This is a genomic window from Ancylobacter koreensis, assembly GCF_023016525.1.
GTDB classification, from domain to species: Bacteria; Pseudomonadota; Alphaproteobacteria; order Rhizobiales; family Xanthobacteraceae; genus Ancylobacter; species Ancylobacter koreensis.
Window position 1 is genome coordinate 113912 of the sequence record NZ_JALKCG010000001.1, and the last position, 56448, is coordinate 170359.

The following is a 56448-nucleotide window of genomic DNA, read 5'->3' on the forward strand; positions in this document are numbered from 1 at the left end:
GAGCGGAACGGCGGCACGCCGGTCACGGTGGCCTCCACCTCGCCATCGATGGCGCTCGCGGGAACCGCCGGGGCCGGCGTAGCCGCCGCCGGCGAGGTGGCCGCCGGTGTAATGGCGGCGCCGGAGAGCAGCATGCCGCTCGCGCCCTTGAAACCGAAGGCAATGTCGAGCGTGCCCGCCGCCTCACCGGGGTGATGGCGCACATGCAGCTCGGTGTGACGGGCCGCGAACACCGTGGTGCCGCCCTCGGCGAGGGAATAGTCGTTGGTGGAGATCGAGACCCGCTCGGCACGCCCCCCGCTGCCGACGCCGCTGACCTGCAGCAGCGACCAGCGCGCCGTCACCTCGCGGCCGGTGGCCGCTTCCTTCAGCACCGCCGGTCCCTCGAACTCGGCGATGATGTGGTTGGGGTTCCACACCTGCGCCACCGCATGGGCACGGGTCATCTTCGCCTCCCACCCGCCCGGACCGGCGAAGGTCACGGAGGGCTGCGCGCAGATCAGCTCGAAGCGGAACGGGAAGCCGCCGAGCTCGCGGCTGGCGCAGCTCCAGTTGCGGCCCTCGGCTGCCTCGCGCGCCATCCACGCGTCGATTTCGGTGGAGGCGCGGCCGGAGGCGTAGAACCACGCCGCCGACCAGCCCAGCCCCGCCAGCACGACCAACAGCGTCGGCAGCGCGATCAGCCAGGGCCGGCGCCGGGCAGGGATGGCGGGCGGCGCGGACGGGCGATCGAGGGAACTCATGCGGCGACTCCGGTCATCAAGGGCGCGCACGCTCGAACGGCGATGCGGCGGGCATAAGGCAGGCACCCTAGCGCCCGCGCCCGGACGCGCCAAATCGCCGACCGCGCCCCTGCATCCCCGCCTTCCCCTTGCGCCGCGCGCCTGCGGCGGGCAATGGCTTGGATGGACATCCCGTGTCCGCTGATTCTGGCAGCCCGACCATGAGCGCTTCTTCGACCGCCCACACGCCGGCCGATCTCTGGGTCTTCGCCTATGGCTCGCTGATGTGGAATCCGGGCTTCATTTATGAGGAGCGCGTGGCCGGCCGGCTGATCGGCGCCCACCGCTCGCTCTGCGTGCGCTCCGTGCACTGGCGCGGCACGCCGGAACGGCCCGGCCTCGTGCTGGGGCTCGACCGTGGCGGCTCCTGCGTCGGGGTCGCCTTCCGCGTGGCGGCGGAACAGGCCGAGACGACCCTCGCCTATCTGCGCGAGCGCGAGCAGGTGACGAACATCTATCGCGAGGCGACGCAGCGCGTCTGGCTGAAGGACGGCAGCGAACGGGCGGTGGCCGCCGTCGTGTTTCTTGTCGACCGGGGTCACGCGCAATATTCCGGGCCGCTCACCCGCGAGGAGCGCCTGCACATCATCCGTCAGGGGCACGGGGTCGGCGGGCTGAATGCCGACTATGTGCTCGCCACCGCGCGGCATCTCCAGGAGATGGGCCTGCGCGACGAGGAGCTCGACTGGCTCGCCGCGCGACTCTAGGCGCGGCGGGCGAGCGCCAGGACGTCAGAGCGGGGCGAGCGCGCCGCTGTCGGTCTCGGGCAGGATGCGCAGATGGATCTCATGCGCCCCGTTGGCGAGCGCGGCGCTGCGCGCCTTGGCGCCGGCCGGGCCGCTCCACACGGGCACGCGTCGCGTGCCTTCCATGCGCACGGCGATGGCCACCGCGTCGGGATAGTCCGGCGCGTCCTCGGCGGCGTAGACGGAGAACACCTGCCGCCGTCCATCGGTGCCGCGCCACAGCCGGAAGCGGCGGGCGAGCAGACCGCTGGCGCTGAGCGGGCCGGCGTCCTCAAGCGAATCGGTCCGTATGGTGTCGCGTGTCATCATGAGAACAAATCTAGAACATGGTTTGGCGGCGTCAACTCGTTCATGAGTGGAATCCGCGAAGATGCTGAATGTTCCGTTGATCGCGCACGTCAGGGCCCGGCAGGGCCGGCATTCTCTCCGAGTTGTGATGCGGTGGCCGGCCACAACCGCACGCCGGCATAGGCGGCAAGGAACTTCACATATTCCACCGCGAGCAGCCGCGCCTTGGCGAACTCGTCCGTCCAGCTCGCCTCGGCGGGGCGGTTCGGCACCACCGGATAGGGCACCAGCTCGACATCCGGCAGGGTGCGGTTGAGCTCGACCAGCGCGCGCGGCATGTGCCAGGCCGAGGTGACCACCAGAAGCGAGCGGAAATGGTTCGCCCGCGCCCAGTCCGCCGCCTCCAGCGCGTTGCCGCGCGTGTTCAGCGCCGAGCGGCCCAGCTCGACGCAGCACGCCAGCGCCTCCTGCGTCGCCGGCACGGTGCGGCTGATGCCGGCGAGCGTGGTGTCGGGATGCACGCCGGTGATCAGCAGGCGCTTGCCACGCCCCTCGATCAGCAGGTTGGTCGCCTCGACGATGCGGTCCGGCGTGCCGGTCAGCACGACGATGCCGTCGGCGCGGCGCGGCGTCTGCGCCTCGCGCCCGTCTATGCCGGCGACGAAGGCCGCGAATCCCGCCAGCAGCGCGCCCGCCACGAGCGCGACCGCCAGAAGCGCAAGCCGGAGCCGGCGCCGCCGGGGCGCCGGCCGGGCGCCGGTCTCGGTGGAAGGAACCTCGGTCACGGCGCCAACCTAGCCGATGCCGCGCAGCGTGCGGTAGACCGTGGTGCGCGAGGTGAGCGTCGTCACCAGCGCCACCAGCACCGACACGCCGAATATGCCGCCATAGCCGCGCAGGTCGATGGTCAGCGCGCCGACCAGCGTGTCGATGCTTCGGTCGACCGCGAACCAGGAGGGGATGGTCGAGCCGAGCAGGAACAGCGCAACTGCCGCGCCCCCGCCTATGGCCGCGCCCTTCAGCCCGACGGTGAGGAAATGGTGCTGGAACTCGGAGACGATGAAGGTGTCGCGCGCGCCGACAAGGTGCAGCACCTCAACCACCGAGCGCGCCGCGTCCACCGCCGCGCGCGTCGCCACCGCCACGCACAGCACGGTCGCCGTGGCGACGAGGCCGAGCACGGCGAGCCCGATCGCCATCGCCGTGCGCGCCGTGGAAGACAGCCGCTCGGCCCATTGCCGGTGGTCGTCAAGCATGGCGGAAGGCACCTGCTCGGCCAGCGCCGAGCGCAGCGCCGCGAGCACGGGCGCCCCGGCGCCGGGCGCGAGGTTCACCACCACGAGGCGCGGCACGGGCAGGTTGGCGAGGTCGAGCCCCGCGCCGAGCCACGGCTCCAGCAGCGCGGCCGTCTCGCTCTCGTCGAGCGCGCGCGCATTCGCCACCCCCTGCGTCGCACGCGCGACACTCACCGCCTTGGCGAGCGCCGCCTCGACGTCGAGCCCGTCCCCGGGGCGGATCTGGATCGTCGTCTCGCGGGCGATGTCGGAGGTCCATTCGGCCGCGACATTGCTCACCGACGAGACCGCGCCGATGGTGATGCCGGCGAGGAAGGTCATGATGGCGATCACCGCCACCAGCGCCCGCGCGGTGACGGTCGTGCCGGGCACGATGGGGCGCTGCGGCGCTGAGCGCAGCGGCGCGGCGACGGGCCTGACGGCCGCCGCGCCAGCGGGAGCGGAACCGGCGACGGCGGGGCCAGCAACGGTGGAGCCCGCAGCCTTGGAGCCGGCGCGCGCGCCGGCCCCGGACGTGGCTGGCGCGCCCTTCTCGCCGGATGCCCGGACGGGCGCCGCCGGGGGCGTCCCGGCGCTCTCGCCGCCGCGCGCACGCGTTGGCAGCCGGCGCGTCACCGACACGAGCATGCTGGAGATGCGGCTGCGCTTCTCAGTCATAGACGGTCAGGCGCCCCTGATTGATGACGAGGCGGCGGGCGTCGAACTGGTCCATCAGCCCGATGTCGTGGGTGGCGATGAGCACCGAGGTGCCGCTCTTGTGCAGTTCGAGGAACAGCCGCAGCAGCCGGCGCGCCAGGCTGGGATCGACATTGCCGGTCGGCTCGTCGGCGAGCAGGATCTCCGGCCGGCCGATCAGCGCGCGGGCGATGGCGGCGCGCTGCTTCTCGCCGCCCGACAGCACCGGGGGCAGCACATGCATGCGCTCGCCAAGCCCGACCCAGTGCAGCAGTTCCTGCACCTCGGCGCGGTAGCTCGCCTCCTCGCGCCCCTGCACGCGCAGCGGCAGGGCGACATTCTCATAGGTGCTGAGATGGTCGAGCAGGCGGAAATCCTGGAACACGATGCCGATGCGCTGGCGCAGCGCCGCTGTCGCGTCGGCATCGAGCTTGGCGGCGTCGCGCCCGAAAATCGTGATCAGCCCGCGCGTGGGGCGCAACGAGAGGAACAGCAGGCGCAGCAGCGTCGTCTTGCCCGCGCCCGACGGGCCGGTGAGGAACTGGAAGGAATGCGGGGGAATGCCGAAGGTGACATCCCGCAGCACCTCCGGCCCCATGCCGTAGCGCAGACCGACATTCTCGAAGCGAACCAAGACTCTTTCCTTCAGGCTGGCCCGACGCACGCCCGCTGATTCTGATGGCGCAGCCACCCCTAACATAGCGTTTGCGCCGCGGGGCAAAAGACGCGCCGCGCCGAAGCGCTGCGCACGGTATTCCAGCACGCCGGCTGGACGCGGGTTGTGCCCCGGTCCATCCTGCCGCGAGGACCGCTAGGCCCGATGGGGGCGCCAGCGGGCGCGCCGCCTTGAGAGGATGACGATGACGCAGCCGACGACCGACGACGCTCCGGCCGGGGAAGCCCATGCCTACCGCGACGCCCGCATCGAGGTGCTTTTCGATGCAGAGACCATCGCCCGCCGCAACCGCGAACTGGTCGCCGAGATCGTCGCCTCAAGGCCCGAGAAGCTGGTCGTCATCGCCGTGCTGAAGGGCAGCTTCGTCTTCGCCGCCGACCTCATCCGCGCCATGCACGAGGCGGGGCTGGCGCCGGAGGTCGAGTTCATCACGCTGTCGAGCTACCGCGACGCACGGGTTTCTTCCGGGCAGGTCGCGGTGCTGCGCGACATCGACACCGATGTGCGCGGACGCGACGTGCTGCTGATCGACGACATCCTCGAATCCGGCCGGACGCTGGCTTTCGCCAAGGACCTTTTGTCCGCGCGCGGGGCGCGGCGGGTCTCGGTCTGCGTGTTGTTGGAGAAGCCGCACAAGCGCGCCGTGCAGATCACCGCCGATTTCGTCGGTTTCCAGTGCCCGGACTATTTCGTGGTCGGCTACGGCATGGACGTCTCGCACGCCTTCCGACAGCTTCCCTTCATCGGCTACATCCCTGACGCCGAGAAATAGCGGCGCCACGACAACGCGGCTGGCGCGCATTTCCCGACGTCATCCCGGCCGCAGCGAAGCGGAGAGCCGGGATCGCCTGCAAGCATAGGCATGCGATCCCGGACACGGCCTGCGGCCGTTCCGGGATGACGGACGGGATCAGAAGTCGCGCAGCAGCCGGTCGAGATAGTCGAGCTCGAAGCGCGGGCGGTCCGGCTCGCCGAAGCGGCGGCGCAGCTCTTCCAGCACGCGGCGGGCGCGCTGCATGTCGATCTCGTCCGGCACCTTCACCGTAACGTCGTCGCCATAGTCGCGCGAGCGCATCGGCCGGCCGAGCGGGTCGTTGCGCTCGGCGGTCTCGCCGGAGGGGCCGCCCGGCTCCTGTCCGGGGCCGCCCTGTTGCTGCTGCATGGCCTCGGCCATCTGCTGGGCGCCCTTGCGCAGCGCCTGCAACGCCTCGCTCTGGGCATCGACCGCGCCGGTGCCGTCGCCCTGGCCGAGCGCCTGCTCCGCCTCGCGCATCGCCTGCTCGGCCTCGCCGAGCCCGCCATCGCCGGGCATGCCCTGGCCGTTCTGGCCCTGGCCGTTCTGGCCCTGGCCGTTCTGGCCCTGACCTTGCTGGCCCTGCCCGTTCTGGCCCTGCTGCTCGCCTTCACCCTGTTGGCCTTGCTGACCCTGGCCCTGCTGGCCCTGCTGGCCACGCATGGCTTGCTGCATCTTCTCGCGCAGCTGGCGGAGCTGCTCGCGAAGCTGCTCCTGATTCTGCTTCAGGTCGTTGAAGGCCTGGTCCTGCTGCTCGCCGTCGCGACCTTCCTTGAAGGTGCGGTCGCGCAGCTGCTGCTGGCGGCGGATCATGTCGCCGAGTTGGTCCATGTTCTGCGACATCTGGCTCTGGCCCTGCCGGCGCTGCTGCTGGCGGCCGGCCTGCAGGCCGTTGAGCATGTTCTGCAGTTCGCTCAGCATCTGCCGGGCGGCGTCGCGCGCGCCGTTGCGGGCCATGTCCTCGATGCGGTCGAGCATCTTCTGCAGGTCCTGAGGCCGCACGGTGCGGGTGTTCGGGTCCATGGGCTGGTTGCGGTCGGCGCGGTCGCCGTTGCGCTGCGCCTCCTGCGCCAGCGCCTGCATGAACTCCTGCATGGCCTCGCGCAGTTCCTGCGTCAGCCGCTTGATCTCCTCGTCGCTGGCACCATTCTCGAGCGCGTTCTGCAGCGCCTGCTGGGCGTCGCGCAGGCGCTTCTCGACATCGGAGAGGTTGCCGTCCTCGATGCGCACGGCGATTTCCCAGAGATAGTCGACCACCCCGCGCAGATCCTCGTCGCTGCGCGCGTTTGCCAGCCGCCAATAGGCGCTGCGCAGGCCCATGTAATGGGCCGGATCGGGCGTGAAACGTTCGGGCGCGATGGCCAGCGCATCGAGCCCCGCCGCCACCCGCTCGCGCTGGTTGGCGTCGAAGGCGAGCGTGCGCCGCTGCTCGATCAGGGCGCGTGCCAGAGGATTGGAGAAGCTGCGCTCGGGCAGGGTGAAGCTGCGCGGTCGCGACTGGCCGAGATGGCCGGCCTCGTCGCGGGCGACGAGCGTCATCGTCACCCGCGCGCCCGCCCACGGGCTCTCGGTGAGGTCCTTGGTCGTCTGCCCGGTCGCCACACGGGCACGTCCGCCGGTGAGCGGCAGCGGGAAGTTCGGCGCCTCGACCAGCGGACGGGCCGGCGGCGGGGTGGGCGCGTTCTTCAGCGCATGGAGCGGAGGCGACGGCGGCACGGCGGCAAAGCGCGCCTCGGCGCCGGCGACGCCGTAATCGTCCTCGGCCTTATAGGCGAGCGCGAGGCCGGTATTGCCGGAGGCCTGCGGCTCCTTGGTCAGCTCGATGGTCGGCGGTTCGTCCGGCTGGGCCCGGAAATGCCAGGAGACGAAGCGCCCGTCCGGCCCCTCGACACGGGCGGAACCGTCGCCGGTGACGATGAAGCGGCGCTCCTCGCCATTGGGCGCGCGCGCCGGGGCTGCGCCAGCGGTCGCCGCAGGCGCCGGCACCGGCTGCGCCGGCTTGGGAGCGGCGGCGTCCGTCTCGTCCTTTGTCTCCGGCGGCGGGGCCAGAGCGCCCTCGGTGGTGAGGCGGGCCTCGTCGAGCCCGGTGATGCGCACCACCAGCTCGCTGCCGGCGGGCACGGTAAGCGCGGTGGCGTCGAAGGCGGGCTCGCTCGCGGCTTCCGCGCCGTTGCGGGCGGTCTCCTGCGAGCGCAGGCCCGGCAGCATCACCGGCGGACGACCGGTATAGCCGGGCGGCGTCACCCAGGCATCGACGCGGTACGGCTTGGGCGCGACCAGCGTCTGCCAGTCGAAAGCCGCCGCGATGCGGCGCAGATGGTCGCCGGGGACCATGAAGAAGGTGGCGACGACGCCGAGCAGCACCAGCGCGCGCACCGCCCGCGTGTCGATGGCGGCAAGGCGCGGCGAGGGCAGGCCGGCGCGCAGGCCGCCGAGCTGGGCCGACATGCGCGCGACATGGGCGCGCCAGAGCGCGGCGCCGACCGGGTCGTCCGGACGGGAGGCGAGATGGTCGGCGAGCGCGGTGGCGGGCCGGTGCGGCAGCCGGCTCTCACGGTCGAGCCGCGAGAGCGCCTCGCCGGCACTCGGCGGGCGGATGCGCAGGGCGGGATAGAGCGCGGCAGCGAAGAGCAGGGCGAACAGCACGAGGCCAGCGACACGCCCGTAAGGCGGCAGAGCGAGCCAGAGGCCGAGCCAGGAGGCAATCAGGAAGACGCCGAAGGCGGCGCCGACCGCGGCGACCGCCGGCCAGACGCGCTCCCACAGCAGCGCCGCCCGCGCCCGCTGCAGCGCGCTGCGCAGGCGATGCTCGGCACGGCGCACCTCGGTGCGCGCCCTGTCGCCACGCGGAGCCGTACCCGTCTCGGGAACCGCTTCGCCGCCGTCCGTTCCATCCGGTGTTGCCGTCACGCGTACGAGCCTCCGACGCACGTAGGTCCCACACCAGCCCCAGCGTCACCTTAGCATGGCGATGCCCACGCGCCAGCCCTGCCCGGAAAACAGGCGCGCCCAATCCATCATCAGATTGTGAAGGTCGCCGCGACGAAATGCGGCCGGATCGTCGTACGCCGCCGTGCGCGGGAACTCAGCCGAGCCACCCGGGCAGACGATCGAGCGCGATCAGCGCGTCGGTCTCCACGCGCGGGCGTACCACGGCGAATTCCCCGCCCCGCGCCAGCACTTCCGGCACAAGGGCCCGCGTGTTGTAGGTGGAAGCCTGAACCGCGCCATAGGCGCCGCCGGTCATCACCGCGACCAGATCGCCGGGTCTGAGCGCCGGCAGCCGCCTTCCCAGCGCCAGATAATCGCCGGTTTCGCAGACCGGGCCGACCACGTCCGCGACGATCTGCCCCTCCCCGCCGGGTACCGCCTCGCGCACGGGCAAAATTTCGTGATGCGCCTCGTAGAGCGTCGGGCGGATGAGATCGTTCATGGCCGCGTCGACGATGACGAAGTGCTTGCCCTCGCCTTCCTTCACATACAGCACGCGGGCGAGCAGGATGCCGGCATTGGCCACCAGCATCCGCCCCACCTCGAAGACGAGGCCGAGGCCGAGATTGTGCGTGTGCCGCTTCACCAGCGCGGCATAGGCGGACGGCAGCGGCGGCTCGGGCTCGCCGGCCACGTAAGGCACGCCGAGCCCGCCGCCGAGATCGAGATGGGTCAGCCGGTGGCCGTCCGCCATCAAGTCGCGGGCGAGTTCGACCAGCAGCGCGGTGGCGTTGTCGAACGGACCGAGATCGGTGATCTGGCTGCCGATATGCATGTCGACGCCGGTGATGCGCAGCCCCGGCAGCGCGCTGGCATGGCGATACACCTCGCGCGCCCGCGACACCGGGATGCCGAACTTGTTCTCCGACTTGCCGGTGGAGATCTTGTGGTGCGTCTTGGCGTCGACGTCCGGGTTGACGCGGATCGAGACCGGGGCGGCGACGCCGTGGCTCACTGCCACCTCGGAGAGCGTCAGCAGCTCCGGCTCGCTTTCCACGTTGAAGCACATGATGCCGGCGTCGAGCGCGGCCGCCATCTCCTCGCGCGTCTTGCCGACGCCGGAGAACACGATCTTGTGCGGGGCGATGCCGGCCGCCAGCGCCCGCTTGAGTTCGCCGCCGGACACGATGTCGGCGCCGGCGCCGAGCTTGGCGAAGGTCGCGATCACCGCCTGGTTGGAATTCGCCTTGATGGCGTAGCACAGCGTGGTGCGCATGTCGGCGAAGGCGTCGGTGAAGACGTGGAAATGCCGCTCCAGCGTCGCCGTCGAATAGACGTAGACCGGCGTGCCGACCGCCTGGGCGATATCGTTGAGGCTCACATCCTCCGCGTGGAGGATGCCGTCGCGATAGGCGAAATGATGCATGGGGCCGGCGTCCGGGGTCAGAGCAGTCCGTCGAGGATGAAGGGCTGGTTCGGCTTCACCGGGCCCGTGTCCTTCGGCACCTTGCCGTCCGGGCCGGGCTGCGCCTGCGGCGAGTTCGGCGGCGGCTCCAGCGCGCCTTTCACGCCGCAGCCGCCCAGCGCCAGCGCGCCGGCGAGAGCAAGCGTCGCGGCAAGGATGCGGGTGGGGCGAAGCGGGGAACGGCGGGACAAGGAGGCTTCCTCGGCTTGGGACTCAACCTGAACGGACCGCGCCGCCGGAAGGCCCGCGCGGACGCTCGGCGCAAACTATAACGCCGGCGCGGGAAAGGCGAGCCCGCAAAGCGGCTTCGCGTACCGCCGGGGCCCGGCGGCGCGGCGCGTCACGCGTCGAACGTCACCACGACGGGCACGTGGTCGGAAGGGCGCTCCCAGCCGCGCGCCTCGCGCAGCACCGTCATGGCGCGCGCGGAAGGCGCCAGCGCCGGCGTCGCCCACACATGGTCGAGCCTCCGACCACGGTCGGAGGCGGCCCAGTCGGCCGCGCGGTAGCTCCACCAGGTGTAGAGCCTCTCCTGCGGCGGGATGAAGTTGCGCATCACGTCGACCCAGCGCCCCGCCGCCTGCAACCTCGCCAGCTTCTCCACCTCGATCGGCGTATGGCTCACCACGTCGAGAAGCTGCTTGTGGCTCCACACGTCGGTTTCCAGCGGGGCGATGTTGAGATCGCCCACCAGCACCGAGCGCGCCGCCGGGTCCTGCGGGTGCAGCGTCTCCCAGGCGGTCGCCTCGTCGAGGAAGGCCAGCTTGTGGCGGAACTTCTCGTTCACCGCCGGGTCGGGAATGTCGCCGCCCGCCGGGATGTAGAAATTATGAATGGTCAGCGGCGCCGCGAGCCCCGCCTCGCGGCCGAGCACCACCGAGATGTGGCGCGCATCGCCCATGTCGCAGAAGCCCTGCCGGCTCACCTCCTCGAACGGCCGCTTCGAGAGGATGGCGACGCCGTGATAGCCCTTCTGGCCGTGGATCGCGGCGTGGGGATAGCCGAACCTGGCGGCGTCCTTCAGCGGGAAGGCGTCGTCCGGCGTCTTCGTCTCCTGCAGGCAGATGACGTCCGGCTGCTGCTCGGCGGCGAGCTTGGCGACGAGACCGATGCGCAGGCGCACCGAATTGATGTTCCAGGTGGCGATGGAAAGCGGCAAGGCGGGCAAACCTGTCGAGGGCGGGATTCGGCCGCGACACTAGAGCATGTTCCGCCGAAGGTGAACGCGCCAGTCTGGTGTCCCGGTCGCCTACGGGCATCGGCCGGAGGCGCTTTCTCGCAGTGGCCTCGCCCTCAGTTCCGGTTGATCACGAACAGCGCCGGGTCCGGCCGGTCGGCGGTGTTGAGGTTGGAGACCGCGACCGTGGTGTCGTAGCCCTGCGGGTCCGTCACCGTCCACTGTTTGAGCTGCATGGTGTTGGCGTCGAACATGATCATCAGCCGGTAGGTGCCGACCATCGGCTGCTTCTCTTCCAGCACCACGGTGGCGAAGATGTCGTCCTGGTAGACGCCGGTGACGTTGGTGTTGCGGGCGAGGTCGAAATCCTCCGACAGCAGGAAGCGCAGCGGCGTCGCCGAGAGCGGGGAGATGTCCTGCGTCTTCAGCCGCTTGTCGCGCACCGCGACGGAACGCCCGTCGGCCACCAGCTCGATCGGGCTGGGAGGGGCATATTCGAACAGCACGCGGCCGGGCTTGAGGATGTAGAACTCGCCCTGCCGGCGCGTGCCGTCGGGATCGACCTGCACGAAGTCGCCGGTCATGGTCTTGAAGCTGTTGAAATAATCGCTGATGCGCTGGACCGTGTCGGCCGCCGCACGGCGGTTGGAGGCCGCCGCCATCTGGATGGTCGGATCGGCCTGCGCGCCGGCCGCCGCCGGCTTGGCCGCCACGGGCTTGGCCGCTGCCGGGCGGGCGGCGGGGGGCGCCACGGCGGCGGGGCTGGCCTGCGCCGTGCGGGTCATCGTGGCCTGTGCGGGCTTTTTCGGCGGCAGCGGCGCGGCGAAGGGAGGCGGAGGTACCTGCGCGAGCGCGGCGCCGGGCGGCAGCATCAGCAGGGCGGAAGCGGCGCAGGCGCGGATCAGATGGCGCATGGGCGCATCTCCATGGGGCACGTCGATGAGGCGCGACGCCGATTAGGCCGGCGCGGCGCGGAAATCCGTTCGGGCGACGCGGTTAGCGCGCCGCTGTGGCGATCCTGTGGCCCGGACGCTGGGGAAGGCGAAGCGCCCGCCCGGCGCCGGCGCATGTCGCCCCTCATCGGCTCAATACCCTTCCGCACCGGCGGATTCGGCGAGAATCTCGCGCTTGCCGGCATGGTTGGCCGGACCCACCAGTCCCTCGCGTTCCATGCGCTCGACCAGCGAGGCGGCGCGGTTGTAGCCGATCTGCAGCCGGCGCTGGATGTAGGAGGTGGAGCACTTCTTGTCCCGCAGCACCACGGCCACCGCCTGGCTGTAGAGGTCGCCGCCCTCCTCGCCGCCCATGGCCGACTTGTCGAAGACGGCGCCGTCCTCGCCCTCCTCGTCGATATCGGTCGTCACGGCGTCGAGATAGTCGGGCGCGCCCTGCGCCTTCAGGTGCTCGACGACGCGCTCGACCTCCTGATCGGAGACGAAGGGGCCGTGCACGCGCGAGATGCGCCCGCCGCCCGCCATGTAGAGCATGTCGCCCTGGCCGAGGAGCTGTTCGGCGCCCATCTCGCCGAGGATGGTCCGCGAGTCGATTTTGCTCGTCACCTGGAAGGAGATGCGGGTCGGGAAGTTGGCCTTGATGGTGCCGGTGATGACGTCGACCGACGGGCGCTGCGTCGCCATGATGAGGTGGATGCCGGCGGCGCGCGCCATCTGGGCGAGGCGCTGGATGGCCCCCTCGATGTCCTTGCCGGCGACCATCATCAGGTCGGCCATCTCGTCCACCACGATGACGATGTAGGGGATCGGCGAGAGGTCCATCTCCTCGCGCTCGTAGATCGCCTCGCCGGTCTCCTTGTCGAAGCCGGTCTGCACGGTGCGCACGATCTGCTCGCCTTTGGCCTGCGCCTCGGCGATGCGGGCGTTGAAGCCGTCAATGTTGCGCACGCCGACCTTCGACATCTTGCGGTAGCGCTCCTCCATCTCGCGCACCGCCCATTTCAGGGCCACCACGGCCTTCTTGGGGTCGGTGACGACCGGGGAGAGCAGATGGGGGATCCCGTCATAGACCGAGAGCTCCAGCATCTTGGGGTCGATCATGATGAGCCGGCAGTTCTCCGGCCGGTGCCGGTAAAGCAGGCTCAGGATCATCGTGTTGATGGCGACCGACTTGCCCGAGCCTGTGGTGCCGGCGACGAGCAGGTGCGGCATGCGGGCCAGGTCGACAATCACCGGCTCGCCGCCGATGGTCTTGCCCAGCGCGATGGCGAGCTTGTGCGCCGCCTCGCCGAAATCGCGGGCGGCCAGTATCTCGCGCAGCAGCACCTTGTCGCGCTTGGGGTTGGGCAGCTCGATGCCGATGGCGTTCTTGCCCGGGATCACCGCGACGCGGGCCGAGATCGCGCTCATCGAGCGGGCGATGTCGTCGGCGAGGCCGATGACGCGGCTCGACTTGATGCCCGGCGCCGGCTCCAGCTCATAGAGCGTCACGACAGGACCGGGGCGCGCATTGACGATGGCGCCGCGCACGCCGAAATCGTCCAGCACGCCTTCCAGCAGCCGGGCGTTCTCGTCCAGCGCCTCGCGCGGCAGGGCGGGACCGCTGCGCGGGGGCGGCGGCGTCAGCAGGTCGAGGCCGGGCATCATGTAGCGGCGGCGCTGCTCCTCCAGCGCGGCGCGCCCGCCACGGATCGAGCGCAGCGGCGGCGGGCGGCGATTGGGGGAAGCCGGAGGCGCGGGCGGGGCTTCCGGAGCGATGCGGTCGAGGTCGCCCGCCACGGCGTCATCGTCCTCCGCCTCGAAGCCGGCCGATTCGAAGCCGGCCACATCATCCTCGGGGTCGAAATCGTCACGCCCGTGAAAACTCGGCTCGTGGCGCGAGCCGCGCGCCGGCGGCAGGTCGTCTTCCTCGTCCATGCCGAAGGCACCGCGCAGCCGCTCGCCCAGAGGGCGCCGTTCGCGCACCGGACGGCGCGGCGTGTCCGAGCCGAAACGCGCCTTCGCCGACAGGACGGCGTGCGTCGCCATGCCGAGCACGAAGGCGAGCCGGCCCGGCTCGTCATCCTCGTAGCCCGCCTCCTCGTCCTCGTCCTCCGCCGGCGCCTCGCCGCCGCGCAGCCCGCCGCCGACGGCGATGGGCAGGGCAATGCCGGCGCCGAGCAGGCAGACCGCGCCGATCACCGCATAGTCGAGCGTACCGAGCCAGGCGGCGCGGAAGGCGGCCGGCACCGCCAGCACGCCCTCGCCCAGCACGCCGCCGAGCCCGCTCGGCAGCGGCCAGGTGCCGAAGCGCGGCAGGCAGGCGGCGAAGCCCGCGGCGAACACGACCCCAAGAACCAGCGCAATGGCACGCGCGCGCGGCCGGCGCGGGCGCCGATGCGTGAGGACCAGCCAGCCCCAGACGCCGAGCGGCAGCACCACCGCGAGCGCGGCGACGCCGAAAAGCTGCATGAGAAGGTCGGCGAACATCGCGCCGGGAAGGCCGAGGAAGTTCGACGGCGCCGCCGCGCTGGAGCGGCTGAGGCTGGGGTCGTCTGCCGACCAGCTCGCCAGCGCGAGGAGCATGAGGGCGCTCAGCGCCAGCAAAGCGAGGCCGACCAGTTCCGCCGCGCGACGACCGAGCAGGCCCTTAATCTCCTCGGGAAGGAAGCCGCCCTGCGTGCTCTTGCGGCGCCCGCCCTTGGCGCGCACCACCGGCCGGCCGGCCGTCTTGGCGGCCAGCTTGGCGCCCGCCTTGCCGGTTGGCGCCGTGTTGGGCGGACGTCCCGCGCGGCCGCCGCTGCGCGCCGGCAGGGCCTCCGACAGGTCCCGCGCCGCGCGCGGCGCCGACGGCGAAAGGCGTCCCATCTGCCCCATGTCGCGTCCCGTTTCCCGGCCCATGCCCGCCCGCCCCCTGCGCTTCAGGACAGGCCGGCCAGCAGGCGCGGCAGCGCCGCCTGCGTGGTGGCGAGGTCCTGCACCAGCGCGATGCGCAGATAGTCGGCGCCCGGATTGCGCCCATCGGCCCCCGTGCGGCAGAGATAGCCGCCGGGCACGGTGCGCAGCCCCTCCCGCTGCCACAGCCGGCGGGCCGCCGCCTCGCCGCCGCCCACGGAAGCGACGTTCAGCCAGAGGAAGAAGCCGCCATCCGGCCGCTCATAGTCGAAATGGCCGGCCAGCACGCGGTCGGCGAGGTCGAACTTGGCGCGGTAGAGATCGCGGCTCGCCGCCACATGCGCCTCGTCGGCCAGCGCCGCGACGCCCACCCATTGCAGCGGCTCGGGCACCTGCGGCGCGGCAACGTTGCGGAAATCGGCGAAGGCCTCGATGAAGCGCGCGTCGCCGGCGCAGAAACCGCAGCGCAGGCCCGGCAGGCTGGAGCGCTTGGACAGCGAGTTGAAGGCCACGACGCCGGCGAAATCGGCACCCGCGACCTCAAGAATGCCGGTCGGCGGCGCGTCCCCCAGCCAGATCTCGGAATAGCACTCGTCCGCAAAGACCATCACCTCATGGGCGCGGCAGAGCGCGACGAGCCGCTCCAGATAGGCGCGCGGAGCGATGGTGCCCTGCGGGTTGGCGGGAGAGGCGAAATAGAGCGCGACGGCGCGGTCGAGCAGGTCCGGGGTCAGCGCATCGAGGTCCGGCAGCCAGCCCCCGCCCGGCGGCAGCGGCAGGTCGACGCTCGCGCAGCCGGCGGCCTCCGCCCCCGCGCCATAGGCGGCGTAGAACGGGTTGGGCAGCAGCACCACCGGCGCACTGTTGCCGAGCAGCACGTGCTTGCGTGGCGAGAGCAGGCGGCGGGCCATCAGCGCGGCGAAGAACAGCCCCTCGCGCGAACCGTTGAGCACCAGCACCTCGCGCTCGGCGTCCGGCGCGCGGGCGAGCGCATAGCGGCGGGCGAACCAGTCGGAGGCGGCGCGGCGGAACTCGGGCAGACCCTTGCCGGCGGGGTAGCGGCCGAAGCCGTCGAGATGGGTCGCCAGCACCTCGCCGACGAAATCCGGCATGGCGTGGCGCGGCTCGCCGACGGCGAGGCTCAGCGCCGGCTTGCCGGGCGCGATGTCGGCCAGGAGTTCGGTGAGGCGCACGAAGGGCGAGCGGGCCGCCGGCCCGGGATCGGGAACCGGGAGCGCCGCCGAATCGCTCGCCACGCCTTGGAAAACGGGATCGGACACCGGGAAAACGTCTCGCCTCGCGCCACGGGAATGCGGCGTCTCGCACCAGAATAGGCCGGCGCGGTAAAGGCGTTCTTAACCATGGAAGGCGGCGGCAGGCTCGCGGTGAAAAGCCCTCCAATGAAAAAGACCCCGGCACGAGGGCCGGGGTCCCAGAGGCAGCGGGAGGCTGCGGGTAGGGAAGCGCCGGCGCGGGGAAGGGCCCGCCGCGCCGGGAAGCCGATCAGCTGTGGTAGGCGCGCTCGCCGTGCTCGACGATGTCGAGACCCTCGCGCTCCTTCTCCACCGACGGACGCAGGCCGACGATGATGTTGACGATGTAGTAGAGGATCGCCGAGACGACGCCGCACCACACGATGGTCATGCCGACCGCCTGGATCTGCACCCACACCTGGTGGCCCATCTCGTAGTCGGCGATGCCCGGGCCGCCGAGCGCCGGAGCGACGACGATGCCGGTGCCGATGGCGCCGACGATGCCGCCCACGCCATGGACGCCGAACACGTCGAGGCTGTCGTCATAGCCGAGCGCGTTCTTGATGGTGGTGCAGAAGAAGAAGCAGACGATCGAGGCGACGAAGCCGAGGACGATCGCGCCCAGCGGGCCCGACAGGCCGGCCGCCGGGGTGATGGCGACGAGGCCCGCCACCATGCCGGAGATCGCGCCGAGCATGGAGGGCTTGCCCTTGGCCAGCCACTCGATGAGGGTCCAGCCCACGATCGCGCCGGCGGTGGCGACGAAGGTGTTGATCACGGCGAGCGTGGTGCCGGCATTGGCCTCCAGGTTGGAGCCGGCGTTGAAGCCGAACCAGCCGACCCACAGGACGCTGGCGCCGACCATCGCGAAGGGCAGCGAGTGGGGAGGCATCAGTTCCTTGCCGAAGCCGGTGCGCTTGCCGATGATGATGCAGCCCACGAGGCCCGCGATACCGGCATTGATGTGCACCACGGTGCCGCCGGCGAAGTCCAGGGCGCCCATGGCGAACAGGTAGCCTTCCGAGAACCACACCATGTGGGCGATCGGGAAGTATACGAACGTCACCCAGAGGATGCAGAACAGCACGATCGCCGAGAACTTCATGCGCTCGGCGAAGGCGCCGATGATCAGCGCGGGGGTGATGGCCGAGAAGGTCATCTGGAAGACGATGAAGATGTATTCGGGGATCTTCACATTGGCCGAGAAGGTGTCGGCCAGGCTCTCCGTCGTGACGCCCGCGAGGAAGGCCTTCTCGAAGCCGCCGATGAAGGCGTTGCCCGAGGTGAAGGCGAGCGAGTAGCCATAGGCGACCCAGATGAGCATCATCACCGCGGCGATGACGGTGACCTGCATCAGCACGGACAGCATGTTCTTGGCGCGCACGAGGCCGCCATAGAACAGGGCGAGGCCCGGCACGGTCATGAACAGCACGAGGATGGACGAGATCATCATCCAGGTGATGTCGCCCTTGTCCACGGTGGCGACCGCGGCAGCGGCCTCGGCGGTGGCTTCCGCGCCGGTGGCCGGGTTGTCCTGGGCGAACGCGGCGGCGGCGAACAGCGCCGTGGCCGCCAGCGCGGGAATTCCCGCCCGTATCCAGTTCTTCGTCGTCATGGGTTCAATGCTCCGTCGCAATCGGAAAATGTCGGGATGAGTGACGCGGGCTCAGAGCGCGTCGGCGTCGGTCTCGCCGGTGCGGATGCGCACGGCCTGGTCGATCGCATAGACGAAGATCTTGCCGTCGCCGATCTGGCCGGTCTTGGCCGAAGTGGTGATGGCGTCGATGACCTTGGAAACCTGATCGGAAGGCACGGCCACCTCGATCTTGAGCTTCGGCAGGAAGCTCACCGCGTATTCCGCGCCGCGATAGATCTCGGTGTGGCCCTTCTGACGGCCGTATCCCTTGACCTCCGTGACGGTCAGTCCGTGCACACCGATCCCAGTGAGCGCATCCCGGACCTCCTCAAGCTTGAAAGGCTTGATGATAGCCATGACGATCTTCATGGTTCCTGTCCCCGCTTGGCCCCGAACCGCTTTTGCAGGTTTCCGGGCGTTTCATGTCGGACTCGGCCAGGCGGATTACACTCAAATCCTCGGTCAAGCCGACGACAGGGAATCAATTCGCGTGCCAACCGTGTGCGGCAAACGGTTTGTGTTCATTCGAACGGTGGTACGCGACATTGATGGCCGTCGCGGAATCGTGAGTCGGCGGCATTTTGGGGCGGGGCCGGCGGGGCCGGCACAATGGCCGCTGCTCATTTCTTGATCGACGCGGCGTGCCACGATCGGAACCCGCCCCACAATTGCCACAAGCTGATTAATATTCAGGCAGATGCATCGCTCTTAGGCGTCACCGGGCGAATCAGCCCCTCTTGCGCCACCGAGGCGACCAGCCGGCCGGCACGGTTATAGACCAGTCCCCGCGCAAGGCCGCGCGCGCCGGAGGCGCTCGGGCTGTCCTGCATGTAGAGCAGCCAGTCGTCGGCGCGGAACGGGCGATGCAGCCACAGCGCATGGTCGAGGCTGGCCGCCTGGATGTTCTGACCGAGCACGCTGGCGCCGTGCACCAGCGTCGTCGATTCGAGCAGCGTCATGTCGCTGGCATAGGCGAGCACGGCACGGTGCAGGCCGGCATCGTCCGGCAGGGCGCCGGCGGCGCGGAACCACACGGCCCGGCACGGCGCCGTGCGCGGCTCGCCGAGCCCCACCGGCTTCAGCTCGATCGGGCGGGGGCGCATCCAGTAGTCCAGAACCGGCTGCGGCAGCCGCGCGCGCGCATCGTCAGGCAGATCGCCGATGCCCGGCACTTCCTCCGGCGAGGGCACCGCCATGTCGAGGTCGAGCTGGTGCTCCAGCCCCGGCTCCTCGCGGTGGAACGACACCGACATGATGAAGATCGGCCGGCCGTGCTGAATGGCGACGGTGCGCCGCGTGGCGAAGCTGCGCCCGTCCCGCACCCGCTCCACCTCGTAGACGATGGGCACGGCAGGATCGCCGCCGAGCAGGAAATAGGCGTGCATGGAATGGGCGGCGAGCCCGACCGTACGCTGCGCCGCCACCAGCGCCTGCGCCAGCACCTGCCCGCCGAACACGCGGGTACGGAACGGCCAGCTCTCCGGCGGGTTGGAGCCGCGGAACAGGTTCTCCTCCAGCGGTTCCAGATCGAGCAGGCCGACGAGCTCGGCAACGTTGTTCGACATTGGAGGCGGCTCTCCTGCGTGCGGCGCGCGGCTTTGACCGGGCGCATTGTTCGAGGCGGGTAGCTAAGGCATATGATGCCCGGCGCACAATCCGGGCGTTGGGCGAAGAAGACGGGAGCGAGGGCGATGGAACGGCGGCAGACCTATGACGCGGTGATCGCCGGCGGTGGCCTGGCCGGTCTCTCCCTTGCGCTGGCGCTGCGGCAGGGGCTGGGCGCCGGCGCCCGGCTCGCCGTCGCCGACCCCGCCTTTGCCGCCGCGCGCCCGGCGAGCACGGACCTACGCGCCTCCGCCATCGCCGCCGGCGCCCGCCGGCTGTTCGAGGCGCTCGGCGTGTGGGAGGCGGTCGCGGCCGAGGCGGAACCCATCCTCGCCATGGAGATCACCGATTCGAAGCTGGGCGACGCCGCGCGGCCCATCTTCCTGTCCTTCGACGGCGAGGTCGAGCCGGGCGAGCCCTTCGCTCATATGGTGCCGAATGCCCGGCTGCAGGACGCGATGACCGAGCTTGCGCGCGCGCGCGGCATCGATCTGTTGCCGACCACCGTCTCGGGCTTCGCCGCCGGCCCGACACACACCGCCCTCACCTTCGCGGACGGCAGCGCGGCGAATGCCGCCCTGCTCGCCGCCTGCGACGGCGCCCGCTCGAAGCTGCGCGCGCTGGCCGGCATCGGCGTCACCGGCTGGCCCTATGGCCAGTCCGCCCTCGTCATGACGGTCGGCCACGAGCGCCCGCATGGCGGCAAGGCGATCGAGCATTTCCTGCCCGCCGGCCCCTTCGCCATGCTGCCGCTGACCGGCAATCGCTGCTCCATCGTCTGGACCGAGGCGACCGACACCGCCGCCCGCCTGCTCGCCCTGCCGCGTGTGCTTCTGAAGGACGAGCTGGAGCGCCGCTTCGGGCTGGAGCTGGGCGAGATCGAGATTCTCGACGAGCCGAAGGCGTTCCCGCTCGGCTTCCAGATGGCGCGTGCCTTTATCGGCGAGCGGCTGGCGCTGGTGGGCGATGCCGCGCACACCATCCATCCCATCGCCGGACAGGGCATCAATATGGGCCTGCGCGACGTCGCGGCGCTGGCGGAAGCCGTCACCGACGCCGCCCGGCTCGGCCTCGATATCGGCGGGCCGGACGTGCTGGAACGCTACCAGCGCTGGCGCCGCTTCGACACGCTGGCCATGGGCATGGCGACGGACGGGCTGAACCGGCTGTTCGGCATCCGCTCGGACGCGGTGCGCCTGGTACGCGACGTCGGCCTTGGCCTTGTCGAGCGTCTGCCGGCGCTGAAGTCCTTCTTCATCCGCGATGCCGCCGGCATCGGCGGCAAGGCGCCCAGGCTCCTGCGCGGCGAGGCGCTCTGAAGCGTCCTAGCGTGCCACCTCTTCCTCGGTGAGCGTGCGCGCCTCGTCGGCCAGCATGATCGGGATGCCGTCGCGGATCGGATAGGCGAGCCGGGCGGCGCGTGAGACCAGCTCGCGGGCCTCGCGGTCATAGTCGAGCGGGCCCTTCGTCACCGGGCACACCAGCAGTTCGAGCAGCTTCGGGTCGATCTCGTAGCCGGAACGGGCGGCGGGCTTGTCGGCATTCACGGTCATGGGCGCGGCCTTCTCGATGTCGGCGACGGCAGGTCGGCGACGGCGACGGATTCCCGCTATATAGCGCAGCAAGCTGACATTCTCACGTCGGCACCGCACGACATGGACCGATGGACGCACAGGCCCTCGACCTCTCCCTCGAACCGCGCCTCGACGGCGAGACCCTGCAGCAATGGGTTTTCCGCCGGCTGCGGCGCTCGGTCATGGCCGGCCGCTTCCCGCCGGGCAAGGCGGTGACGATACGCGGGCTCGCCGACGCGCTCGGCGTCTCCTCCATGCCGGTGCGCGAGGCGCTTGCGCGACTGGTGGCCGAGCGCGCGCTGGTCCTGCTCGACAATCGCCGCGTGCGGGTGCCGGAGATGACTGCCCGCCGCTTCGAGGAGCTGATGGCGGCGCGCACCCTGCTGGAATGCGAGGCGGCGGCGCGCGCGCTGGCGGTGGCGGACGCGCCCTTCATCGCCCGTCTCGACGCGCTCAATCGCGAATCCGACGCGGCGGTGGCGGCCGACGACATCGAGGCGATGATCGAGACCAACCTCGCCTTCCACGCCGCGCTCTATGGCGGGCGGCCGGACAACGTGCTGCTGCCGCTGATCGAATCGGTGTGGCTGCAGATCGGCCCGTTCATGCGCCTCGCGCTGGCCGATCTGGAGCGCCACTACACGGTCGACCGCCACGCGGAGGCCCTCGCCGCGTTGCGGGCCGGCGACGCGGCAGCGCTGCGCCGCGCTATCGAGGCCGACATACGCGACGGCATCGGCCATCTGCTGGCGCAGCTCGGGTAGGGACGGGAGCGCCCGCCCAACACCCTGTATGCCCGCAGCCCCCACGACGTCATGCCCGGGCTTGACCCGGGCATCCATGGCCTGAAGGATGAGCCAATGGAAAGACGCGCATCCCCGGGTCAAGCCCGGGGATGGCGTTGGACAGGTGGGAGGACGCGGTGCGGGGGCGCGCGCCCCTGCGCAAATCTCAGCCCACGGCCTTCAGCTTCGGCTTGCGTGAGCGGGCCTCGGCGTGGAGCCGGGCCGCCGCGCCGAAGGCGGTGAACACGCCGGTGGACAGCCGGTCCTGCCAGAAGCGCCATTCCGGGTGCCATTGGATGGCGATGTTGAAGCCCGGCGCGTCCGGCACGCGGAAGGCCTCGACCGTGCCGTCCTCGGCGCGAGCCTCGACGACAAGGCCCGGCGCCAGATTTGCCACGCCCTGACCGTGCAGCGAGTTGACCCGCCAGCGGTCCGCGCCGGCAAGGCCCGCCAACAGGCCGCCCGGCTCCAGTTCCACATCGTGCGCGGGCCCATACTGGGTGTCGATGTCGCGGGAGGAATCCTCGCGGTGGTCGAAGCGGCCGGGCTGCTCGTAGAGCTTCTGGAACAGCGTGCCGCCGACCGCGACGTTCATCTCCTGGAAGCCGCGGCAGACGCCGAACAGCGGCACGCCGCGCTCCAGCGCCGCGCGGATCAGCGGCAGCGAGATGTCGTCCCGATAGGGATCGGCCGGCAGCGGCGGATCGTGCGGGACGTCGCCATAATGCTGCGGGCCGACATTGGAGGGGCTGCCCGGCAGGAAGATGCCGTCGACGAGGTCGAAGATCTCGTCCATCACCACCTGCTCGGGCGCCATGTCGGCATCCACCGCCGAGATGGTGCCGGGGATGAGCACGGGCATCGCCTGCGCCCCGCGCGCGACAGCATAGATGTACTTCTCCGTGACGCCATGGACCACATGGCCGCCGCTCGCCTTCACGTCGCTGATCACGCCGATGACTGGACGCATGATGTCTCCCGCCTTCCGTGCGCCAGATGTGGGCCCGGCCCCCGGCGCCTGTCAACGCCAGCCGGGGCACGGCCGCCATGCGCGGCCACAATGCGGAACGCGGGATGCGAAGGGGCGCCGCCGGGCCGGCGTATCGCTGCGCCTTCTTTGCCGAGGGTTTCCGGTCGCCGCCCTTCGTGTAAGAAGAAGGCCGCACGCTATCGACACACGACACCCGCCGCCGGGGCCCCATGGTTTTCTCGTCCGTCTCGTTTCTCTTCTATTTCCTGCCGGCGTTCCTCATCTGCTATTTCGCGATGCCCGGCGTGCGGGCGCGCAACCTCACGCTGCTTGCCTTCTCGCTGGTGTTCTACGCCTGGGGCGGCGTCGCCAATGTCGCCGTGCTCGCCGTGTCCATCGTGGCGAACTACCTGTTCGCGCTGCTGATCGACCCGCGCTCGGAGCCGTGGCGCCTGCGCGTGCTGGCGCTCGCCGTGGCGACCAATCTCGCCGGGCTGATCGCCTTCAAATATGCCGGCTTCCTCGCCGAGAACGTGAACCTGCTGCTGCCCGCGACGCTGCAGCTTCCCGTGGTGCACCCGGACCTGCCGCTCGGCATCTCCTTCTTCACCTTCCACGCCATCTCCTATCTCGTCGACGTCTACCGCCGGAAGGCGCGGGCGAATGGGCGCTTCGAGGAGATCGCGGTCTACATCACCATGTTCCCGCAGCTCGTCGCGGGCCCGATCGTGCGCTACTCGACCATCGCGCACCGCATCCGAACGCGGCGCACCACGCTGGGGCGCGTGTCGGCCGGGCTTCGCATCTTTGTGATCGGCCTGTCGTGGAAGGTGCTGATCGCCGATCAGGTAGCGCCCATCGTCGGGCTGGTATTCGACAAGATCGCCACGCCCAACCTCGCCGAGGCGTGGCTCGGCGTCTGCGCCTATTCGCTGCAGATCTATTTCGACTTCGGCGGCTATTCCAACATGGCCATCGGCCTCGCCCTCGCCATGGGCCTGAAGTTCCCGCGCAACTTCGACCTGCCCTACGGCGCGCAGTCGATCACCGATTTCTGGCGCCGCTGGCACATGAGCCTGTCGAGCTGGTTCCGCGACTATGTGTACATCCCGCTCGGCGGCAACCGGCGCGGTCATGTGCACACGGCGGTGAACCTGTGGACCGTGTTCCTGCTGTGCGGCATCTGGCACGGAGCGAGCTGGACCTTCGTGATCTGGGGCATCCACCACGGCACCTTCCTGGTGCTGGAGCGCACACGCTTCGGCGCGGCGCTGCATGCCGGCCCGCGCGTGCTGCGCCACGTCTATCTGCTGGCGGTGGTGCTCACCGGCTGGGTGTGGTTCAGGGCCAACTCCCTGCAGGACGCGATAACCCTGTTCCACGGCCTCGCGGGGCTGAACGGCATAGGCACGCTCGACGTGAACCTCATCACCGAGCTGAAGCCGATGACCATCGCGGTCATGATCCTCGCCTGGCCGCTCGCCATGTTCGGCCTGCCCGCGCCGGGCGCGAAGAAGCTGTCGCAGAAGGTGCGCTTCGCGCTCTATGGCCTCACCGACTCGGTTGTGGTCGCGCTGCTGTTCGCCCTGTGCATCCTGTCGATCGGCGCGGCGAGCTACTCGCCCTTCCTCTATTTCCGGTTCTGAGGGGAGACGCGGCATGCCCTTGATCATGGCCTTCCGCCGCTGGTGGGCGATCGTCTTCGTCGCGGTGCTCACCCTGCCGACCATCGGCTTGTTCACGCCCGACATGCCCGCCCCGATGCGCACCCAGCTCGAACCGGAGGCCCGCTGGTGGGAACACGCCTCCCAGCGGCTCGACCCCTACATCAATAATTTCTTCGGCTTCCGCGGCGCGGTGCTGGCGGCGCACCGGCAGTATCTGCGCTTCATCCGCGAGCCCACCGGCGGGCGCGTGCTGGAAGGCACCGACGGCAGCCTGTTCCTGCGCAATGACGGCGCTCTCGAACAGTCCATCGGCCGGCTCGTGCGCCCGCAGGCCATCGAGCGCCTCGTCATCCTCGGCCACGAGCTGCAGGACCTCGTGGCACCGTGGGGCGGCAAGCTGATCATGACGCTGCCCCCGAACGCCCACACCGCCCGCTTCGACGTGCTGCCCGAATACGCCCGCCGCCAGCGGCTGGAGCCGAACGAGTACGACATCATCGACGGGCGCATGAAGGAGGACGGCATCACCTTCGTCGACCTGCGCCCCGTCGTCGCCGAGGTGGCCAAGACCGGCCCGGCCTATTACCGCTACGACACCCACTGGAACCAGCGCTCGGGGCTCGCCGCCTTCAACGCGGTGATGGATGCCGCCGGACGGCCGGACCTCGACATCGCGGAGAAGGACGCGCTCGGCCCGCCCGAACGGGTCACGACGCGCGACCTGCTGCGCCTCGCCAACATCGAATCGCGCGACCCGCCGGACGTACAGTTCGGCTGGAAGCCGCCGGTCGGCGGGCCGCACAAGCTGGAGCCGCTGAAGGGCGTCATCGACGAGGAGAAGGCCCGCAATTTCGGCTTCGACGCCTATGCGACCGGGCATGAAGGACCGCGCATCATGGTGATCGGCGATTCCTTCACCCAGAGCTTCTGGCGCAACCCGATGGCCTATCGCAGCTCCGCCTTCGTCTGGCTGCACCATCAGGGCTGCACCTTCGACCGCGGCGCCATCGAGCGCTTCAAGCCCGACATCCTGATCTACGCTCCGACCGAGCGGTTCTTGACCTGCTACGACTGGACCCGAACGCCGCTCCGCAACACCGCCGGCGAGCCGGCGCGCTCGCGCACCCGCACGCCTTCCGAGGCGCCGAGCGATCCCGCCGCCGTTCCGCAGGCACCGCCCGCCGGCGTCATGCCCGCCCCCTCCACCCGGCCGGGCGGCTGAGCCCCCTACCGCTGCAAGGCACGTCCATGTCTGATCCCACCCCGTCCGCCACGCCGCTTTCCTCGCAGGACCTCCTCGCCCGCCTCGCCGAGCTCGGCATCGAGACGCGCACGGTCGAGCACCCGCCGCTGTTCACGGTGGAGGATTCGCAGGCACTGCGCGGCGACATTCCCGGCGGCCACACCAAGAACCTGTTCCTCAAGGACAAGAAGGGGAATCTGTTCCTCGTCGTGGTGGAGGAGGAGGCGCGCGTCGACCTCAAGAGCCTGCACGTGCCGCTCGGGGCGGCGAGCCGGCTCTCCTTCGGCAGCGCCGAGCTGATGGAGGAGGTGCTTGGCGTGAAGCCCGGCGCGGTCACCGCCTTCGGCCCGGTCAACGACACCGAGGGGCGCATCACCGTGGTGCTCGACGCCGAGCTGATGGAGCATGAGGCGATCAACTGCCACCCGCTGGTGAACACCGCCACAACCACTATTGCCCGCGACGACCTGCTGCGCTTCCTGCGCGCCACCGGGCACGAGCCTCTGATCCTTGCCGTGCCGCGCCGCACGGCGGAGGCGGACGAGGCGTAAGCGCCCGCGCCCGTTGCATTCGCGGCACGGCGGACCATCTTAGACAGCGAAAACCATCCTCATTGCCGAGCTCATTGCGAGGACGTCCCATGTTGCTCAACCAGCCCTCCTCCCCGGCCGCGAACGGTGGCGACGCACCAGCCGGCGATGGCGTCGTGATCGACGTCACGACCCGCGACTTCATGAAGGAGGTCGTTGAGGAATCGCGCAAGCGCCCGGTGCTGGTCGACTTCTGGGCGCCGTGGTGCGGCCCCTGCAAGCAGCTCACGCCGATCATCGAGAAGGTGGTCCGCGCCGCCAAGGGCAAGGTGCGCCTCGCCAAGATGAACACGGACGAGCATCCCGCCATCGCCCAGCAGCTCGGCATCCAGTCGCTGCCCACCGTCTACGCCTTCGTCAACGGCCAGCCTGTCGATGGCTTCATGGGTGCCCAGCCGGAGACGCAGGTGCAGGCGCTGGTCGACCGCCTCGCCGCCGCCTCGGGCGGGGGCGACATCGCCGAGGTGGTCGCCTCGGCCGAGGCCGCGCTCGCCGAGGGCGATCTCGTCGGCGCCGCCGAAATCTTCGCCGCCGTGCTCGGTGAGGAGCCGGCCAACCTCAAGGCGCTGGCCGGCCTCGCCCGCGCGCAGCTTCTCGCCGGCGATCTCGAACAGGCCAAGGCGACGCTGGCGCTGGCGCCGGAGAGCGCCGCAAACGACAGCGGCCTCGCCGCCGTGCGCGCCGCCATCGAGCTGGAGGAGGCCGCGGCCGAGCTCGGCGACGTGCGCGAGCTGGAAGCTCGCGTCGCCGCCAACCCGCTCGACCATCAGGCACGCTTCGACCTTGCCCTGGCGCTCAACGCGCGCGGCATGCGCGAGGAGGCCGCCGACCACCTGCTTTCCATCGTGCGCAAGGATCGCGCCTGGGAAGACGACGGCGCGCGCAAGCAGCTTGTGCAGTTCTTCGAGGCCTGGGGGCCGACCGACGAGCACACCGTCGCCGGCCGCCGCCGCCTCTCCTCGATCCTGTTCGCCTGACGCACGGCGCGCCAGCCCGGAAAGCCTAGAGGCACACGCCGCAAGGAACCCCATGGCGATCAACCGTCCCTACAAGGACCCGTCCGAGCTGGCGCCGATCATCCCGCTCTTTCCGCTGGAGGGGGCACTGCTGCTGCCGCGCTGCCAGTTGCCGCTCAACATCTTCGAGCCGCGCTACGTCGCGATGATCGACGCCGTTCTCGGCAGCCATCGCCTGATCGGCATCATCCAGACCGCCCCGGTGCAGCCCGCGCTCACCGTGCCGGGGGCGCCGGAGATCGTCGAGGTCGGCTGCGTCGGGCGCATCACGGAGATCGCCGAGAGCGGCGACGGGCGCTACCTGCTCAATCTCAGCGGCATCGCCCGTTTCCGCGTCGTGGCGGAGGTCGATTCCGGCACGCCCTTCCGGCAGGCGCGCGTCGACTATGCCCCGTTCCGCGACGACTTCACGCCCAATCTCGGCGCCGACGCGGTGGACCGGGGCACGCTGCTGCGCACGCTGGCCGCCTATCTCGACGCCAACCGGCTGGAAGCGGACTGGGAGAGCATCAAGGACGCGCCGAACGAGGCGCTGGTCAACGCGCTCGCCATGATGGCGCCCTTCGGGCCGCGCGAGAAGCAGGCGCTGCTGGAGGCCTCCAGCCTCGCCGCCCGCGCCGAGATGCTGATTGCCGTCACCCAGATGTCGATGGCCCGCACCGGCGGCGAAGGCGACGGCACGCTTCAGTAAATCCCGCAGCCAGCAGACGAGGGACGCGACGCCGGGGGGCGATGGCGTCGCGTCCCTCGCGCCCCGCGCCGGCGGACCGGCGGGGATTCGAGAGCGTTCGGCGTGGCGCCTATTCGGCGGCCATGGGGGGTCGCGGACCGGACGCCAGGCCGGGATGCGGCATGGCGTGCACGGTGGGCAGCACCGCCGGGGTGGCGTTCTCGTCCGGCTCGTCGCGCGCGCCGATGAAGCGGCCGAACAGCCGGGCCATCAGCCGGCCGAGATCGTCCATCAGCGTGAACACCGCCGGCACGAACACCAGTGACAGCACGGTCGAGGCGATCAGCCCGCCGATCACCGCGATGGCCATGGGCGAGCGGAAATCGCCGCCCTCGCCGAAGCCGGCGGCCGAGGGCATCATGCCCGCCGCCATGGCGATGGTGGTCATCACGATGGGCTGGGCACGCTTGCGGCCCGCCTCGATCAGCGCCGTGGTGCGGTCGACGCCGGCATGCACCGCCTCGATGGCGAAGTCGACCAGCAGGATGGCGTTTTTCGTCACGATGCCCATGAGCATGAGGAAGCCGATCACCACCGGCAGCGTCATCGCGTTGTTGGTGAGCAGCAGCGCGATGAAGGCGCCGCCCACCGAGAGCGGCAGGGCGATGAGGATGGTGATCGGCTGCAGCACATTGGCGAACAGCAGCACCAGCACCGCCAGCACCATCATCACGCCGGCGCCCATGGCGGTGGCGAAGCCGCCGAACACCTCGCCCATGATTTCCGCGTCGCCGGCCTCCTTCAGCACGACGCTGGCCGGCAGGTTCTTGGCCACCGGGAGCGCGTAAACCTCGGCCAGCGCTTCGCCGAGCTGGGTATTGCCGGCTAGGTCCGCCTCGATCGCCACACGCCGCGCGCGATCGTAGCGGTTGAGGCTGGAGGGGCCGGTGCCGAAGGAAAGATCGGCGACCGCCGAGAGCGGCACGGAGGCGCCGGAGGCGGTGCGCACCTTCAGCGTCTCGAAGGTGGAGAGGTCGCCGCGTGCCTCCTCGTCGAGCTGCACGCGGATCGGCACCTGCCGATCGCCGGCGGAGAATTTGGCGAGGTTCTGCGACACGTCGCCGAGCGTGGCGATACGCACGGTCTGGGCGATATCCGCCACCGAGACGCCGAGTTCGGCCGCTTCGCCGAGCTTGGGCACCACGCGCAGCTCCGGCCGCTCCAGCGCCGCCGAGGTCTGCACATTGGACAGGCCCTTCACCTTGGCGCGAATCTCGCGCTCCAGCTCCAGCGCCTTGGCCTCCACCTCGGCGCCATCCGAGCCGGAGAGGATGATGGTGAATTCGCGCCCGCCCGGGCCGGCGCCGCCCGAGGCGCCGAAATTGAAGCGCAGGTCCGGAATGCGGGCGATCTCCGTGCGCATCCGCATCTCGAACTCTTTCTGCGTCTCCTTGCGCTCGCCGCGCGGCACGAGATTGACGATGATGGTCGCCTTGCGCACCTCGCCGCCGCCACTGGCCGGCCCCTCGGTTGAGCCGGAACCGGCGGTGGCGAACACGCTGGCGACGTCGGGCTGCGCCTTCATCGTGTCGGTCACCTCGTCGACCACGCGCCGCGTGGCTTCCAGCGTGGCTCCCGGCGGCAGCTCCAGCGCCAGCACCGAGCGCGACACGTCGGAATTGGGGATGAAGCCGGAGGGCAGCAGGGTGGAGAGCCACATCGAGCCGATGAACAGCAGGATGCCCACCGTCACCGTGAGGAAGCGGTGGCGGATCGAACGGTGCAGCAGCCCGACATAGGCACGCATCAGCCAGCCATCGGGCTTTTCCCGATGACCGAGGTCGCGCATGAAATAGGCCGCCAGCATAGGCGTGAGCAGGCGCGCCACCAGCAGCGAGAACAGCACCGCCACCGCGACGGTGATGCCGAACTGGCGGAAATACTGGCCGGCGATGCCGCCCATGAAGCTCACCGGCAGGAACACCGCGACGATGGTGAGCGTGGTCGCCACCACGGCGAGGCCGATCTCGTCGGCGGCGTCGATGGCTGCCCGATAGGCCGACTTGCCCATGCGCATGTGGCGCACGATGTTCTCGATCTCGACGATGGCGTCGTCGACGAGAATGCCGGTCACCAGCGTGACGGCAAGCAGGCTCACCCCGTTCAGCGAGAAGCCGAGCAGGTCCATCACCCAGAAAGTGGGCAGGATGGACAGTGGAATGGCGGTCGCGGTGATGATGGTGGCGCGCCAGTCGCGCAGGAACAGCATCACCACGATCACCGCCAGCACCGCGCCCTCGATGAGCGTGTGCATGGCTGACTGGTAGTCGGCCTGCGTATACTTCACCGTGGAATCGATGAGCGTGATCGCCACATCGGGATGGCGCTTCTCCAGGTCGCGCAGCGCTGCGTCGGTGCTTTCAGCCACCACCACGTCGGAAAAGCCCTTGGCCCGGTAGACGCCGAAGGCGACCACCGGCTTGCCGTCAAGGCGGGCGAAGATACGCGGCTCGGCCGCCCCGTCGCTCACCGAGCCGAGATCGGCGAGACGGACATAGCGCGAGGCGCCTCCCCCACTCGCGGGCAGGGCGATGCGGGTCTCCGCGAGGTCGGCCACCGTGGTGGCACCGCCCAGCGTGCGCACGGACTGCTCCTGCGTGCCGATCTCGCCGCGCCCGCCGGCGAGGTCCACATTGGTGGCGGCGAGCTGGCGGTTCACATCCGCCGCCGTCACGCCGAGCGCGGCGAGCTTGTCGGGGTCGAGCGAGATGCGGATCTCGCGGTCGACGCCGCCCTCGCGCTTCACCTGCGCGACGCCGCGCACGCCCTGCAGCGCGCGCACCAGCGTGTCGTCGACGAACCACGAGAGTTCCTCCGGCGTCATAGCCGGGGCGGAGGCGGCATAGGTGACGATCGCCATGCCCTCGACATCGACGCGCTGGACCAGCGGCTCCTCGATATCCTGCGGCAAATCGGTGCGCACCTTGGTCACCGCGTCGCGCACATCGTTCACGGCCCGGTCGACCTGCGTTTCGAGCTGGAACTCGACGACGGTGAGCGAGGTGCCCTCGGTGATGGTGGAGGAGATGTGCTTCACCCCCTGCACGCCGGCGATCGAGGTCTCGACCACCTTCGTCACCTGCGTTTCGAGCTCGCTCGGCGCGGCGCCGGGCTGGGTGATGGTGACAGAGACGATGGGCACGTCGATGTTCGGCATGCGCGTGATCGGCAGCCGGTCGAAGGTGTAAAGGCCGATCGCGGTCAGCACCACGAACAGCACGATGGACGGAACCGGCTTGCGGATCGCCCAGGCGGAGATGTTGAGAGCCATTATGCGCCGCTCCCCGTCGCGGGCGCGAGCGGCACCGGCGTCACCCGGTCGCCGTCGCGCAGGAAGCCGCCGGCGCGGGCGACCACGCTGTCGCCCTCGCCGATGCCCTGCAGTATCTCGATGAAGCCCTCGCCCTTGAGGCCGATCTTCACCGCGCGGCGCTGCACGGTCTCATCCGTCACGACAAGCACGAAGGTGCCCTCGGAGCTGAACTGCACCGCCGACTGCGGCAGCGCGATGCCCTCGTGGCGGGCAATCTCGATGACGCCGCGGCCATAGGCGCCCGGCCGCAGCCGCTCGTCCTCCGGCAGCGCCACGGCGACGCGGGCGAGCCGGGTCGCCGAATCCACCTTGGCGCCGACGAGGCGCACCGAGCCGGCGAGCGGAGCGTCGAAGCCCGCCGGCGTCACCGCCACCGGCAGGCCGGGCGTGACGCGCGGCAGCGCGGATTCCGGCACTTCGGCATCGAGGTCGATGGCGCCGTCCTTCACGATTCGGAACAGCGGCTCGGCGTGCGAGGAGAGCACGATGGCGCCGAGGCGCGCCGAACGCGCCGAGACGATGCCCGCTTCCGGCGCCTTGATATCGGTACGCGCCAGCCGCACCTCGATCTCGTCGCGATTGGCCTTGATCTGCGCGGCTTCCGCTTCGGCGGCGGTCACCATCTCCTCGGCGGCCGTCACCTGCGCCGCCGCCACCTTCACGGCGCGCTCGCGCTGGTCGAGCACCTCCTGCGAGGTGGCGCCGGTCTTGATGAGGGTACGCGCGCGCTCCACCGCCGCCTCGGCCTCGGTGCGCTGCGCCAGCATCTGCTGGAGCTGCGCCTTCTGCTGGGCGATGGCGGCCTGCGCCTTGGCGGCATTGGCGGTGTTCTGGGCGATCAGCGTCTCCAGCGTGTCGCGGGAGAGGCGCGCGAGCACCTGGCCCTTCTCCACCCGGTCGCCCTCCTCGACGAGGATGTCGACGATGCGGTAGCCGTCGATCTCCGGCCCGACCATGATCTCCTCGCGCGCCACCAGCGTGCCGGTGACGGGCAGCGTCTCGATCACCTCGCGCCGGCCGGCCGGCACCACGGAGATGGTGATGCCCTTCACCGCGTTGGGCGCGGGCGCGGCGACCTCGGCCTGCGCCGGCTCGGGGCTCAGCACGCCCGCGATGCGGTCGCGGAAGGCATAGCCGGCGACGCCGACCACGATGACGGTCATGCCGAGCGCCAGCGCGACGCGGCCCCGGAACGAGGGCGAGCGGCGCGGGCCGGGCTCGGGAATCTCGGAAGAAGGGGTGCCGGAAACGGGAGTACCGGAAACGGGATTCATGGCGTGATGTCCGAGATCGATGCAGACGCGGCAGGCGACGGAGCAGGTGAAGCGGTCGGCGCAGGGGCCGGCGCAAGCATGCGCCCGATCAGACCGGCGAGCGCCGGCATCATCCGCTCAAGCGGCAGGTCGGGCTCGAAGCTGTTGCGCAGCACCAGCCCGTCGCCGATGGCGTTGATCAGCAGCATGGCGGCGTCGGGGTCGATGGCGGCGTCGATCTCGCCACGCGCCTGCGCGGCGACGAAGAGCTTGCGGATAGCCGCGTTCATCTCGTCCTCGACGGCGTCGAAGGTCGGCTTCAGCGCCGGGTTGCGCGCCGCCTCGGCATAGATCTCCGGGCCAAGCGCGAGGCACACCATCGGCGTCTCGCCGGAAAACAGCGCCTGCCCCATGCGGGCGAGGCCCTCCACGAAGGTCGGCGCGTTTTCCAGAAGCTCGAGGCAGCTCACCCGCACCGCGCGCTCCTCGTCCACGATGGCGACGATGATCGCCTCCTTGGAGGGAAAGTAGCGGTAGAGCGCGCCCGGGCTCATGCCGGCCTCAGCGCAGATCTCATGCATGGAAGAACCGTGGAAGCCGGAGCGGGTGAAGCAGACGACGGCGGCATCGAGCACGCGGCGGCGCGGATCGGGCCGGGCGACGCCGGGCGCGGACGTGCCGGCGGCGGCGCGCGCGCGGCCACTCTCCTTCTTCGGCGCGGCGGCGCGGGGACGCTTGGCGGTGGCGGTCATGCACAATCCCGAATGGAGCGAACGTTCGTTCGCATTTACGCCGGCACCCTGCAACGAGTCAAGAACGAACGTTCGTTCGCATAATTCTCACCCGTCCGCGCGGCGTTCTCGCCACCCTTTCGAAGCGCAGGTTCCCCGCACGCTGTGGCGCGAAGGTGGCTGGCGCATGTCCTCCTTCGAGGGATATGTGCCGGGCTGTTACCGCGCACGTCTTCGCAGGAGGGATCGCGCCCACCATAGACGGGGAGGCCGAAGCCGGGACGCCGGATTGGGATTATGATTAAGGCGCCGACAGGCGAGGCGCCGCCCGCCTAGACCGCCTTCGCGACGACAAGGGGCAGGAACTCCGCCACCACGCGGTCATAGACCGGGCGCTTGAAGGGGATGATCAGCGCCGGCGTGTTCTCCAGCCGCTCCCAGCGCCAGCCGGTGAATTCCGGCTTGTGATGGCCGCCGCCGGGGCGCAGCACGTCGATCTCGGCGTCCTCGCCGGTGAAGCGCAGCGCCACCCATTTCTGCTTCTGGCCGCGATAGCGGCCCTTCCACGCCTCGCGGGCGATCGGCTCGGGCAGGTCATAGGCGAACCAGTCGGAGGCCACCGCCAGCGGCTCCACGGACGACACGTTGGTCTCCTCGTGGAGCTCGCGCAGCGCCGCCTCCTCCGGGCTCTCGCCCTCGTCGATGCCGCCCTGCGGCATCTGCCAGGAATGATGCGCGTCGACATGCTCCGGCCCGCCGGTGCGCTGGCCGATGAAGACGAGCCCGTCGCGGTTGACGAGCACCACCCCGACGCAGGGGCGGTAGGGAAGCTGGTCGAAGGGGATCATGGGGAAGACCGGCGACAAAAGCGGAAGGAACGGAGCGGAAGGGACGGCGACGGCGACACGCCGCGCGGGCGCTTGCCGCGATCATGATAGGCGAAGATGACGGATGCGCGTAGCTGCCGCGCGCATTCCCGGCTGCTGGAAAAGGCTCAGCGGGCCAGCGGCACGGGCTCGCTCCCGGAAAGGGAGGTGGCGTCCGCCGTATCGAGCTCGTCCGGCCCGCCGACGATCTCGCGGCGTCCGGTCGCCCCGTCGAAGACGGCGATCCCGTCGCGGCCTTCCCCCCCAAAGCCGGGACGCAGCATCGGCGCATCCGCCGCCACGCCGATGGCCAGAAGATTGCCGTCGTCGGCGCCGAAAAGCTGCTCGGCCACCGGCGGCGCGTCGACCGGGCGGAACGCGTAGGCGCCGACCCCGACGCCGACGATGGCAAGCGCCGCAACGGCTACGATGCCCACTGCCGCGTAGTGCCGCGCGCTGTCCTTGCCGTCATCATGGCCGGGAAGCGCCGGACTGGCAGCCATCGTCCGGACCGATCCCGTGGGGGACGCCTTCGGACGGGAAGCCGGCCGGGAGACCGAGGGGGATGCGGCGCGAGGCGAGGTCGAGCGATTCATGAATGCCTTTCTCGTCGCCGACCAAGGCGGCATCGGGGCAGAATCGCGCGAATGCCGCGGCAGCGTCGAAAACAGACCCGTTCTCACGCAAAAACAAACCCCGCCCTCGTGAAAGAGCGGGGTTCGTTGCGTCGACATCGCCCGGCCGAAGCCGGTGGGAACATCAGTTCGGCACGGCCGCCTTCGGATCGGCGGGATAGGCGGCGTTCTTCTGCACGCCCTGGATCAGGTCGATGGCCAGCTTGAGCTGGGTGTCGTCCTTCGGATCCGGCGGCACATAGGCGGGCGAACCGGTCTGCTCGTCCTCGCCGTTCTTCAGGTGTCCCTTGAGCGAGGCCTCGCCGCGCGTCGTCTCGACGCCCGCCGCCTCGGCCTTCTCCTTCACATCCTGCGGCACGTCCTGCACCAACTCGATGTCGGGCTCGATGCCCTTGGCCTGGATGGAGCGGCCCGACGGCGTGTAGTAGCGCGCCGTGGTCAGTTTGATCGCCGCGTTACCGGAGACCGGGATCACGGTCTGCACCGAGCCCTTGCCGAAGGAGAGCGAGCCCAGGATGGTGGCGCGCTTGTGGTCCTGCAGCGCGCCGGCGACGATCTCGGAAGCCGAGGCCGAGCCGCCGTTCACCAGCACGATCACCGGCTTGCCCTTGGCGAGGTCGCCGGGGCGCGCATTGCGGCGCTCGGTTTCCTCGGCGTTGCGCCCGCGCGTCGAGACGATCTCGCCGCGGTCGAGGAAGGCATCGGAGACGTCGATCGCCTGATCGAGCAGGCCGCCCGGATTGTTGCGCAGGTCGACGATGAAGCCCTTGAGCTTGTCCTCGCCGATCTGCTTGGTCAGGTCGGCGATGGCCTTCTTCAGGTTGTCGCCGGTCTGCTCGCTGAACGAGGTGATGCGGATATAGCCGATGTCGTCCGCCTCGACGCGCGAGCGCACCGACTTGATGTTGATGATGTCGCGCGTGAGCGTGAGTTCGAGCGGCTTGTCCTGGCCCTTGCGGATGATGGTCAGCTTGATCGGGGTGGCCACCGCGCCGCGCATCTTGTCGACGGCCTGGTTCAGGGTCAGGCCCTTCACTTCCTCGCCGTCGAGCTTGGCGATGAGGTCGCCCGCCTGCACGCCCGCCTTGGCGGCCGGGGTGTCGTCGATCGGGGCGACGACCTTCACGAGGCCGTCTTCCATCGTCACCTCGATGCCGAGGCCGCCGAACTGGCCGCGCGTCTGCACCTGCATGTCGCGGAAGTCCTTCGCGTCCATGTAGGTCGAGTGCGGGTCGAGCGAGGAGAGCATGCCGTTGATGGCCGCCTCGACCAGCTTGGCGTCGTCCGGCTTCTCGACATAGTCGGCGCGCACGCGCTCGAAAACGTCGCCGAACAGGTTCAGCTGACGATACGTATCCGAGGCGGCCGCAACCGCCTGGCTGGGCTGAAGCAGCAGCCGCGGCTGGGTGGCGCCGACCGCGATCAGGGCGCCGGCCGCCGCACCGAAAAGAAATACTGACGTCCTACGCATCATCCGCGTACCTTCTCGCTTTCGCTCGTCGCCCACCATGGCGCTGGATCGATCGAGTTTCCATCCTTGCGGAACTCGACGTAAAGAATGGGTTGGGCAGTTCCAAGGCTGGCCGACGAAACAAGCTGCGGTCCGCGCCCCATGACCGCCACCGGCTCGCCCGACAGCACGAACTGACCCAGTTCGACCGTTATCTTATCCATACCCGCCAGCAGAATATGGTATCCGCCGCCGGCATTGATGATCAATAGTTGTCCATAGGAGCGGAACGGGCCGGCATAGACCACCCAGCCATCGCTCGGCGAGGCCACCTGCGCCTCCATCCGCGTGGCGAAGGACACGCCCTTTTCCTGCCCGCCATAGCCGTCCTCGGTACCGAACGCCTTCAGCACCGCGCCGCCGACGGGCAGCGGAAGCACCCCTTTCGCCTCCTCGAACGGCATGCCCGGCGAGAGCCGGCCGGGGTTCTGCAGGGCCGCCAGTTTGGCAGCGGAGCCTTGATCGGCCGGCATTTTCGCGGCTTCCTGCGCCGCCTTGCGGGTGGCCTCGATCTCGGTCTCCATGCGCTGCATCAGCTCGCGCACATTGCCCGCCTCGGCGGCCAGCGCGGCGGCGCGGGTCTTCTCGCCGGCGAGCGCCGCCTCGCCCTGGTCGAGCGACTTCTTCTTCTCCTCGACGAGGGCCGTGGTGCGCCGGCGCTCGTCGGCGAGGGAGACCTTCAAATCTGCGAGAGCGTCGCGTTCGCGGGCGGTTTCCTGCCGCACGCGCTCCTGCGCGGCGAGCTCGCTGGCCAGAAGATCGGTTTCCGCCTTCAGTTCCGGCAGCACCGCGCCGAGCAGCATGGCCGAGCGCACCGATTGCAGCGCGTCGTCCGGGCGCACCATCAGCGCCGGCGGCGGGCGGCGGCCGAGCCGCACCAGACCGCCCAGCACCTCGGCCAGCACCTTGCGGCGGGACTCCAGCGAGTCGCGGATATCCGCCTCCTCGCGGCCGAGCTGCAGCAGGCGCTGCTCGCTGGCGTCGAGCTTGCCCTCCGTCTCGCGCACGCGGATGGCGGTCTCCAGCAGAGCGGCGTTGAGCTTGGCGCGGTCGCCCTTCAGGCCTTCGATCTCGCGCACCAGCTGCTGCTGGGCGGCGGTGGAATCGCGCAGCTCCGCGTCGATGCGCTCGATGCGCTGCTTCTGGGTGGCGCGGTCATTGCCCGCCGGCGCGGGCGCGTTCTGCGCCAGCGCTGTCCCTCCGGCCAGCGCGGCCGCGAGCGCGAAGACGCCAAGGCGAAGCATCCCGCGGACGGCCGGGCGGTGGACGGGCGATGAGGGGCTTCGGCGGGGCATCGGCACAGGAGATGGGGAACGGGGTTAAGCTTGCGTTAGCGTCGCGCGGCGGCATCTCTCGGGCAACGCGCCTGCCCCCCCCTCACGCCTTGTGATAGGGGTGGCCGGCGAGGATGGTCGTTACGCGGTAGACCTGCTCGGCCATCATGACGCGGACGAGCTGATGGGGAAAGGTCGCCCGCCCGAAGGCAAGCAGGCGGTCGGCCCGGCCGCGCGCGGCGTCGCTCAGCCCGTCGGCGCCGCCGATCAGGAAGCTCAGCGCCCGCACCCCGCGGTCGCGCAGCGCGGCGATCTCGGCGGCGAGTTCCTCGCTCGACATTTCCCGCCCGCGCGGGTCGAGCGCGATCACCGCCCCCGCCTCGGGCAGCGCGCCGATCAGCCCGCCGCCTTCCTCGCTCATGCGGTCTTCCGGCCGGCGCGCGGCGCTTTCGGAAATCTCGATCACGTCGGGGCCGGAGAGGCCGAGGGCCCGCCCTCCCTTGCCCGCGCGGTCGAGATAGCGCGCGCAAAGCTCCCGCTCGGGCCCGGCCTTCAGCCGGCCCACGGCAGCGATCACCAGCCTCAAGGCGGCTCCTAGCCGCGCGTCAGCTTCGCCGGACCGCCGGGAACGGCGGCCGACCACATCTTCTCGATATTGTAGAACCCGCGCACTTCCGGCTGGAAGACGTGGACGATGACGTCGCTGGCATCGATCAGCACCCAGTCGCAGGCCGGCTGGCCCTCGACGCGCACGCCCTTGACGCCACGCGCCTTGAGCCCCTCGACGAGGTGGTCGGCGATGGCGCCGACATGGCGCTGGGAGCGGCCGGAGGCGACGACCATGTAATCGGCGATGGTCGTCTTGCCGCGCAGTTCGATGGAAACGACGTCCTCGGCCTTGTCGTCGTCGAGACGGGCGAGAACGAGGGCAAGAATCTCCTCGGCGTCGAACGACGTCTCGGAGACAGGCGCAGTCGCCGGGCTGGAGGCGGCTGCTGCAAGCGCCATGCTGGACAGGGGTCCGGATCCTCTCGTCTTGACCGCAAGGCACGGACGGACCTTCCGCACCGTGCCTGCCCCTTAAGGATAATGCGGATGGGGGCGTTCTTCAACCGGGGGGTGGGGAGGGGGGTGGTGGGGGGCGCTAGACGGCCCCTCACCGAGGCGACAAGCAGAATCTGCTTTGGGGTGGGTTGCGCACGGTCTGCTTTAACATGGAAAACTAGGAAAACAGACATCTGCTGATGAGGAGTCTGGACCGATAGCAGCGTGTCGCAGTTTAACGATAACTCAGCGAGGCCTGTCGTTTCACTACGCGTAGAGACCGAACCGATCAATAAGTCTATCAGTGGATAATTTAATCACACTCATTGACATGAAAGCTCACCGTCAGTCAAACTTTTGGCGGATAGCATATTGTCTGTACCTTACGCCATCGCCAGCTAGATGATAGAAATTTGGCGCCGCGCATGGGTCAAAGGGGGCGTCAAATGCCAAGGTTTTCGGAATATTTTGGCTTAGGAAAAACCCAGCATGAACTAGATTTCGTCGACGTTAGCAATACCTACGATCTCCCCGTTTATGTTGACCCATACGCGATCGAAATACAGGATGATACTTGGGCTAAAGAAGCCGCCGAACAAATCAGCCTTTTCTTTAGCGAAGTTCTCGCCGCGCTCCGAGATGCAGACGATCACCGCGCTGAAGGCCTCATGTCACATCTCCGTGAACCCAAGGAGACCTTCTTGGGAGTTTCGAGCGAGGCTCCAAAAGGACGCGGTGTGGGCCGCCATCAAGCCTCGCAATTGATAAGCGCGATCAAGAAGAGCAGGGCCTTTCAAACAGGCTTGCTTAATGATTTTTCTGAGATGTCGCTCTACGTCGAGGGCATCGATCGGGACAAGATGTCCGATCTAACTACCAACATAATTCGCGGACTTCTCGTCGATTACACGCAAGAACAATGCGAATTACACGAGATCGAGACGCTTGAATATAATGGCCCCTCCCTATGGGACGGTGATCGCGGCAATTGGGTCGGTCGGAGTGTCAGGTTGCCATATATTGATGCCGACCCAATCCTGCTTGTTCCTAAGTATATTGTCCGCCGAAAGCTTTCACTGGACAGTCAGGAGTTCTACAACAAGCAAATCACGGATTTCTTGGTTGCCGAGAATTTGCGCGTCAATAGCTCTCTGGTCCAAACGATCAAGGGAAGAAGAAAGGTACGCAAGGGCGACGTTCGCGACAAGAATCCAAAATCCAAACCATTCATCGCGGACATGGTTCGCGATCATCCAGAGCTTCTGGACCTCTACAAGGAGATCGCCGCGAAACAAAGTGCGATGCTAAATTTTGGCGACGAAAACCCAACTATCACGGCCGTATGTCAGGCGCTTGCTGATCGGCTGCCGAACATCCCAACTGGCGCCAAGCACGCGAATGAATACCACTCGCTCATCACGGGCGCCTTGACCGCGCTGTTCTATCCATCGCTGATTCTCCCACAAAAGGAATGGGAGATAAATCAGGGTCGCAAGCGCGTGGATATCGTTTACACGAACGCTGCCGAGACAGGCTTCTTCTCTCAGCGGCGAGGAGATCCACGTGTTAACGCAAATATAGTGATCGTCGAGTGCAAGAACTACAGTGACGACATCGCCAACAATGAACTGGATCAGTTGCTTGGCCGCTTCGACAATGATCGTGGTCGACTGGGTATCTTGACATGTAGAGAGGTTGACAACCCGCAAAGATTGTTGGATCGGTGCAAGGACGCCGCTGTACGCAACACTGGGTATGTCATCGTTCTGAAGGATGTGGAACTCCAAGCCATGCTTCAAGCGAAGGCTCGGCTCAACGACCATGTTGTGGAGGCCACCTTGCACGCCAAATTCAGGGAATTACTGGCGTAACAAGAAAGAAAACCAGGGACGCGGACGGCCCACGCTTTCATCATGAGATCTGGGGCGGCGGGTCTGCGAAAAACAAGGATGCCAATTCGACCAAATATCCGCTTTTGAGAACTAGCCATCGAAGTCTGTGCGTCTGGAATGGGGTCGCCCCCGGCCATAATGAGGAAAGGCGCCCCGCCCCTTGCCGACGGCACGCCCCCCTCACCCCTCCCCCCTGATCCGTGTCGACGACAGCGGCGACTTCAGGCCGTGCAGGAACACCCAGGCCGGCGGGCGCTGGGTCGCGAGGGCGGGGGCTTCGCTTTCGGGGCGGCGCCAGCGGGCGAGGGCGTGGGCGGCGGGGGAAGCCATGGCCGGCAGGGTGCAGCCGGGGCGGTCTACCACCGCCATCGGCACCAGCCCGGCAATGGCCTGCCAGTGCTGCCAGCGGTGGAAGGAGGCGAGGTTGTCCGCCCCCATGATCCAGACGAAATGCACGGCGGGGAAGCGGCGCACCAGCGCCGCCACCGTGTCGTAGCTGTAGCGCGTGCCGAGCCCCGCCTCCAGCCCGGTCGGCACCAGCGCGGGATGGTTCGCCACCGCGCGCGCCTGCTCCAGTCGCGTCGCCAGCGGGGGCAGGCGGCCATTGTCCTTCAGCGGATTGCCGGGCGTCACCAGCCACCACACGCGGTCGAGCTTCAGGCGTTTCAGCGCCAGCAGGCTCGCCGCGCGATGGGCAGCGTGGGCCGGGTTGAAGCTGCCGCCATAGAGCCCGACGCGCAGCCCCGGCGCCAGCGGCGGCAGGCGCCATTCCGCCGGCTGCGCCTCGGTCACGGCCGGATCTGGCCGGTGCCGCGCACCCGGTACTTGAAGGAGGTGAGTTGCTCGGCGCCCACCGGCCCGCGCGCGTGCATGCGCCCGGTGGCGATGCCGATCTCGCCGCCGAAGCCGAACTCGCCGCCATCGGCGAACTGCGTCGAGGCGTTGTGCACGACGATGGCGGAATCGACCTCGTTCAGGAAGGTTTCGGCCACCGCCGCGTCCTCGGTGAGGATGGCGTCGGTGTGGTGCGAGCCATAGGTCTCGATATGGTCGATGGCGGCCTTCACGCCGTCGACCAGCTTCACCGAGATCACCGCGTCGAGATATTCGGTGCGCCAGTCTTCCTCGCTCGCCGGCTTCACGCGCGGATCGACCGCCTGCGCCGCTGCGTCGCCGCGCACCTCGCAGCCCTCGCCGATCAGCATGGAGACGAGCGGGGCGAGCAGGCGGGCGGCATCGGCGGAATCGACCAGCAGCGTCTCGGCCGCCCCGCACACGCTCGTGCGGCGCAGCTTGGCGTTCTTCACGATGGTCAGCGCCTTGTCGAGGTCGGCGCCCCTGTCGACATAGACGTGCACGAGGCCTTCCAGATGCGCGAAGACCGGCACGCGCGCCTCGCTCTGCACGCGGGCGACGAGGCTCTTGCCGCCGCGCGGCACGATGACGTCCACATTGCCGCCGAGGCCGGCGAGCATCTCGCCCACAGCCGCGCGGTCGCGGGTCGGCACGAGCTGGACGGCGTCCTGTGGCAGGCCGGCGCTCGCCAGTCCCTCCACCATCGCGGCGTGGATGGCGCGCGAGGAATTGAAGCTGTCCGAGCCGCCGCGCAGGATCACCGCATTGCCGGCCTTCAGGCACAGGCTGCCGGCGTCCGCCGTCACATTGGGCCGGCTCTCATAGATGACGCCGACGACGCCGAGCGGGGTGCGCACACGCTCCAGCCGCAGGCCGTTCGGCCGCTCCCAGCTCTCCGTCACCGTGCCGACCGGGTCGGGCAATTCGGCGATCTCCTCGACGCCGCGCGCGGTGGCTTCCAGCCGCGCCGCGTTCAGCGTCAGCCGGTCGAGCATGGAGGCGTTCATGCCGGCGGCCTTCGCGGCCTCCACGTCCAGCGCATTGGCGGCGAGTATGTCGCCGGCATGGGCGCGGATGGCGGCGGCGGCGGCCTTCAGCCCGGCGCTCTTGGTCGCGGCGGGGGCCAGCGCCAGCGCGCGGGCGGCGGCGCGGGCGCTAGCGCCGATCGCCAGCATCAGCGCGGCGACGTCCTCACCCTGCGGGCCGCGCGGGGCCGGCGCGCCGGGAAGGTTCCCGGTGGCGGGGGCGGCGCGCAGGGCAGAGGTGGCGGACATGGCTTCACTCGCTGGTCACGAAAGGGGGTCATCAAAAGCGGGCGACCTATCTACCACAGGCCGGCCGCTTCGCGCCAAAACGAATTGGGTTCGCCCGCGCTCCGCGACGCCGGCGCTTTACCAAAGCGGCGGGAAGGACTTGCCATTTGGCGCCCGACGTCCGATGTCACGGCGACACCTGCCCGCCGCCGGGATGCCGCCACGAGGAGAGCCGAACTCTTGTTGCGCGCCTTCGACATCGCCTGGGACGCCTTCTGGCGCTTCGTCGAGGACGACGGATGGGCGATCTCCAGCCATATCGCGCTCTCCGCGCTGATGTCGCTGTTCCCCTTCCTCATCTTCGTCACCGCGCTGGCGGCGTTCTTCGATTTCAAGAACCTCGCCGACGAGACGGTGCAGCTCATGCTGGAGGCGTGGCCGGCGCAGGTGGCCGAGCCGATCGGCCGCGAGATCCGCAACGTGCTCACCCAGGTGCGCACCGACGTGCTGACCATCGGCGTGGTGCTGGCCATCTACTTCTCGTCCAACGGCATAGAGAGCCTGCGCATCGGGCTGAACCGCGCCTATGGCGTGCGCGAGGGCCGCTCCTGGTACTGGCTGCGCCTCGAATCCATCGGCTATGTCGTGGTCGGCGCGGCGGGCCTGCTGGCGCTGTCCTTCCTCGTCGTGCTCGGCCCGGTGCTGTGGCTGGCGGCGGTGCGCTGGGTGCCGGCGCTCCAGCCCTTCGGCTGGGTCATCACTTTCCTGCGCTATGCCGCGACCTCGGCCATCCTCATCGTCGCGCTGGTGGTGGCGCATATGTGGCTACCCTCGGGCCGGCGCACGCTGGCGGAGGTGGCGCCCGGCATCCTGGTGACGCTGGGCCTGTGGCTGGCCGCCGGCGCCGCCTTCGGGCGCTATCTCGCCGAATTCGCCAACAATTACGTCACCACCTATGCCGGCCTCGCCTCGGTGATGGTGGCGCTGGTCTTCCTCTACACCACCGCCTCGATCTTCGTGTATGGCGGCGAGCTCAACGCCGCGATCCGCCGCGCCCGCGAGAACCGCTACTAGCCGCGCCCCGGCCCGCATCCTCGGAACCCCTCGCCGCCGGCCGGGCTTGACCCTCGTCAAGGCGGACGCGCCGTCCGCCCTGTGCAATGGCGACAACGCCGGAGACTGCCGGCGAGGAGGTGCCTGAATGACCAGCTACAGCAAGCTCAAGATCGAAGCCGGGGCCTGGGTCGTGGTGTGCGACGGGCGCAAGGCTCTCGTGCTGTGCAACGAGGGCGACGCGATGTTCCCCAACCTGCGCACCCGCGAGGTCCACGAGCAGGAGAACCCGCCCACCCGCGAGCAAGGCACGGACGCGCCGGGCCGGGTGCACCAGTCCGTCGGCTCGGCGCGCTCCTCGGTGGAGCCGACCGACTGGCAGGAGGAGGGCGAGCGCGCCTTCATGCGTCAGATCGCCGGACGGCTCGACGCGGCCGCGACGGCGGGCGAGGTAACGTCGCTGGTGATCGTCGCCGCCCCGCGCGCGCTCGGCGCACTGCGCACGCATCTGTCCAAGAGCGTGCACGACATTCTGGCCGGCGAGGTCGACCGCGACCTCGTGAAGATGCCGGTTCACGAGATCGAGAAGCTGCTCGCCGCCTGACGGCACGCCTCGCGCACCGCCAACGTCGCGGACGAATTTCCAAGCCCGCGAAACCGTTCTACGCTTCGCCCCGTCCCGGCCGCTGCCGGGGCGGGGCTTTGCTTTGGGGGGCGGGGTCATGTGGGATTTCTCGATCGGTACGACGATCGCTCTGGTGCTGCGCACCTGGCCCTTCGTGCTGCTGCGCCTCGTCGTCTATGTCGGCATCGCCTTCGGCTTCGTGGCCGGGATCGGGGTCGGCGCGGGGATCGGCTGGGCCGTCGGCCTCGCCTTCGGCGGCGACGCCGAGATCACCGGCGCGCTGATCGGCGCGCTCGCCGGCTTCGGGCTGGTCGCCGGCGTGCTGTGGTGGGTGCGCCAGTATCTCGTCTATCTCGTCAAGGCCGGCCATGTGGCGGCGCTCGACGCGCTGCTGCGCGGCGGCGAGATTCCCGGCGGGCAGGACCAGATCGCCTATGCCGTCGCCATGGTGAAGGCGCGCTTCCTCGAAGTGAACATCCTGTTCGGCATCGACATCCTCATCCGCGGCGTGGTGCGCGCGCTGGTCGGTATCCTCAACCTGCTGACCGGCTGGATACCCGGATTCAAGACGCTGAACGATTTCGTCAGCGCCGTGCTGAAGATCGCCCTCGGCCTCGTCGACGAGGTGATCCTCGCCTACATCATCCGCCGCGAGGACGCGGCGCCCGCGCAGGCCGCGCGCGACGGGCTGGTGCTCTACGCGCAGAACGCAGGCGCGCTGGTGCGCAACGCGGTGTGGATCGCGCTGTTCGAATATGCGGCGACGGCGCTGATCTTCCTCTTCCTGCTCGGCCCCGCCATCGGGCTCGCCTATGCGCTGCCGGGCGGGCTCACCGGCTTCGGCGTGGTCTTCGCCGGTATTCTCGCCTGGGCGCTGAAGGCGGCGCTGATCGAGCCGCTGTCCATCGCCTCGCTGCTGCAGGCCTATGATATCGCCATACGCGGCCAGACCCCGAACCCGGACTGGACCGCGCGGCTGGACAGCGCCTCCTCGGCCTTCCGCGACCTCGCCGCCCGCATGCCGCCGGGCGGGCGGGCGCCCTGGGGCGCCGGGCCGACGACGCCCGCCACCCCGGTGTGAACCATCCTGCCGGCAGCGCGTATAAGCTGGCCGGATGCGGCGATTCCCGGCCGGAGGAACCCGATGAAGACACTCTCCTTCTTCCGCCTCGTGCTCGCGGTCGGCCTGTGCCTCGCCGTCGGCGCGGTCGGCTCGCTCGCCACCACGCCGAAGATCCCGACCTGGTATGCCGGCCTTGCCAAGCCGTCCTGGACGCCGCCCGACGCGGTGTTCCCGATCGCCTGGACGACGCTCTACGTGCTGATGGCGGTGGCGCTGTGGCGGCTCTGGCAGCTCCATGCACCCTCCCCGGAGCGGCGCCGGGCGGTCTCGCTCTGGTTCCTCCAGCTCGTGCTGAACGCGCTGTGGTCGCCGGTGTTCTTCGGCATGGAAGCCCCGCGCGCCGCGCTGGCGGTGGTCCTCGCGCTCTGGCTCGCCATCGCCGCGACGATCTGGGCGAGCGCGCGCATCGACCGCATGGCGGCCTGGCTGCTCGCCCCCTATCTGGCATGGGTATCCTTTGCGACGGCGCTCAATGCTGCCATTGTCGCCCTGAACTAGAGAGCGGTCCTGCGGGACCGCGGGAGCTTCCCGATGGACGCCGTCACCATCGCCAAATTCGTCGTGCTGCCGGTGGCGCTGGGCTCGGTCGCCCTCGTGCTGGTGCTGGGCCTCGCCAACATGGCGCGCGGCGGCTCGCCCCTGCGCTCGCAGAAGCTCATGCAGTGGCGCGTGCTGCTTCAGGCGGTGGCGCTGTGCTTCGTGCTCGCGACCATCATCCTGATGAATCGCGGCTGAGCCGCGAAAGGACCCATCGAGGGACGCATCCACCATGGTCGTGCTGAACCGCATCTACACCCGCACCGGCGACGACGGCACCACGGCGCTGAGCAGCGGAGAGCGGCGGGCCAAGCACGATTTGCGCGTCAACGCCTATGGTACGGTGGACGAGACCAACGCCGCCATCGGCGTGGCGCGGCTGCACACGGGGGCGGATACGGGCCTCGCCGACATCGACGCCATGCTGGCGCGTATCCAGAACGACCTGTTCGACCTCGGCGCCGACTTCGCCACCCCCGACACCGGCGAGCCGCTCGGCTACGAGCCGCTGCGCATCGTGCCCTCGCAGGTCGACCGGCTGGAGCGCGACATCGACGCGCTCAACGGCGCGCTCAAGCCGCTGCGCTCCTTCGTGCTGCCGGCCGGCACACCGGCGGCGGCGCATCTGCATGTCGCGCGCACCGTCTGCCGGCGCGCCGAGCGCCTCGCGGTCGAGCTGTCGCGCGCGCCGGGCGAGATCGTCTCGCCGGCGGCGGTGAAGTACCTCAACCGCCTCTCGGACCTTCTCTTCGTCATGAGCCGCGCCGCCAATGCCCGCGCCGGCGGCCCCGAGGGCGGCGACGTCCTGTGGGTGCCGGCGGCGGGGCGCGGCGACTGACGCCCACGGCGGACGGCGCGGCGCGCGATGCTCATCCCCTTCAACGACGACAATCCGCTGGAAGGGATCACCCACGCCTATGTCACCTGGGCGCTGATCGCGCTCAACGTGCTGATCTTCGTCTTCGTCCAGCACGGCTACCGGCCGGAGATCGACGTCGCCTCGGCCTTCGGCTACGGCGCCATTCCCGCCGTGGTGACGCATGCCGCCGTGCTGCCGGCCGAATATGTGCGGCTGCCTTCGGAGCTGACCCTCGTCAGCTACATGTTCCTGCACGGCGGCTGGCTGCACCTCGCCGGCAACATGGCCTTCCTGTGGGTGTTCGGCGACAATGTGGAGGACGCGCTCGGCCATCTGCGCTTCCTCGTCTTCTATCTCCTGTGCGGCATCGCCGGCGGCCTCGCCCACGCGCTGGCCATGCCCGATTCGGCCTCGCCGCTTGTCGGCGCCTCGGCGGGAATCTCCGGCCTGGTCGGCGCCTATCTCATGCTGCATCCCAATGTGCGCATCTGGGTGCTGATGTTCCTGCGCGTGCCGCTGCGCATTCCCGCCATCTGGCCGCTCGGCGCGTGGATCGGCTTCCAGGTCTGGAGCCTCCTCGCCTCGGGCGAGCAGGACACCGCCTGGTGGGCGCATATAGGCGGGCTCGTCACCGGCGCGGTGCTGGTCGTGTTCCTGCGCCGGCGCGGCGTGCCGCTCTGGGTGATGACACGCGACGGCACGCCGGACGGGCGCCCGCCGGTCTGAACGGGTCTGTGCCAGACATGCCGCCGCAGGCGGGGCGGAGCGGCTCCCGACAGCGTTGACAGCCCTCGGGGCGAACCATAGTTTGCCGCGGTTTTCCGCAGGCTGACGCCGCTTCGCACCATCGCCACCGGGCGCCCCAATCGGTTCCTCGCCTGGCCCGCTGGCGGCTTCGCCTTCCCCGAATGCGGCTGCCAGGGGCCGGCCTCGCGCCGCGCCCGACGGGAGATGTGTGATGAAGATCCTGGTGCCCGTGAAGCGGGTCGTCGACGCCAACGTCAAGATCCGCGTCAGGCCGGACGGCTCGGGCGTCGAGCTCGCCAACGTCAAGATGGCGATGAACCCCTTCGACGAGATCGCCGTCGAGGAGGCGCTGCGGCTGAAGGAAGCCGGCAAGGCGAGCGAGGTCGTCGCCGTCTCCATCGGGCCGGTGAAGACCGACGAGACCATCCGCACCGCGCTCGCCATGGGTGCCGACCGCGGCATCTGGGTGAAGACCGACGAAGCCGGCATCGAGCCCCTCACCGTCGCCAAGCTCCTGAAGAAGATCGTCGAGGCGGAAGGCCCCGGCCTCGTCATCCTCGGCAAGCAGGCCATCGACGACGACTGCAACCAGACCGGCCAGATGCTCGCCGCCCTGCTCGGCTGGCCGCAGGCCACCTTCGCCTCGAAGGTCGAGATCGGCGAGAAGACCATCGCCGTCACCCGCGAGATCGATGGCGGCCTGCAGACGCTCGACCTCGACCTGCCGGCGGTGCTGACCACGGACCTGCGCCTCAACGAGCCGCGCTACGCCTCGCTGCCCAACATCATGAAGGCCAAGAAGAAGCCCATCGAGGAGAAGCCGGCCGCCGAGCTTGGCGTCGACCTCGCCCCGCGCCTTCAGCTGCTCTCCACCACCGAGCCGGCGGGCCGCACGGCGGGCATCAAGGTCGGCTCGCCGGCCGAACTCGTCGATCATCTCAAGAAGGCGGGAGTGCTCTGACCATGGCCGACCATCTGCCCACCCTGCTGTTCGCCGAGCATGACGATGCCAGCCTCAACCCCGTCACTGCCCGCGCGCTGACCGCCGCGCTGGCCCTCGGCGCCCCGGTGCATGTGCTCGTCGTCGGCGAGAATGCACGGCCCGCCGCCGAGGCCGCCGCCAAGCTCGCCGGCGTCGCGCAGGTGCTGCTCGCCGACGGCCCGGCCTATGCCCACCGCCGCGCCGAGCCGGTCGCCGCGCTCGGCGTCGCGCTGGCGGGCCAGTATGGGGCCATCGCCGCGCCCTCCACCGCCTTCGGCAAGAGCGTGCTGCCGCGCATCGCCGCGCTCATCGACGTGATGCAGGTCTCCGACGTCGTCGCCGTGATCGCGCCCGACACCTTCGAGCGGCCGACCTATGCCGGCAACGCGATCCAGCGCGTGCGCGCCACCGACGCCACCAAGGTGCTCACCATCCGCACCGCCGGCTTCGCGCCCGCCACCGAGGGTGGCAGCGCGCCGATCCAGCCGGTGGACGAGGCCGGCGCCTTCGCCGGCTCGCGCTTCGTCGGCGAAGAGATCGCCACCAGCGCGCGGCCCGAGCTCACCGCCGCCCGCATCATCGTCTCGGGCGGGCGCGCCATCGGCTCGGCGGAGAACTTCCATTCCGTGGTCGAGCCGCTCGCCGACGCGCTGGGCGCGGCGGTCGGCGCCTCGCGCGCAGCGGTCGACGCCGGCTACGCGCCGAACGACTGGCAGGTCGGCCAGACCGGCAAGGTGGTGGCTCCCGACCTCTATGTCGCGCTCGGCATCTCCGGCGCCATCCAGCACCTTGCCGGCATGAAGGACTCGAAGGTCATCGTGGCGGTCAACAAGGACGAGGAGGCGCCGATCTTCCAGGTCGCCGATTTCGGCCTGGTGGGCGACCTGTTCCAGATCGTGCCGGAGCTCACCGCCGAAATAGCTAAGGCAAAAGGCTGACGCCGCTCTATACTGGAATTGTCGTCGGCAAAGCACGCCGGGCAGTGTACTCGGGAAGGCGGCGCAACGCCGACAGAGGACGGACGCAGGCCATGGGTTTCGAGATCAAGCGCGTCGGCATCATCGGCGCGGGCCAGATGGGCAACGGCATCGCGCATGTGTGCGCGCTGGCGGGCTACGACGTCGTGCTGAACGACCTTGAGGCCGACCGCCTCAAGTCGAGCCTCGCCACCATCAACGGCAACATGGCGCGCCAGGTCTCCAAGGGCGCCTATAGCGAGGCCGAGAAGCAGGCCGCGCTCGGGCGCATCCACGGCACCGACCAGACCGCCGATCTCGCCGAGGTCGACCTCGTGATCGAGGCGGCGGTGGAGAAGGAGGAGATCAAGCGCAAGATCTTCTCGACCGTCTGCCCCTTCCTGAAGCCCGAGGCGATCCTCGCCACCAACACCTCCTCCATCTCGATCACCCGGCTCGCCGCCTCCACCGACCGGCCCGAGCGCTTCATCGGCATCCACTTCATGAACCCGGTGCCGCTGATGCAGCTCGTCGAGCTGGTGCGCGGCATCGCCACCGAGGACGAGACCTTCGAGCTGTCCAAGGCCTTCGTCACCCGTCTCGGCAAGACCTATGCGGTGTCGGAAGACTTCCCGGCCTTCATGGTCAACCGCATCCTGCTGCCGATGATCAACGAGGCGATCTACACGCTCTATGAGGGCGTGGGCTCGGTCGACGCCATCGACACCGCCATGCGGCTGGGCGCCAACCACCCGATGGGCCCGCTCCAGCTTGCCGATTTCATCGGGCTGGATACCTGCCTTTCCATCATGCAGGTGCTGCACGAGGGGCTGGCCGACAGCAAGTACCGCCCCTGCCCGCTGCTGGTGAAATATGTCGAGGCCGGCTGGCTCGGGCGCAAGACTCAGCGCGGCTTCTACGACTATCGTGGCGAGAAGCCCGTCCCGACCCGCTAGAGGCGGGGCACGCCGGCATACTGAAACACTGAAAGTCCGTCATCCCGGCCGCCCCGCACGGCGTAATGGCCGAGACGCATGATGGCGGCCGTCTCCGCCCCATAAACCGTCATGGCCGGGCTTGACTCGGCCATCCACGCCTTCGTTCCGACAGCGCGCTTCAAGAGTTGGATCCCCGGGTCAAGCCCGGGGATGACGGCCGAGTCACGAAGGCCTCTACCCCACCTTTCCCCTCACCCACCGCCACGGGCGGCCGTCGATCGCCGCCAGTCCCAGCGCGATGATGGCGAAGCCGACGAATTCGCGCGGCTCCATCTCCTCGCCCAGCACCAGCGCCCCGAGCAGGATCGCGCTCACCGGCACCAGGAAGGTCACCAGCGAGATGTTGGTCGCCCCGTTCCGCGCCAATATGCGGAAGTACAGGATGTAGGCGATGCCGGTGGAGAGCATGCCGAGCCCCGCCAGCGCGCCCAGAACATGCGGCGAGGGCATTCCCAGCGTCCACGGACGGTCGATGGCCAGCGCCAGCGGCGCCAGCAGCACGCTTGCCGCCGCGAGCTGCGCCAGCGCCACGCCGAGCGGCGGCAGGTGCTTGAAGCGGCGGGCATAGACGGCGGCGAATCCGTAGGAGACCGTGGCGCCGATGGCGGCGAGCTGGGCCGGCAGATGATGCCCGCCGAGCTGGCCGATCAGCGCCGGCCCCATCATCACCGCGACTCCGGCAAAGCCCAGCAGCACGCCGGTGAGCTTGCCGGCGGTGAACTTCTCATCCTTGGTGAAGGCCTGCGCCACCAGCACGGTGAACAGCGGCGTGGCGGCGTTGAGGATGGACGACAGGCCGCTGGGAATATGCTGTTGCGACCAGGCGATCAGCCCGAAGGGAATGATATTGGCGATGATCGCCAGCACGACGAACTCCGCGAGAAGCCGCCGGCCGAGCGGCAGCCGCACGCCGCGCGCCCGCGCGATGACCCAGAGCGTCAGCGCGCCGACGGAGAGCCGCACCAGCACCATGGTCAGCGGCGGCACTTCCTGAATGGCCACCCGGCCGAAGAAGAAGGAGCCGCCCCAGATCAGCGAGAGCAGGGCCAGCGTCGCCCAGTCGCCCGCGGCCATCGGCTGCGGGCCGTGACGGGCGGGGGCGTCGGGCATGGGGCACTCCGGGAAGGCGACCGACGGCGGGCAGGCGCCGTGCGCGGCTCACATAGCCGCTGGCGGCCCGCCGCGCCACCCGTTTCGGACGGGACGGTCCATGGATCGCGCCGTCAGGGCGCCGCCGTCGCCTTGGCGCCCGGCCCGGCCGCCGCCAGCGCCGCCTCGATCAGCGCCACCGCGTCCCCGCTCGCCCATTCCGCCGGGCCGGCGATATGGCCGATCTCGCAGCCCTTCGCGTCGATCAGCATGGTGGTCGGCAGGCCGAAGCCGCGCCCCACCGCCCGCAAGTCCTGGAAGGCCTGCGCCTTCGGATCGGCATAGAGCGCGAGGTGCTTGATGTCGATCTCGTCGAAGAAGGTCTTCGGCTTGGCCGGATCGCGCGTGTCGATGTTGAGCGCCACCACCTCGAAGCCGGGCATGTCGCCGCCGCCCTTGCGGCCGAGCTTCGCCTGCAATTCGTCGAGCGCGGGCATTTCCTTGCGGCACGGCACGCACCACGTCGCCCAGACGTTGACGAGCTTCAGCCCGTCGCCGCCGACCTGCGAGAGCTTCGCCGGCGTGCCGTCCGGGCCGAGGAAGGCGAGGTCCGGTATGCGGGTGGGCTTCAGCGTCGGGGCGAAGGCGGCGAGTTCGCCGCGCGCCAGATCGGCAATCTTGCCGGCCGTCTCGCTCGCCGCGCCGCAGGACGCATCCTCGCCCGCAGGAGCGGAGCTCGCCGAGGCGCTCGTAGTAGGCGCGGAAGCCGGCGGCGTGGCATCGGCGTTGCGCCCCAGCCCCCCGATCCCGTATACGCCTGCCAGCCCGGCGAGGACGCCGAGGAGCAGGGCGGCGAGGATGATCAGGGCGAACCGGCCGCGCGGCCGCGCCTGACCCGCCGTCCCGGTCCCCGTCGCGTCCTCAGGTCGTTCGGTCATCGCCGTCCTCGCGGAGAAAAGTGAGCATGAGCAACAAGATGTGGGGCGGCCGGTTCGAGACCGGCCCCGATGCCATCATGGAGGAGATAAACGCCTCCATCGGTTTCGACCAGCGGCTATACGCGCAGGACATTGCGGGGTCGAAGGCGCATGCCTCGATGCTGGCGGCCCAGGGGATCATCGACAGGGCTGATGCCGAAAAGATCGTCGCCGGTCTAGACACGATCCTGTCAGAGATCGATTCCGGCGATTTCACCTTCCAGCGCGCGCTGGAAGACATCCACATGAACGTGGAATCGCGCCTCGCCACGCTGCTCGGCCCCTCCGCCGGGCGTCTGCACACGGCGCGCTCGCGCAATGACCAGGTGGCGACCGATTTCCGGCTCTATGTGCGCGACACAATCGACACGCTCGACACCCAGCTCAAGGAACTGCAGACGGCGCTGGCCGAGAAGGCGCTGATCCATTCCGGCACGGTCATGCCCGGCTTCACGCATCTCCAGACCGCGCAGCCCGTCACCTTCGGCCATCACCTGCTCGCCTATGTCGAGATGCTCGGGCGCGACCGCGGACGTCTCGCGGACGCGCGCAAGCGGCTGAACGAATGTCCGCTCGGCGCCGCCGCGCTGGCCGGCACCTCCTTCCCGATCGACCGTTTTGCCACGGCGAGCACGCTCGGCTTCGATCGGCCGACGGCGAACTCGCTCGATTCGGTGTCCGACCGCGACTTCGTGCTGGAGACGCTGGCGGCCGCCGCGATCTGCGCCATGCACCTCTCCCGCTTCGCCGAGGAGATCGTGATCTGGACCTCGCCGCTCACCGGACTGCTCAAGCTTTCCGACCGCTTCACCACCGGCTCGTCGATCATGCCGCAGAAGCGCAACCCGGACGCCGCCGAGCTGGTGCGCGCCAAGATCGGCCGCATCGCCGGCGCCTTCACCGGCCTGCTCATGGTGATGAAGGGCCTGGCGCTGGCCTATGCCAAGGACATGCAGGAGGACAAGGAAGGCGCCTTCGACGCGCTCTCCACCCTCTCGCTGATGATCGCCGCGACCTCCGGCATGGTGCGCGACATGGTGCCGGACGAGAAGCGCATGAAGGCCGCCGCCGGCGCAGGCTACTCCACCGCGACGGATCTGGCGGACTGGCTGGTGCGCATGCTCGGCCTGCCCTTCCGCGAGGCGCACCACGTCACCGGCCGCATCGTCGCGCTGGCCTCGGCCAAGGACGCGCCGCTGCACAAGCTCTCGCTCGCCGAGATGCAGTCGGTCGAGCCGCGCATCACGGCAGAGGTGTTCGGCGTGCTCTCGGTGTCGAAGTCGGTGGCGAGCCGCGTCTCCTATGGCGGCACCGCGCCGAAGAACGTGCGCACCCAGGCCAAGCGCTGGCTGAAGCTGCTGGCGAAGTAGGCGCCGGACGCGGGACCGTCATCCCGGCCGAGCGGAGCGAGAGCCGGGATCGCGTGCCGTTCTCTTCTCGGCAGCCGATCCCGGATATGGCCTGCGGCCATTCCGGGATGACGGCCAACCAATTACTGCGCTCCGCCTGCTGGGGCGCTACCCTTGCTTGCGCCCCAGCAGCCGCAGCGCGTTGGCCGTTACCAGCACCGTCGCGCCGGTGTCGGCGAGGATCGCCGGCCAAAGGCCGGTGATGCCGGCGATGGTGGTGACGAGGAACACCGCCTTCAACCCCAGCGCCAGCGTGATGTTCTGGTGGATGTTGCGCATGGTGGCGCGCGACAGGTCGATCATCGCCGCCACGTCGCCGACCCGCCCGTGCAGCACGGCGGCGTCCGCCGTCTCCAGCGCGACGTCGGTGCCCCCGCCCATGGCGATGCCGACATCGGCGGCCGCCAGCGCCGGGGCGTCGTTGATGCCGTCGCCGACCTTGGCGACGACGAGCCCCTGCGCCTTCAGCTCGCCGACGATGCGCTGCTTGTCCGCCGGCATCAGCCCGGCGCGCACCTCGATGCCGAGATCGGCGCCGATGGCCTTCGCCGTGCGCTCATTGTCGCCGGTCAGCATCACCGTGCGGATGCCGGCCGCGCTCAGCGCGGCGAGTCCCGACGCCGCGTCCGGGCGCGGCTCGTCGCGCATGGCGATGAGGCCGGCGGCGCGCCCGTCCGCCAGCAGGACGGCGACCGTCTTGCCGGCATCGTTCAGCGCGTGGATGGCGCTTTCCTGCCCGGCCGCCAGCGGCGCGCGGCTGCCGGCTGCCTTGGGCGAGCCCAGGAACAACGCCACGCCGGCCACCGTGCCGCTCACCCCCTCGCCGCCCAGCGCACCGGCCGCGCTCACCGGCGGCACGTCGAGCCCGCGCGCGGCGGCCTCGTTCAGGATCGCGCTCGCCAGCGGATGGGTGGAGCCGGCCTCCAGCGCCGCCGCGCGGGCCAGCAGGGTCGCCTCGTCGCCGTCGAAGGCAATGAGGTCCGTCACCTTCGGCTTGCCCTCGGTGAGTGTGCCGGTCTTGTCGAGCGCCACCGCGTTCACCGTGCGCAGCACCTCCAGCACCGCGCCGCCCTTGATCAGCAGGCCGCGCCGCGCACCGGAGGCCAGCCCCGCCGCGATGGCGGCCGGCGTCGAGATGACCAGCGCGCAGGGGCAGCCGATCAGCAGCAGGGCGAGGCCCTTGTAGATCCACTCGTCCCATGCCGCGCCGAAGAGGAGCGGCGGCACCACCGCCACAAGCGCGCCGAGCAGGACGACGAAGGGCGTGTACCAGCGGGCGAAGCGGTCGATGAAACGCTCGGTCGGCGCCTTGCTCTCCTGCGCCTCCTCCACGAGGCGCACCACGCGGGCGATGGTGTTGTCGGACGGCTCGGTGGTGGTGCGCACGGTCAGCACCGCCTCGGCATTAACCGTGCCGGCGAAGACCGGATCGCCTGGCGCCTTGGCGACCGGCACGCTCTCGCCGGTCAGCGGCGCCTCGTTCACCGAGCCGGCGCCCTCCAGCACCTCGCCGTCGGCGGGTATGCGCTCGCCGGGCCGCACGAGGATGACGTCGCCGACGTTCAGGCTGTCAGCCGGCACCTCGCGGGTGAAAGCGCCCTGGATAAGGCGAGCCGTCTTCGGCACGAGGTCGGTGAGCGCGCGGATCGACTCGCGCGCCCGCCCGGCGGCGACGCCTTCCAGCAGTTCGCCGACGAGGAACAGGAACACCACGGCGGCCGCCTCTTCCGACGCGCCGATGATCACCGCGCCGACGGCGGCGATGGTCATCAGCGTCTCGATGGAAAAGGGCGTGCCGGACAGCGCCGCCATCAGCGCGCGGCGGGCGATCGGCACCAGACCGATGGAGAGCGCGGCGATGAAGATCCACGGGTCGAGGCCGGGGAAGAAATGGCCGAGCCCGTAGGCGCCCGCCAGCGCGGCGCCGCAGACAAGGGTCAGGCGCGCCTTGCCGGTCCTCCACCACGGCACATCGCCCGGCAGGTGGCTGTGGCCGCTCTCGCGCGCGGCCCGCGCCGGCGCAGCAGAATCCACGCCAGAATCCCGGCCGCGCTCATGCTCGTGTTCCGCATGGTCGTGTTCCGCATGATCATGCCCATGGGCGTGGCCGCCACAGCATGAGTCGTGCGCGCCATGGTTGTGGGCACCGCAGCCGTCGCCATGCGCGTGATCGTGGCCGTGGGAGTGACCGTGCTCATGGTCGTGACTGTGAGCCCCGTGCGGCGCCAGCGGCGCCGCGCCGGCGGCGACGGTGAGCCGGAAGATGCCGTAGCCGAGCCCGGTCACGCGCTTTTCCAGCAGGCCGAGATCGGCGTCCTCATGCGCGACGGTGAGCGTACCGGCGGTCACCGATACCGACACCTCCTCCACGCCCTTCACCCGCCGCACGGCCGTGTCGATCTTCGTCGCGCAGGAGGCGCAATCCATTCCCTCGATGCGGTAGCGGGTCTTCACGGCGGACATGATGCGGCTCCTGTGCGGACCGGGCGTCGTCGCGGACACCCTTGTCAGGTCGTGGCGAGGAGCCTAATTCCTCCAGCGACTAGAGGAGCAAGAGCGGATATGACGGCGGCGGCGGGACAGTTCACCATCGGCGAGGCGGCCCGCGCGAGCGGCGTCAAGGTGCCGACCATCCGCTACTATGAGGAGATCGGCCTGCTGCCGAGCCCGCCGCGTACGGAAGGCGGACGCCGCTCCTATGGCGGGGAGGATCTGCGCCGCCTCGCCTTCATCCGCCATGCCC

At 69.7% G+C, this 56448-nt stretch carries 54 protein-coding genes (2 of these 54 only partly in view); 23 read left to right on the forward strand and 31 right to left on the reverse strand.

Translation table 11 applies throughout. From position 1 onward, the window contains the following. Positions 1-743, reverse strand: the 5' portion of a protein-coding gene (locus MWN33_RS00515; RefSeq protein ID WP_247198125.1) for a DUF2125 domain-containing protein. It extends 364 nt beyond the left edge of the window; only the first 743 of its 1107 coding nucleotides appear in the window; it begins with the start codon at positions 741-743; its stop codon lies off the left edge, out of view. Between the two features lie 200 nt (positions 744-943). Here MWN33_RS00515 and MWN33_RS00520 point away from each other — a divergent pair, with 200 nt between their 5' ends. Further along, positions 944-1489, forward strand: coding sequence for a gamma-glutamylcyclotransferase (locus MWN33_RS00520; protein WP_247198126.1), 546 nt, complete (start codon positions 944-946; stop codon positions 1487-1489). A 24-nt stretch (positions 1490-1513) separates the two neighbouring features. Here the strand turns inward: MWN33_RS00520 and MWN33_RS00525 are convergent, their stop codons facing one another. The 4 genes from MWN33_RS00525 to ftsE form a co-directional block, all read right to left on the reverse strand. Then, positions 1514-1837 (reverse strand): hypothetical protein, encoded by a 324-nt coding sequence (locus MWN33_RS00525; protein WP_247198127.1) that lies wholly within the window; start codon positions 1835-1837, stop codon positions 1514-1516. Between the two features lie 89 nt (positions 1838-1926). Beyond that, complete coding sequence (locus MWN33_RS00530; protein ID WP_247198128.1) at positions 1927-2601, reverse strand: YdcF family protein; 675 nt, start codon at positions 2599-2601, stop codon at positions 1927-1929. 9 nt (positions 2602-2610) lie between these two features. Beyond that, positions 2611-3768 carry a cell division protein FtsX gene (locus MWN33_RS00535; protein ID WP_247198129.1) on the reverse strand — a complete coding sequence of 386 codons (1158 nt, stop codon included), beginning with the start codon at positions 3766-3768 and terminating at the stop codon, positions 2611-2613. Then, complete coding sequence (gene ftsE, locus MWN33_RS00540; RefSeq protein ID WP_247198130.1) at positions 3761-4420, reverse strand: cell division ATP-binding protein FtsE; 660 nt, start codon at positions 4418-4420, stop codon at positions 3761-3763. The genes MWN33_RS00535 and ftsE overlap by 8 nt, the downstream gene beginning before the upstream one ends. Before the next feature lie 226 nt (positions 4421-4646). On the opposite strand from ftsE, the gene hpt reads away from it, so the two are divergent. Next, the gene (gene hpt / locus MWN33_RS00545; protein ID WP_247198131.1) at positions 4647-5234 is read left to right on the forward strand and encodes a hypoxanthine phosphoribosyltransferase; all 588 of its coding nucleotides are present in this window, start codon (positions 4647-4649) and stop codon (positions 5232-5234) included. 138 nt (positions 5235-5372) lie between these two features. Here hpt and MWN33_RS00550 read toward each other — a convergent pair whose 3' ends face one another. From MWN33_RS00550 to MWN33_RS00595, 10 genes are all read right to left on the reverse strand, one after another. Beyond that, positions 5373-8165 carry a TIGR02302 family protein gene (locus tag MWN33_RS00550; protein WP_247198132.1) on the reverse strand — a complete coding sequence of 931 codons (2793 nt, stop codon included), beginning with the start codon at positions 8163-8165 and terminating at the stop codon, positions 5373-5375. A gap of 175 nt (positions 8166-8340) precedes the next feature. Beyond that, positions 8341-9612: a diaminopimelate decarboxylase gene (gene lysA, locus MWN33_RS00555; protein ID WP_247198133.1), complete on the reverse strand. Its 1272-nt coding sequence runs from the start codon at positions 9610-9612 to the stop codon at positions 8341-8343. A 17-nt stretch (positions 9613-9629) separates the two neighbouring features. Continuing rightward, entirely contained in the window at positions 9630-9842 is a 213-nt protein-coding gene (gene lptM / locus MWN33_RS00560) for an LPS translocon maturation chaperone LptM (protein ID WP_247198134.1), read from the reverse strand. A 149-nt stretch (positions 9843-9991) separates the two neighbouring features. After that, the gene (locus MWN33_RS00565) at positions 9992-10810 is read right to left on the reverse strand and encodes an exodeoxyribonuclease III (protein WP_247198135.1); all 819 of its coding nucleotides are present in this window, start codon (positions 10808-10810) and stop codon (positions 9992-9994) included. 134 nt (positions 10811-10944) lie between these two features. Continuing rightward, positions 10945-11742 (reverse strand): outer-membrane lipoprotein carrier protein LolA, encoded by a 798-nt coding sequence (locus MWN33_RS00570; RefSeq protein ID WP_247198136.1) that lies wholly within the window; start codon positions 11740-11742, stop codon positions 10945-10947. A gap of 171 nt (positions 11743-11913) precedes the next feature. Continuing rightward, positions 11914-14406 carry an FtsK/SpoIIIE family DNA translocase gene (locus MWN33_RS00575; protein ID WP_425531960.1) on the reverse strand — a complete coding sequence of 831 codons (2493 nt, stop codon included), beginning with the start codon at positions 14404-14406 and terminating at the stop codon, positions 11914-11916. Positions 14407-14681: 275 nt separating this feature from the next. After that, positions 14682-15935 (reverse strand): aminotransferase class I/II-fold pyridoxal phosphate-dependent enzyme, encoded by a 1254-nt coding sequence (locus MWN33_RS00580; RefSeq protein ID WP_247198138.1) that lies wholly within the window; start codon positions 15933-15935, stop codon positions 14682-14684. A 223-nt stretch (positions 15936-16158) separates the two neighbouring features. Next, the gene (locus MWN33_RS00585) at positions 16159-17523 is read right to left on the reverse strand and encodes an ammonium transporter (protein WP_247198139.1); all 1365 of its coding nucleotides are present in this window, start codon (positions 17521-17523) and stop codon (positions 16159-16161) included. A 51-nt stretch (positions 17524-17574) separates the two neighbouring features. Next, positions 17575-17913, reverse strand: coding sequence for a P-II family nitrogen regulator (locus MWN33_RS00590; RefSeq protein ID WP_013168191.1), 339 nt, complete (start codon positions 17911-17913; stop codon positions 17575-17577). 320 nt (positions 17914-18233) lie between these two features. After that, complete coding sequence (locus MWN33_RS00595; RefSeq protein ID WP_247198140.1) at positions 18234-19109, reverse strand: acyl-CoA thioesterase; 876 nt, start codon at positions 19107-19109, stop codon at positions 18234-18236. A gap of 126 nt (positions 19110-19235) precedes the next feature. On the opposite strand from MWN33_RS00595, the gene MWN33_RS00600 reads away from it, so the two are divergent. Next, a complete protein-coding gene (locus MWN33_RS00600; protein ID WP_247198141.1) occupies positions 19236-20468 on the forward strand; it encodes a ubiquinone biosynthesis hydroxylase in 1233 nt (410 codons plus the stop codon). Between the two features lie 6 nt (positions 20469-20474). On the opposite strand, the gene MWN33_RS00605 is transcribed toward MWN33_RS00600, so the two are convergent. Beyond that, on the reverse strand, positions 20475-20702 hold the full coding sequence (locus tag MWN33_RS00605) for a Trm112 family protein (protein WP_247198142.1): 228 nt from the start codon (positions 20700-20702) through the stop codon (positions 20475-20477). A gap of 110 nt (positions 20703-20812) precedes the next feature. On the opposite strand from MWN33_RS00605, the gene MWN33_RS00610 reads away from it, so the two are divergent. After that, positions 20813-21487 carry a GntR family transcriptional regulator gene (locus MWN33_RS00610; protein WP_247198143.1) on the forward strand — a complete coding sequence of 225 codons (675 nt, stop codon included), beginning with the start codon at positions 20813-20815 and terminating at the stop codon, positions 21485-21487. A 187-nt stretch (positions 21488-21674) separates the two neighbouring features. Here the strand turns inward: MWN33_RS00610 and MWN33_RS00615 are convergent, their stop codons facing one another. After that, the gene (locus MWN33_RS00615) at positions 21675-22478 is read right to left on the reverse strand and encodes a gamma-glutamyl-gamma-aminobutyrate hydrolase family protein (protein WP_247198144.1); all 804 of its coding nucleotides are present in this window, start codon (positions 22476-22478) and stop codon (positions 21675-21677) included. A gap of 230 nt (positions 22479-22708) precedes the next feature. Here MWN33_RS00615 and MWN33_RS00620 point away from each other — a divergent pair, with 230 nt between their 5' ends. From MWN33_RS00620 to MWN33_RS00640, 5 genes are all read left to right on the forward strand, one after another. Next, a complete protein-coding gene (locus MWN33_RS00620) occupies positions 22709-24124 on the forward strand; it encodes an MBOAT family O-acyltransferase (RefSeq protein WP_247198145.1) in 1416 nt (471 codons plus the stop codon). A gap of 13 nt (positions 24125-24137) precedes the next feature. Further along, complete coding sequence (locus MWN33_RS00625; protein ID WP_247198146.1) at positions 24138-25367, forward strand: alginate O-acetyltransferase AlgX-related protein; 1230 nt, start codon at positions 24138-24140, stop codon at positions 25365-25367. A 26-nt stretch (positions 25368-25393) separates the two neighbouring features. Continuing rightward, positions 25394-25939, forward strand: a complete 546-nt coding sequence (locus MWN33_RS00630) for a prolyl-tRNA synthetase associated domain-containing protein (protein WP_247198147.1) — start codon at positions 25394-25396, stop codon at positions 25937-25939. Positions 25940-26028: 89 nt separating this feature from the next. Continuing rightward, on the forward strand, positions 26029-26955 hold the full coding sequence (gene trxA / locus MWN33_RS00635; protein WP_247198148.1) for a thioredoxin: 927 nt from the start codon (positions 26029-26031) through the stop codon (positions 26953-26955). Between the two features lie 52 nt (positions 26956-27007). Continuing rightward, a complete protein-coding gene (locus MWN33_RS00640) occupies positions 27008-27685 on the forward strand; it encodes an LON peptidase substrate-binding domain-containing protein (RefSeq protein ID WP_247198149.1) in 678 nt (225 codons plus the stop codon). A 109-nt stretch (positions 27686-27794) separates the two neighbouring features. On the opposite strand, the gene MWN33_RS00645 is transcribed toward MWN33_RS00640, so the two are convergent. The 5 genes from MWN33_RS00645 to MWN33_RS00665 form a co-directional block, all read right to left on the reverse strand. Beyond that, entirely contained in the window at positions 27795-30995 is a 3201-nt protein-coding gene (locus MWN33_RS00645) for an efflux RND transporter permease subunit (protein WP_247198150.1), read from the reverse strand. Then, a complete protein-coding gene (locus MWN33_RS00650; RefSeq protein WP_247198151.1) occupies positions 30995-32311 on the reverse strand; it encodes an efflux RND transporter periplasmic adaptor subunit in 1317 nt (438 codons plus the stop codon). Before MWN33_RS00650 ends, MWN33_RS00645 begins: the two co-directional genes overlap by 1 nt. Continuing rightward, entirely contained in the window at positions 32308-33042 is a 735-nt protein-coding gene (locus tag MWN33_RS00655) for a TetR/AcrR family transcriptional regulator (protein WP_247198152.1), read from the reverse strand. Before MWN33_RS00655 ends, MWN33_RS00650 begins: the two co-directional genes overlap by 4 nt. Before the next feature lie 311 nt (positions 33043-33353). Further along, the gene (locus MWN33_RS00660) at positions 33354-33869 is read right to left on the reverse strand and encodes an RNA pyrophosphohydrolase (protein WP_247198153.1); all 516 of its coding nucleotides are present in this window, start codon (positions 33867-33869) and stop codon (positions 33354-33356) included. A 146-nt stretch (positions 33870-34015) separates the two neighbouring features. After that, positions 34016-34390, reverse strand: a complete 375-nt coding sequence (locus tag MWN33_RS00665; protein WP_247198154.1) for a hypothetical protein — start codon at positions 34388-34390, stop codon at positions 34016-34018. Positions 34391-34406: 16 nt separating this feature from the next. Between MWN33_RS00665 and MWN33_RS00670 the strand changes: the two genes are divergently transcribed. Then, positions 34407-34595: a hypothetical protein gene (locus MWN33_RS00670; protein WP_247198155.1), complete on the forward strand. Its 189-nt coding sequence runs from the start codon at positions 34407-34409 to the stop codon at positions 34593-34595. Between the two features lie 51 nt (positions 34596-34646). Here the strand turns inward: MWN33_RS00670 and MWN33_RS00675 are convergent, their stop codons facing one another. From MWN33_RS00675 to rsfS, 4 genes are all read right to left on the reverse strand, one after another. Then, positions 34647-35996, reverse strand: coding sequence for a S41 family peptidase (locus tag MWN33_RS00675; protein WP_247198156.1), 1350 nt, complete (start codon positions 35994-35996; stop codon positions 34647-34649). Then, the gene (locus MWN33_RS00680; RefSeq protein WP_247198157.1) at positions 35993-37276 is read right to left on the reverse strand and encodes a murein hydrolase activator EnvC family protein; all 1284 of its coding nucleotides are present in this window, start codon (positions 37274-37276) and stop codon (positions 35993-35995) included. Before MWN33_RS00680 ends, MWN33_RS00675 begins: the two co-directional genes overlap by 4 nt. Positions 37277-37409: 133 nt before the next feature. Continuing rightward, entirely contained in the window at positions 37410-37892 is a 483-nt protein-coding gene (gene rlmH, locus MWN33_RS00685) for a 23S rRNA (pseudouridine(1915)-N(3))-methyltransferase RlmH (RefSeq protein WP_247198158.1), read from the reverse strand. 8 nt (positions 37893-37900) lie between these two features. Beyond that, a complete protein-coding gene (gene rsfS / locus MWN33_RS00690; RefSeq protein ID WP_247198159.1) occupies positions 37901-38314 on the reverse strand; it encodes a ribosome silencing factor in 414 nt (137 codons plus the stop codon). Between the two features lie 449 nt (positions 38315-38763). Here rsfS and MWN33_RS00695 point away from each other — a divergent pair, with 449 nt between their 5' ends. After that, positions 38764-40221 carry a hypothetical protein gene (locus tag MWN33_RS00695; protein ID WP_247198160.1) on the forward strand — a complete coding sequence of 486 codons (1458 nt, stop codon included), beginning with the start codon at positions 38764-38766 and terminating at the stop codon, positions 40219-40221. A gap of 201 nt (positions 40222-40422) precedes the next feature. Here MWN33_RS00695 and MWN33_RS00700 read toward each other — a convergent pair whose 3' ends face one another. Together MWN33_RS00700 and MWN33_RS00705 are read right to left on the reverse strand one after the other, a co-directional pair. Further along, the gene (locus MWN33_RS00700; protein WP_247198161.1) at positions 40423-41034 is read right to left on the reverse strand and encodes a nicotinate-nucleotide adenylyltransferase; all 612 of its coding nucleotides are present in this window, start codon (positions 41032-41034) and stop codon (positions 40423-40425) included. Beyond that, positions 41031-42272, reverse strand: a complete 1242-nt coding sequence (locus tag MWN33_RS00705) for a glutamate-5-semialdehyde dehydrogenase (RefSeq protein WP_247199744.1) — start codon at positions 42270-42272, stop codon at positions 41031-41033. The genes MWN33_RS00700 and MWN33_RS00705 overlap by 4 nt, the downstream gene beginning before the upstream one ends. A 318-nt stretch (positions 42273-42590) precedes the next feature. Between MWN33_RS00705 and MWN33_RS00710 the strand changes: the two genes are divergently transcribed. From MWN33_RS00710 to MWN33_RS00755, 10 genes are all read left to right on the forward strand, one after another. Further along, the gene (locus tag MWN33_RS00710) at positions 42591-43424 is read left to right on the forward strand and encodes a YihY/virulence factor BrkB family protein (protein WP_247198162.1); all 834 of its coding nucleotides are present in this window, start codon (positions 42591-42593) and stop codon (positions 43422-43424) included. A 127-nt stretch (positions 43425-43551) separates the two neighbouring features. Then, positions 43552-44007: a baeRF12 domain-containing protein gene (locus tag MWN33_RS00715; RefSeq protein ID WP_247198163.1), complete on the forward strand. Its 456-nt coding sequence runs from the start codon at positions 43552-43554 to the stop codon at positions 44005-44007. A gap of 118 nt (positions 44008-44125) precedes the next feature. Beyond that, positions 44126-45109 (forward strand): hypothetical protein, encoded by a 984-nt coding sequence (locus MWN33_RS00720; RefSeq protein ID WP_247198164.1) that lies wholly within the window; start codon positions 44126-44128, stop codon positions 45107-45109. A 63-nt stretch (positions 45110-45172) separates the two neighbouring features. After that, positions 45173-45649, forward strand: a complete 477-nt coding sequence (locus tag MWN33_RS00725) for a TspO/MBR family protein (RefSeq protein ID WP_247198165.1) — start codon at positions 45173-45175, stop codon at positions 45647-45649. Positions 45650-45682: 33 nt separating this feature from the next. Further along, positions 45683-45886, forward strand: coding sequence for a twin transmembrane helix small protein (locus MWN33_RS00730; protein WP_247198166.1), 204 nt, complete (start codon positions 45683-45685; stop codon positions 45884-45886). Between the two features lie 34 nt (positions 45887-45920). Continuing rightward, entirely contained in the window at positions 45921-46526 is a 606-nt protein-coding gene (locus MWN33_RS00735) for a cob(I)yrinic acid a,c-diamide adenosyltransferase (RefSeq protein WP_247198167.1), read from the forward strand. A gap of 27 nt (positions 46527-46553) precedes the next feature. Continuing rightward, the gene (locus MWN33_RS00740) at positions 46554-47273 is read left to right on the forward strand and encodes a rhomboid family intramembrane serine protease (protein ID WP_247198168.1); all 720 of its coding nucleotides are present in this window, start codon (positions 46554-46556) and stop codon (positions 47271-47273) included. Between the two features lie 232 nt (positions 47274-47505). Further along, positions 47506-48255 carry an electron transfer flavoprotein subunit beta/FixA family protein gene (locus MWN33_RS00745; RefSeq protein ID WP_247198169.1) on the forward strand — a complete coding sequence of 250 codons (750 nt, stop codon included), beginning with the start codon at positions 47506-47508 and terminating at the stop codon, positions 48253-48255. 14 nt (positions 48256-48269) lie between these two features. Next, on the forward strand, positions 48270-49214 hold the full coding sequence (locus tag MWN33_RS00750; RefSeq protein WP_247199745.1) for an electron transfer flavoprotein subunit alpha/FixB family protein: 945 nt from the start codon (positions 48270-48272) through the stop codon (positions 49212-49214). A gap of 92 nt (positions 49215-49306) precedes the next feature. Beyond that, complete coding sequence (locus tag MWN33_RS00755; RefSeq protein WP_247198170.1) at positions 49307-50188, forward strand: 3-hydroxybutyryl-CoA dehydrogenase; 882 nt, start codon at positions 49307-49309, stop codon at positions 50186-50188. Between the two features lie 216 nt (positions 50189-50404). Here MWN33_RS00755 and MWN33_RS00760 read toward each other — a convergent pair whose 3' ends face one another. Together MWN33_RS00760 and tlpA are read right to left on the reverse strand one after the other, a co-directional pair. Beyond that, positions 50405-51340 carry a DMT family transporter gene (locus MWN33_RS00760; protein ID WP_247198171.1) on the reverse strand — a complete coding sequence of 312 codons (936 nt, stop codon included), beginning with the start codon at positions 51338-51340 and terminating at the stop codon, positions 50405-50407. A gap of 113 nt (positions 51341-51453) precedes the next feature. After that, the gene (tlpA, locus tag MWN33_RS00765; RefSeq protein ID WP_247198172.1) at positions 51454-52257 is read right to left on the reverse strand and encodes a thiol:disulfide interchange protein TlpA; all 804 of its coding nucleotides are present in this window, start codon (positions 52255-52257) and stop codon (positions 51454-51456) included. Positions 52258-52283: 26 nt separating this feature from the next. Between tlpA and argH the strand changes: the two genes are divergently transcribed. Next, positions 52284-53666, forward strand: a complete 1383-nt coding sequence (argH, locus tag MWN33_RS00770) for an argininosuccinate lyase (protein WP_247198173.1) — start codon at positions 52284-52286, stop codon at positions 53664-53666. A 147-nt stretch (positions 53667-53813) separates the two neighbouring features. Here the strand turns inward: argH and MWN33_RS00775 are convergent, their stop codons facing one another. Next, complete coding sequence (locus MWN33_RS00775) at positions 53814-56168, reverse strand: heavy metal translocating P-type ATPase (RefSeq protein WP_247198174.1); 2355 nt, start codon at positions 56166-56168, stop codon at positions 53814-53816. A 99-nt stretch (positions 56169-56267) separates the two neighbouring features. On the opposite strand from MWN33_RS00775, the gene MWN33_RS00780 reads away from it, so the two are divergent. Continuing rightward, a protein-coding gene (locus MWN33_RS00780) for a MerR family transcriptional regulator (protein ID WP_247198175.1) crosses the window boundary here: on the forward strand, positions 56268-56448 show its 5' end (the start). 281 nt of this gene lie beyond the right edge of the window; the window shows 181 of its 462 coding nt (coding positions 1-181); its start codon is at positions 56268-56270; the stop codon falls past the right edge of the window.

What these genes read in the sequence shown, in the direction of transcription:
- MWN33_RS00605 (WP_247198142.1), bottom strand. Translation starts at nt 20,702, where the DNA reads ATGACCGTGAATGCCGACAAGCCCGCCGCCCGTTCCGGCTACGAGATC.
- MWN33_RS00620 (WP_247198145.1), top strand. Translation starts at nt 22,709, where the DNA reads ATGGTTTTCTCGTCCGTCTCGTTTCTCTTCTATTTCCTGCCGGCGTTC.
- MWN33_RS00740 (WP_247198168.1), top strand. Translation starts at nt 46,554, where the DNA reads ATGCTCATCCCCTTCAACGACGACAATCCGCTGGAAGGGATCACCCAC.
- MWN33_RS00520 (WP_247198126.1), top strand. Translation starts at nt 944, where the DNA reads ATGAGCGCTTCTTCGACCGCCCACACGCCGGCCGATCTCTGGGTCTTC.
- trxA (WP_247198148.1), top strand. Translation starts at nt 26,029, where the DNA reads ATGTTGCTCAACCAGCCCTCCTCCCCGGCCGCGAACGGTGGCGACGCA.
- MWN33_RS00625 (WP_247198146.1), top strand. Translation starts at nt 24,138, where the DNA reads ATGCCCTTGATCATGGCCTTCCGCCGCTGGTGGGCGATCGTCTTCGTC.
- MWN33_RS00745 (WP_247198169.1), top strand. Translation starts at nt 47,506, where the DNA reads ATGAAGATCCTGGTGCCCGTGAAGCGGGTCGTCGACGCCAACGTCAAG.
- rsfS (WP_247198159.1), bottom strand. Translation starts at nt 38,314, where the DNA reads ATGGCGCTTGCAGCAGCCGCCTCCAGCCCGGCGACTGCGCCTGTCTCC.
- MWN33_RS00600 (WP_247198141.1), top strand. Translation starts at nt 19,236, where the DNA reads ATGGAACGGCGGCAGACCTATGACGCGGTGATCGCCGGCGGTGGCCTG.
- MWN33_RS00675 (WP_247198156.1), bottom strand. Translation starts at nt 35,996, where the DNA reads ATGATGCGTAGGACGTCAGTATTTCTTTTCGGTGCGGCGGCCGGCGCC.
- MWN33_RS00630 (WP_247198147.1), top strand. Translation starts at nt 25,394, where the DNA reads ATGTCTGATCCCACCCCGTCCGCCACGCCGCTTTCCTCGCAGGACCTC.
- MWN33_RS00570 (WP_247198136.1), bottom strand. Translation starts at nt 11,742, where the DNA reads ATGCGCCATCTGATCCGCGCCTGCGCCGCTTCCGCCCTGCTGATGCTG.
- MWN33_RS00725 (WP_247198165.1), top strand. Translation starts at nt 45,173, where the DNA reads ATGAAGACACTCTCCTTCTTCCGCCTCGTGCTCGCGGTCGGCCTGTGC.
- lysA (WP_247198133.1), bottom strand. Translation starts at nt 9,612, where the DNA reads ATGCATCATTTCGCCTATCGCGACGGCATCCTCCACGCGGAGGATGTG.
- MWN33_RS00595 (WP_247198140.1), bottom strand. Translation starts at nt 19,109, where the DNA reads ATGTCGAACAACGTTGCCGAGCTCGTCGGCCTGCTCGATCTGGAACCG.
- MWN33_RS00720 (WP_247198164.1), top strand. Translation starts at nt 44,126, where the DNA reads ATGTGGGATTTCTCGATCGGTACGACGATCGCTCTGGTGCTGCGCACC.
- MWN33_RS00760 (WP_247198171.1), bottom strand. Translation starts at nt 51,340, where the DNA reads ATGCCCGACGCCCCCGCCCGTCACGGCCCGCAGCCGATGGCCGCGGGC.
- hpt (WP_247198131.1), top strand. Translation starts at nt 4,647, where the DNA reads ATGACGCAGCCGACGACCGACGACGCTCCGGCCGGGGAAGCCCATGCC.
- MWN33_RS00645 (WP_247198150.1), bottom strand. Translation starts at nt 30,995, where the DNA reads ATGGCTCTCAACATCTCCGCCTGGGCGATCCGCAAGCCGGTTCCGTCC.
- argH (WP_247198173.1), top strand. Translation starts at nt 52,284, where the DNA reads ATGAGCAACAAGATGTGGGGCGGCCGGTTCGAGACCGGCCCCGATGCC.
- MWN33_RS00715 (WP_247198163.1), top strand. Translation starts at nt 43,552, where the DNA reads ATGACCAGCTACAGCAAGCTCAAGATCGAAGCCGGGGCCTGGGTCGTG.
- MWN33_RS00590 (WP_013168191.1), bottom strand. Translation starts at nt 17,913, where the DNA reads ATGAAGATCGTCATGGCTATCATCAAGCCTTTCAAGCTTGAGGAGGTC.
- MWN33_RS00535 (WP_247198129.1), bottom strand. Translation starts at nt 3,768, where the DNA reads ATGACTGAGAAGCGCAGCCGCATCTCCAGCATGCTCGTGTCGGTGACG.
- MWN33_RS00650 (WP_247198151.1), bottom strand. Translation starts at nt 32,311, where the DNA reads ATGAATCCCGTTTCCGGTACTCCCGTTTCCGGCACCCCTTCTTCCGAG.
- MWN33_RS00585 (WP_247198139.1), bottom strand. Translation starts at nt 17,523, where the DNA reads ATGACGACGAAGAACTGGATACGGGCGGGAATTCCCGCGCTGGCGGCC.
- MWN33_RS00680 (WP_247198157.1), bottom strand. Translation starts at nt 37,276, where the DNA reads ATGCTTCGCCTTGGCGTCTTCGCGCTCGCGGCCGCGCTGGCCGGAGGG.
- MWN33_RS00655 (WP_247198152.1), bottom strand. Translation starts at nt 33,042, where the DNA reads ATGACCGCCACCGCCAAGCGTCCCCGCGCCGCCGCGCCGAAGAAGGAG.
- MWN33_RS00610 (WP_247198143.1), top strand. Translation starts at nt 20,813, where the DNA reads ATGGACGCACAGGCCCTCGACCTCTCCCTCGAACCGCGCCTCGACGGC.
- MWN33_RS00775 (WP_247198174.1), bottom strand. Translation starts at nt 56,168, where the DNA reads ATGTCCGCCGTGAAGACCCGCTACCGCATCGAGGGAATGGATTGCGCC.
- MWN33_RS00755 (WP_247198170.1), top strand. Translation starts at nt 49,307, where the DNA reads ATGGGTTTCGAGATCAAGCGCGTCGGCATCATCGGCGCGGGCCAGATG.
- tlpA (WP_247198172.1), bottom strand. Translation starts at nt 52,257, where the DNA reads ATGACCGAACGACCTGAGGACGCGACGGGGACCGGGACGGCGGGTCAG.
- MWN33_RS00705 (WP_247199744.1), bottom strand. Translation starts at nt 42,272, where the DNA reads ATGCTGGCGATCGGCGCTAGCGCCCGCGCCGCCGCCCGCGCGCTGGCG.
- MWN33_RS00735 (WP_247198167.1), top strand. Translation starts at nt 45,921, where the DNA reads ATGGTCGTGCTGAACCGCATCTACACCCGCACCGGCGACGACGGCACC.
- MWN33_RS00665 (WP_247198154.1), bottom strand. Translation starts at nt 34,390, where the DNA reads ATGGCTGCCAGTCCGGCGCTTCCCGGCCATGATGACGGCAAGGACAGC.
- MWN33_RS00730 (WP_247198166.1), top strand. Translation starts at nt 45,683, where the DNA reads ATGGACGCCGTCACCATCGCCAAATTCGTCGTGCTGCCGGTGGCGCTG.
- MWN33_RS00615 (WP_247198144.1), bottom strand. Translation starts at nt 22,478, where the DNA reads ATGCGTCCAGTCATCGGCGTGATCAGCGACGTGAAGGCGAGCGGCGGC.
- MWN33_RS00525 (WP_247198127.1), bottom strand. Translation starts at nt 1,837, where the DNA reads ATGATGACACGCGACACCATACGGACCGATTCGCTTGAGGACGCCGGC.
- MWN33_RS00640 (WP_247198149.1), top strand. Translation starts at nt 27,008, where the DNA reads ATGGCGATCAACCGTCCCTACAAGGACCCGTCCGAGCTGGCGCCGATC.
- MWN33_RS00660 (WP_247198153.1), bottom strand. Translation starts at nt 33,869, where the DNA reads ATGATCCCCTTCGACCAGCTTCCCTACCGCCCCTGCGTCGGGGTGGTG.